The following is a 56,279-nucleotide window of genomic DNA, read 5'->3' on the forward strand; positions in this document are numbered from 1 at the left end:
TCGACATCGACGGGCTCCAGTGGGTGCTCGTCGCCCGGATCGACTCCGCCGAGGCCTTCGCCCCGGTCACCGACTTCACCCGGAACCTCATCATCTCGGTGCTCGCGATCATCGTCGTCGTGTCGCTCCTCTCGCTCCTGCTCGCCCAGGTGTTCGCCCGCCCGGTGCGATCGCTCGTCGGTGCGGTCCGGCGCGTGGCCGGCGGTGACTACAGCGTCGAGGTGCCGAACACGAGGCGTGACGAATTCGGCGACCTGGGTGCGGCGTTCAACGACATGAGCCGGAGCCTCCGGGTGAAGCAGGAGCTCATCGACGAGCAGCGTGCGGAGAACGAGCGGCTGCTGTTGACCCTGATGCCCGCGACCGTCGCGAAGCGGTACAAGGAGGGGGAGGAGACCATCTCCGAGGTCCACCAGGACGTGTCGGTCATCTTCGCCGACCTCGTCGGGTTCGACGACCTCACGAGGGGGCTCGACTCCGAACGGGAGCTCTCCCTCCTGAACGGTCTCGTCCGCAGCTTCGACGAAGCCGCCGAACGCCTCGGTATCGAGCAGGTGCGGACGCTGCGGGAGGGGTACCTGGCGAGCTGCGGATTGATCGTCCCGCGCGTCGACAACGTCCGGCGCACCCTCGACTTCGCGCTGGAGATGCGCACGATCGTCGAACGGTTCAACGCGCAGCACCAGGCGAACCTGACCCTGCGGGTCGGCGTCGACGCCGGCGTGGTGACGAGCGGGCTCGTCGGTCGGACGAGTCTCGCCTACGACATGTGGGGCGACGCGGTGAGTCTCGCCAACCGGGTGCAGTCCGTGGCCGGGACGGCGGGCATCTTCGTCAGTCAGCGCGTCAGGGACCGGCTGCAGGACACCGTGACGTTCGAGGCCGCCGGCACGGTCGAGACGCGCGAGGGTCCGCAGGCCGTCTGGCGGGTCGTCGCAGGGCCGACGTCGTGACCGAGGTGTGGCAGGAACCGTGGTTCCCGTGGGCCGTCGGGCTCGCGGTCGGCGTCCCCGTGCTGCTGATCGTCCTCACCGAGGTGCTCGGGGCGCTCAGCCGTCGCGGGAGTGCCGCGGCGAAACCGGTCCGCCTCCTGCGCAACTTCGTCGTCCCGGTCGGCGCGGTCTTCGCCCTGGTGGTGTTCGCGACGGCGCGGGCGGACGACATCACCTGGGTGCGTATCGTCGGGACGCTCCTCGGCTTCCTGCTGATCCTGCTCATCCTGTCGGCGTTCAACGTCGCCCTGTTCACGAACGCCGAGGAGGGATCCTGGCGCGATCGGATCCCGTCCATCTTCGTCGACCTCGCCAGACTGGCCCTCATCCTCATCGGCCTGGCGATCCTGTTCTCCTGGGTGTGGGGAGCCGACATCGGCGGGCTCGTCACCGCGCTGGGCGTCACCTCGATCGTCATCGGCCTCGCCCTCCAGAACGCCGTCGGCGGGGTCATCTCCGGGCTGCTCCTCCTGTTCGAGCAGCCGTTCCGCCTCGGTGACTGGCTCGACACGGGCAGTGTCCGTGGCCGGGTGGTCGAGGTGAACTGGCGCGCCGTGCACCTCGACACCGGCAACGGCATCCAGATCGTGCCGAACTCCTCGCTCGCGGGGGCCTCGTTCACGAACCTCAGCCAGCCCGTCGGCGCGTTCACGGCGAGTGTCGAGGTGACCTTCGCAACCGACGACCCGCCCGACGAGGTGCTGCGGTTGCTCCGGGAGGTCGCATCGGCACTCCCGATGCTCGAACCGTCGGACGAGGTGTCCGCCGCCTACCTCGGCGCAGCACGGTTCACGGTGACGCTGCCGGTGTCCGGCCCGTCCACCGCCGACGAGGCCGTCGCCCGCTTCCGCGCCTGGCTCTGGTACGCGGCCAGACGCCGCGGCCTCGCGCTCGACGGCGACGGCACCGACCCGATCGCGACCCCGGAACGACTGGGTGCGGCGCTCGGCACCCTCGCCCCCACCCTCCACGCACGCGAGGAGGACCTGGACCAGCTCGCCGGGAGCTGCACGCTCGAGCGGTACGGGCCGGGGGAGACCGTCCAGGCCGCCGGGGCCGTCCCGGACGCCATCCGCTTCCTCATCGAGGGTGGCGTGCACCTCGCGGTCCCGACGAAGGACGGGCTCATCACCTTCCAGCGTCTCGGCACGGGCGACGTCATCGGCCAGACGGCCCTGACCCGGGAGGTCGCCATGGCCGCCGCGATCGCCGACGGGACCGCGCTCGTCCTCAGGATGCCCCTGTCCACCATCGACCGGCTCGTCCGCACCCGACCCCGGCTCGCCCAGGAGATCGGCGCCTCGATCGACCACAAGCACCGGCAGGCGCAGGCGGCGCTCGCCGAAGCCGGGATCGTCCGCGGTACCATCGGCCGATAGCCAGCCGTCGTCACCACCGGAGCGTGAACCAGATGTCGAACCCCGTCCAGCCGCAGGGCACCCGTGCCGTACCCGGTGACGCGACGGACCGGATCCGCGCCGCGATCTTCGACGGCACGCTCGCCTCGGGCGAGCTGCTCATCGAGGAGGAGTTGCAGGGATGGCTCGGGGTGCCGGCGCAGGACGTGCGCGCCGCCCTGCTGGCGCTCGAACACCTCGGGCTCGTCGAGACCGCCCCGCAGCGGCACACGCGGGTCGCGCAGCCACGGGTCGAGGACCGGACCGCCGTGCTCCAGACGCTCGGAGCCCTCGTGAGCGGGGTCGTCCGGGTCACCGTGCCGACGCTCACAGCGGGGCAGCGCGCTGAGCTCATCGCCTTCGTCGAGCACACGATGGCGACGGTCGAGGCCGAGGACGCCGACGCGCACGGCCGGTGCATCTGGGGCCTCGTCGACCGGTTCCTGAAGCACTGTGCGAACCCGGTGCTCGTCGCGGCGACCGCGGACGTGATCGGCGCGCTCGCGTATCGGCTCSCGGCCACCCGCTCCGCCGAGACGGTCGAGTGGGCCGATCTCCGTGTCGGGTACCCGCACCTCCGGTCCTCCATCGCTGCCGGTGACGCCGTGGGCGCGGAGCTCGCGATGGAACACGTCTTCCGGCTGCAGGTGCCGCTGCACGACCTCGAAGTCCACTGACCGACGGCCCCGCGCGACGCGCGGGACTGTGCCGCTCGGGACGGGTGGCAATAGTCTGCTGATGACGCGGTTCCCGCCAGCCGACCGTGTCCCCGTCGTCACCCCGAGCGAGAAGAGACCAGATGTCCTCACCGGAAGTCCAACCCTCTGTCGAACCGACCACCATGGCGCAGCTCGTCGCCGAGCTCGCCGGCACCTTCCTCCTCGTCTTCGGGCTCGTCGGCACCGCCACCTTCTCCGCGTTCTTCGGGGAGGAGACCTCCAACCCCCTCGGCGTCGGGTTCCTCGGGGTGGCGATCGCGCTCGGGCTCTCGGTGACGATCGCGGCCTACGCCTTCGGCCCCATCTCCGGCGGGCACTTCAACCCGGCCGTGACGCTCGGTCTCGCCGCTGCAGGCCGGTTCCCCTGGCGCGCGACCTGGACCTTCGTCCTCGCCCAGCTCGTCGGCGCGTTCCTCGGCGCGCTCGCGGTGTTCGGCCTGGCGGCCGGCGGGCCGGACGGCTTCCTCGACCGCGCGGTCTCGAGCGGCTTCGTCTCGAACGGCTTCGGTGAGCTCTCGCCGGGCGGGTTCGGACTGGTGTCGGCCATCGTGGTCGAGGTCGTCATCACCGCGGTCTTCCTGTACGTGATCCTCGGCGTGACCCACAACCGGGCGGCGCCGGGCTTCGCGCCCATCGCGATCGGCGCCACGTTGACGCTGCTGCTGCTCGTGGCGATCCCCATCGACAACGGATCGGTCAACCCGGCCCGCTCGATCGCGACGGCCGTCTTCGCCGGTGGCGACTGGCTGGCGCAGGTGTGGGTGTTCATCGTGTTCCCGGTCATCGGCGCCCTCATCGCCGGATTCAGCTACCGGATCCTGTTCGGGGGGACGCGTCCGGCGGCCGCGCGGCCCGTCGCGAACCGCGGCTGATCCCGCCGATCGCCACCCGCACCCCGTCTGCCCGAGGCAGGCGGGGTGCGTCGTTCGCGGGCGGCACCCCGCGAACGCGGGCAACCCGCATTGGGGGACGCGCTTTCCCGAGGCACCGTCCATGCTTGAGGTTCGAGCGCCAGATCCTTGGAGGGGCGATGACGATGACCGAACGCGACGCCCCCACGACCAGGTGGGCGGATCCGCCGACGACCGACAGTGGCACGGCCGATGCACCGCTCCCCGCGGACGTCGCCTGGGAGCTGCTGCAGGAGGCGCTCGTCGAGGACTTCATCGACGACCTCCCGCGTCCCGTGCGCACGGCCGAACTCGCAGCACGGCTCCACGTGAGTCGGGCGTCGCTCATGACCAACATCCGTCGCGGCAACGTGATCGCCAGCCGTCGGTCCGGCCGCTGGGAGATCGACACGGTCGCGAGCCGCACCTACCTGCGCTCGGCCATCCTCAGCCTGGGCGAACGCCGCCGCACCCTGAGCGGCGTCGACGAGGACCGTTCCACCAACGTGCAGTTGACGCTCACGGGCCGGGCCTCGGCGGTGCTGTCGGACCTCATGCAGGACACGCATCTGTCGGCACCGGAACTCGTGGCGATCGCCCTCGACCGGTTCCGGAGCACGGCCGTCGACACGGACGCCGAAGCGAGCTGACGCCGCCGGGGGTGTCGGACGTCGCGTCTGACGCCGGACACACGGATCGGCCGGCCGCACGTGGTGCGTCGGCCGACCGATCGGGTGGTGCGAGCTCGGACTACTCCGTGCCGACGGCCTTGTCGGCCGCGTCACGGGCGCCGTCGATCTGCTCGTCGAACTTGCCGCCGGTGACCTTCTTCGCCGCGTCGGCGACGCCGCCGAGCAGTTTGTCGCTGATGTCCTCGGCCTGCTGGCTCGTGAGGGCGTCCTTGACCTTGTTGTCGTTCAGGAACTCCTGAGCCTTCTTGGTGATGTCTTCGATTCCCATGCGTCGCTCCTGTTCGTCGGGCCCACTCGGGCGTACCGCTCATTCTCGGCCCTCTGGCGGATTCTGGCTAGACCTCGTCGGAGAGCTCCCAGGACCTCCATCGCTCCCGCGCAGGGTCAGTCGGCGAGGGGGACCGGGCCTCCGCGGTCGTCGAGCATGCGGGTCATGAGGTCGATCTCGGCCTGCTGACTCGCGATGACCGCACTGGCGAACGCGAGGGCGTTCGCGTTCGTGGTCCGCGGCTGCAGCGCCTCCGCCATCTCGACCGCGCCACGGTGGTGGGCGATCATCAGGGTGAGGAACAGCCGCTCGGCCTCGAGACCCGACGACGCCGTGAGCTGGTCGATCTGCGCCGGCGTGGCGAGGCCGGGCATCGGATCGCCAGGGGTGTGACTCGTGCCGGGCGTCGACGAGTCACCGCCGTGGGCGTGGCCGCTGGCGCCCGCGAGCGTGGGGAGCGTCATCCAGGTCATGTCCGGCTGGCGTGAGCCCTGCGGCAGGTTCCACTGCACGAGCCAGTCGTAGAGCTGCCCGGACTGCTGGGCCTGCGTGGTCGCGATGTCGTACGCGAGGGTGCGGACGTCCACGGCGTCCGTCCGATCGCGGATGATCATGGCGAGCTCGACACCCTGGTTGTGGTGCACCTGCATGTCGCGCGAGAAGCCGGCCTCCGCGCTCGTCGTCGTGGGGGTCGGATCGGCGAGCGTGCTCAGCCGGCCCACGGAGAACCCGATGGCCGCGGCGACCACGATCGCGACGATCGCCATCGCCGCGATGACGATGCGGGTGCGGCTCGAGCCCCCCGAGGCCTGCTCGGCGTCGAACGCGGCGAGCTCCTCGTCGCTGACGACGCCGTCGTCCTCGATCCCGTCCGGCGGGACTGCTGCGGAGGGCTCGGTCGTCACCGGATCAGACCTTGCCGGGTCCGTCGATCGCGCCCGTGCAGGCCGCGCCGGGCTCCGGGACGTTGTTGCTCTTCCAGAACTCCTCGAAGAAGTCGGCGATGCGCGAGTCGCTCGCGTTGTTCACCTGCAGCTGCGAGTTCCAGCCGCTCAGCACGATCGGGGAGGGGAGGTCGGACTTCGGCGACAGCACGACGTACGTGGTCGGGAGCAGCTCCTTGAGCTTCGTGAGCTCGGCGTCGCTGATGGACGGGTCGTAGGTGACCCAGATCGCGCCGTGTTCGAGGGAGTGGACCGCGTTCTCGTTGGTCTGCTCCTCGGTGTAGACACCGCAGTTCAGCCAGTACTGGTTGTGCGGGCCGCCGGCCGGCGGGTTCTGCGGGTAGTCGACGGTGCCTTCGACGTGCTCGGAGGTGTTCGTGAACAGTTCGACGCCGGCGATGTCGGCTCCCGTGCCGGTGCCACCGCCCGGGTAGCTGGCGTTCTTCGGCAGGGTGAGGATGACGCTCGTGATGAGGACCGCGATCACGGCCACGCCGCCGACGACGCCGGCCCAGACACCGATGCGACGGTTGCGGTTCTTGCGCTTCTGCGCCTGCTTGAACGCGGCGACCTTCGCCTGGCGCTGGGCCTCGCGTTCCTGTTTCGCGCTCTGCTGCTTGACGGCGGGCGGGACGGGAGCGTTCTTGGGGCGGTCTGCTGCGGGGGTCACGGGGGCCTCTCGAAAAGTTGTATGCGTAACTATCGAACCAGACGGCGTTCTCGGTGCCGTCCGGGCACCCGATGATGCGCAGTCGATTCTCAGCCTCATCCAAGCAGACGCTGGAGGAATCCCAGTGTTAGGACGGTCTAACAAATGTAGATTGGCCTTGCTAACATGGCCAGTGTGACCACCGACCTCTCCGCTCCGAAGACCCGCGCACCCCGGGGCCCGAGGCTCCTCTTCCTCCTCGGCCCCGCCTTCGTCGCCGCGATCGCCTACGTCGACCCCGGCAACGTGGCGGCCAACCTCACGGCGGGAGCGCAGTACGGCTACCTGCTCGTGTGGGTGCTCGTCGCCGCGAACGCGATGGCCGTGCTCGTGCAGTACCTCTCGGCGAAGCTCGGACTTGTCACCGGCAAGAGCCTGCCGGAGCTCCTCGGCTCACGACTGCGCACCGGGCCACGTCGGCTCTACTGGGTGCAGGCGGAACTCGTCGCCGCCGCGACCGACCTCGCCGAGGTGATCGGTGGCGCGGTGGCGCTGTACCTGCTCTTCGGGATCCCGCTCGTGCTCGGCGGCGTCATCGTCGGGGTCTTCTCGATCGTGCTCCTCGCCGTGCAGAACTGGTACGGCCAGCGGCACTTCGAGTTCGCGATCCTGGCACTCCTGGCCGTCATCGCGGTCGGCTTCCTCGCCGGCCTGTTCGTCAGTCCCGTGGACTGGGGTGCCGCGGCCGGCGGCTTGGTGCCGCGGTTCGAGGGCACGGCGACGGTCCTGCTCGCCGCGAGCATGCTGGGCGCGACGGTCATGCCGCACGCGATCTACCTCCACTCCTCGCTCAGCCGGGACCGGCACGGCGTCCAGACGAGCGACGGCGCCATCCGTCGGCTCATCGTGGCGACCCGGTGGGACGTCGCGGCGGCGCTCGTCCTCGCCGGGGCGGTGAACATCGCGATGCTGCTGCTCGCGGCCGCATCGCTCGGCGGTGTCGAGGGGACGGACTCGATCGAGGGCGCGCATGCGGCGATCACCGCAGCGCTCGGGCCGGTGATCGGCGTGATCTTCGCCATCGGCCTGCTCGCCTCAGGTCTCGCCTCGACCTCGGTGGGCGCCTACGCGGGAGCGTCGATCATGGGCGGGCTCCTCAAGGTGCGCATCCCGTTGCTCGCCCGACGGGTGATCACCCTCATCCCGGCGCTCGCCATCCTGGCGGCGGGCATCGACCCGACCACCGCCCTCGTGCTCAGCCAGGTGTTCCTCAGCCTCGGGATCCCCTTCGCGCTCATCCCGCTCGTGCGCTACACCGGCGACCGACGGATCATGGGCGTCCACGTCGACCAGCTCGTCACGAGGGTGCTCGCCTGGGTCGTCGTCGGGCTCATCGTCGCGTTGAACGTCGCCCTCATCGTGCTGACGTTCTTCGGCTGACGGTCGCATCGACGATCGCCGTCGGGTGGTTGGGGCGGCCAGCCGCGGCGGTGGGGTGCTGGACGATCAGCCGGCGACGGTGACCCAGACGGCGTCGGCGGCGAGGCGTCCGAGCGTGAGACGCGTGCCGGTCGCGGTCAGGCGGAGTTCGAGTTCGCCGGCGAAGGCGCGGTGGTCGTCGACGGCGAGCTCGGTGTCGAGGACGATGCCGAGCGTGCTCAGGTGGCGGAGCGTCTCCGGGTCGGCGTCGGAGATGCGGCACACCGTCAGGGCGCTGTCCGACGGGGCCTCGTTCAACCGGACGGCGTCCGGCCGGTGCGGGGTGCCGTCCGCCGAGGGGATCGGGTCGCCGTGCGGATCGCGGATGGGGTGACCGAGCGCGGCGTCGATGCGCTCGATCATGGTGTCGCTCGCCGCGTGCTCGAGGATCTCCGCCTCGTCGTGGACCTCGTCCCACCCGTAGCCGAGCATCTCGACGAGGAAGGTCTCGATCAGCCGGTGCCGACGGACCATCGCGACCGCGTGCGCCTGGCCGGCCGGCGTGAGCTCGATGCTGCCGTACGGCTCGTGCACGACGAGCCCCTGGGCCGCCAATCGCTTCACGGCGTCGGAGGCGGTCGCCGGGCGGACGCCCATGCGGTCCGCGAGCAGCTTGACGGTGGCGGACTCGTCCGCCCATTCCGAGGTCGTCCAGATCGTCTTGAGGTAGTCCTGGGACACGGAGGAGAGGCCGGAGACGGACATGTGTCCAGTCTACGGAGGCCGGCGGTGGTCCACCGGGTGGCCGCCAGCGGGTCACCGGCCGTTCAGGTCCGCCTGGCAGAATGATCTCCGACACCCCCGAACGGGGCACCCGGCTGCTACGGTCGAGTTCCCCAGCCACCCGCACACCGATCCACTCGACGAGAAGGGCCATGCGATGCCTCAGGCGCTCAGCAGCTCGACCGCTCGACTCGGATCCGGTGCGCGCGCGACGCTCGAACTCGTCGCTGCGGCGATGGCCGGGGACGGCCACCGGACGCCGGCCGGGCAGGACGGCACGACCACCCGTCGGCCCGTCGAGCTCACCCTCCGCCGACTGCCCGCGATCGTCGCGGTGCTGTTGCTGGCCGTCGTCATCCTCGCGGTCATCGGCGTGCTCGTCGTGCTCTCGCTCGTCGTGCGCGTGCTCGCCGCCGGTGTCGCGGCACTCGGCCCGCGGCCACACCTCGTCGCCCTCCGCTGACGCCCTCCGCCGGCTGACGGGATCGGCCGCGTCATCAGGCTGCACTCCGCAGACGCTCCGGGTAGGCTGGGTGACATGCGTCTCCGCCTGTCGTGTTCCTACTGTCCCCGCTGAACCGTCCCCTCCGGGATGCCGCCTCAGCCGTCCCAGCCATCCGGTGACGCACGCGAGAGTCGTGCGGTGACGCACCACAGGAACAGATTGCAGACATGAACTACGCAGACTCCGTCCTCGATCTCATCGGGAACACGCCACTCGTGAAGCTCAACCGGGTCACCGAGGGCATCGCCGCCACGGTGCTCGTCAAGGTCGAGTACCTCAACCCGGGCGGCTCCTCGAAGGACCGCATCGCGACGCGCATCATCGACGCCGCCGAGGCGTCCGGGCAGTTGCAGCCGGGCGGCACGATCGTCGAACCGACCTCCGGCAACACCGGCGTCGGCCTCGCGCTCGTCGCCCAGCAGCGCGGGTACCGGTGCGTGTTCGTCCTGCCGGACAAGGTGGGGGAGGACAAGCGCAACGTGCTGACCGCCTACGGCGCCGAGATCGTCGTCACGCCGACGTCCGTCGCACCGGACAGCCCCGACTCCTACTACAGCGTGTCCGACCGCCTGACGGCCGAGATCCCTGGCGCGTTCAAGCCCAACCAGTACGCGAACCCCAACGGGCCGCTCAGCCACTACGAGTCCACCGGTCCCGAGATCTGGCGCGACACCGAGGGCGAGATCACCCACTTCGTCGCCGGCGTGGGCACCGGCGGCACCATCTCCGGGACGGGCAAGTACCTCAAGGAGGTCTCCGAGGGCGGCGTACGCATCATCGGCGCCGACCCGGAGGGCTCGGTCTACTCGGGCGGCACCGGACGCCCGTACCTCGTCGAGGGCGTCGGCGAGGACTTCTGGCCGTCGGCCTACGACCCGTCCATCCCCGACGAGATCATCGCCGTCACGGACGCCGAGTCGTTCGCGATGACGCGTCGCCTCGCCCGCGAGGAGGGGCTGCTCGTCGGTGGGTCCAGCGGCATGGCCGTCCAGGCGGCGCTCGTCGCCGCCCGCGAGCTCCCGGCGTCGGCCGTCGTCGTCGTCCTCCTGCCCGACGGTGGCCGCGGCTACCTCGGCAAGATCTTCAACGACTCGTGGCTGGAGTCGTACGGCTTCAGCGAGGTCGCGGACGACCGCACCGTCGGCGACATCCTCCGAGGCAAGGGCGACACGATGCCCGGTCTCGTGCACGTGCACCCGAGCGACACCGTCCGCGACGTCATCGACATCATGACCGAGTACGGCGTCTCCCAGCTGCCCGTCCTGAGTGCCGAACCGCCCGTCGTGATGGGTGAGGTCGCCGGCGCGATCGACGAGGCCAGCCTCATGGCCGCCGTGTTCAGCGGCACCGCCACGATGACGGACGCCGTGAGCGGCTTCGTCGGCGAGCCGTTGCCGCTCATCGGCGTCGGCGCGTCCATCCCAGCGGCCCGCACGGCCCTCGGCTCAGCGCCCGCCTTCCTCGTGACCGACGGCGGCAAGCCCGTCGGCGTCATCACGCGGCACGACCTGCTCACCTACCTGGCGGGCTGACGATGGACGGCATGCCACGCCGCCTGCCGGAGGCCGGACGATGTCGGGCCCGCGCCTGACCCCGGCCCGTCCGACGGCCCCATCCGACACCCCCGCATCCTGAACCGAAAGAGTCACCCATGAGCAAGCACGACCACGGCTTCGCCACCCGCAGCATCCACGCCGGCCAGGAGTTCGACCCCACCACCGGGGCGATCATCCCGCCGATCTACCAGACCTCCACCTTCGTGCAGGACGGCGTCGGCGGGCTCCGCGGCGGCTATGAGTACAGCCGCTCCGCGAACCCGACCCGCTCCGCGCTGGAGACCCAGCTCGCCGCCCTCGAGGGCGCCAAGCACGGCTTCTCCTTCGCCTCCGGCCTGGCCGCCGAGGACGCGCTCATCCGCACCGCGCTCCGCCCCGGCGACCACATCGTCATCGGCAACGACGTCTACGGCGGCACCTACCGCCTCATCAACCGCGTGCACGGCGCGTGGGGGATCGAGCACACCGTCGTCGACCTCGGCGACCTCGCGGCCGTCGAAGCGGCGATCATCCCGGGCCGCACGAAGCTGTTGTGGGTCGAGACGCCGAGCAACCCGCTCATGAAGATCAGCGACATCGCGGCGCTCGCCGCCCTCGCCCACCGGCACGAGGTGCTCTCGGTGGTCGACAACACCTTCGCGTCCCCGGCGCTCCAGCAGCCGCTCTCGCTCGGTGCGGACATCGTCGTGCACTCCACCACCAAGTACCTCGGCGGACACTCCGACGTCCTCGGCGGCGCCATCATCATGAACGACGACGAGCTCGCCGAACAGCTCGGCTTCGTGCAGTTCGCCGCCGGAGCCGTCTCGGCGCCGCTCGACGCCTGGCTCACGACGCGCGGCATCAAGACGCTCGCGGTCCGCATGCGCCAGCACAGCGAGAACGCGCAGGCGATCGCCGAGCACCTCGAGGGCCACCCGGCCGTGGAGCGCGTGTACTACCCGGGTCTCGAGAGCCACATCGGCCACGAGCTCGCCGCCAAGCAGATGTCCGGGTTCGGCGGCATGCTGTCGCTCGCGCTCGTCGGTGGCCCCGCTGCGGCGAAGCGGCTCGTCGAGAAGACGAAGCTGTTCGCGCTCGCGGAGTCGCTCGGTGGTGTCGAGTCCCTCATCGGGCTGCCGGCGCAGATGACCCACGCCTCGGTCAAGGGCACCGAGCTGGCCGTGCCGGAGAACGTCGTCCGACTGTCGGTGGGCATCGAGGACGTCTCCGACCTCATCGCCGACCTCGACCGAGCCCTCGCCAAGGTCGTCAAGGCGAGCGCCAAGCACTAGCCGTCGTCAGAGACCCCGTTCCCGTCCCGTTCGTCTCCGTTCGCAATTCAGGACCGCCTCGGCGTGTCCGGCGCTGACGAAGCCGCCTGCCCGCGGCGCGCCGGGCGCGTCCTGAATTGTGGACGGGAGCGGGGAGCGGGTACCCATCCGGATCACGGCTTGACCTCAACTCGACTTGAGGTTCTAGGCTCGGATCCGTGACCGCAGCCTCCCCGCAGACCTCCCCGACACCCGTGCCGACGGAGACCACCGACGACGGCATCTTCGGACGTCGGTTCCTCCTGATCACCATCGGCGCGTGTGCGCTCGTCTTCCTCGGCGCGTTCGAATCGCTCGCCGTCACGACGATCATGCCGCTCGTGAGCGCCGAGCTCGACGGCGAGCAGCTCTACGCCCTCGCCTTCGCCGGCCCGCTCGCCGTGAGCGTCATCGGTATGGTCGCGGCCGGCTCCGTCGCCGACCGCATCGGACCGGTCCAGCCGCTCCTCGCCTCGGTCGCCCTGTTCATCGTGGGGCTGCTGCTCGCGGGGACGGCGACGACCATGTGGACGCTCGTCGCCGGGCGGCTCGTGCAGAGCCTCGGCTCCGGGGCGATGACGGTCGCGCTCTACGTCCTCGTCGCTCGCATCTACCCGCCCGCGCTCCACCCGCGGATCTTCGCCGGGTTCGCCGCCGCGTGGGTCGTCCCCTCGCTCATCGGACCGTTCCTCGCCGGCGTCGTCGCCGAGCAGTTCACCTGGCACTGGGTGTTCCTCGGTGTGGTCGGGCTCGTCGTGATCGCGACCGTCCTGCTCCTCCCGGCCCTGCGGATGCTCCGCGCAGCGGCGGTCGAGCGCGCCGACCGGCAGGCGGCGGACGCGGCGGCGACCGGCGGCCGGACGGTGGCGCCCGGATCGACGAACGCGGCCGACGTCCGACGGCTCGGCTGGGCCGTCCTCGTCGCCGCGGCGGTGCTCGCGGTCAACGTCTCGACCGAGTTCTCCGGCTGGACCGCCTGGCTCCTCCCGATCGTCGGCGCGGTGGTCGCGATCCTCGCCCTCCGTCCGCTCGTCCCGCTCGGCACGCTGACGGCGAGGCGGGGTCTGCCGACCGTCATCCTCGTCCGCGGCCTCACCTCCGCCGCGTTCTTCGGCGCCGAGGTCTACGTGCCGTACCTGCTGACCCGCGAACACGGGCTCACCCCGGCGCTCGCCGGTCTGGCGCTGACGGGTGGGGCCATCGCGTGGTCGGTGTCCTCCTGGTTGCAGGGACGCCTGGGGGACCGATTGTCGAACGCGAATGCCGTGCAGATCGGCTCGTCCCTCGTGACGGTCGCCGTCGCGGTCGCCCTGCTCGCCGCGCTCCTGGGCCTGCCGCCGGTGGTGCCGATCGCCGCCTGGGTGGTGAGCGGTGGCGGGATGGGGCTCATGTTCCCGCGGCTCAGCGTCATGACGCTCGCGTACTCGGACGAGCGCTCGCAGGGGTTCAACAGCGCGGCCATGTCGATCGGCGATGCGATCGGCGGTGCGCTCGCCCTCGCCGCGACCGGGCTGGCGTTCACCGCGCTCGACGGCTCCGTCGGCCTCGCGGGTGCGGGCTGGGTCGCCTCAGGTGGGGTCGCATTCGCCGGCTGCTTCGCGATCGCGCTGCTCGCCGGTGTCGCGGCCGTCGTCGTCGCGCGACGCGTGCGTCGGCCGGAACCGTCCCGCGCGGACGGGTGAGTCGGACCGCAGTCGCCTGGGTAGTGCTGCGGTGCGTGGGGGGTAGCGTCGCCCACGCATCGCTGCAGTGCCCAGGGGATGTGCGCGAGATCGAGGACGAGGGCCTCGGGTAAGGTCGACGTCGATCGTGCAGGTACCCGCGACGGCTGTCGCCGGGAGGGCTCGCGCAGACGAGGAGTGTGATGCAGGACCCGACGACCGCTCACCCCGATCGGCCCGTCCACCGGTCACCTGTCTGGCCGCACCTCCTCGCGCTCGGCATCGTCGCGGGGACCGTGATCGTCGGCCTCCTCGTCTACCCCTCCGCTCCGGACCCGATGCCGGTCCATTTCGACGCCGCACTCCGGCCGGACGCCTGGGTGGGCAAGAATCTCGGCGGGTTCCTCCTCCCGGCGATCATCGGCGCCGCGGTCGTCGTAGTCTTCTGGATCGTCGCCGCCTGTGTACCGCTCGCCGGAACGACCCGACCGGATGACGAGCCACGGGCCACTGCCTCGACGTGGGCCACGCAACTCTCGCCTCGCCCCGAGGTGACGGCGGCCACCATGGCGGCGACCATGCGGCTGCTGGGGAACCTGACCATCGCGACCGCCGCCCTCATCGCCGTCCTCGCGATCGCCACCTGGTTCGGTGTGCCCTCGTGGATGGCACCGTGGCTGCTTCCACTGCTGATGGCGGTGTTCTTCGGATCACTCGCCGTGTCGTGCGTGCGCGTGGTCCGAGCGCAGCGCGCGGTCGTCTGAGGGCGTTCGCGTGCGCGAGGGCTCCCGAAGCCGCGTACCCTTGATGCGTACGTCTCGGCTCGTCCCCCCAGTGACCGCTCCTCGTGTCTCGGAGCCGGAGACTGCAGAAGGACTCTCTTGAGCGACGAATGCAAACACGGTTTCGACAACGGCCTCTGCGCGACCTGCTTCCCACCCCCGCCGCGTGAGGTGCCGGTCGCCGAAGCGCCGGCCCCGAAGGTCCGTCGGTCGACCGTCGCACCCTCCCTGCGCGAGCCGGCCCCGACCCGCGTCCGCGCCGCCGCGACCACGAAGACGGCCACCCGTGCCGCCGCCGCATTGCCGGTCGTGCGCGTCGGCGAACAGCGCCTGTACCACGTCACCCACATCCGCAACCTCGAGCGCATCCTCGAGACCGGGAGCATCCTCCCCGTCGCCTCCGCGGCCCTCCCCGACGGCCCCGTCGTCGACATCGCCGCCCCCAGCCACCGCGACGCACGCCGCACCATGGTCCTCGCGGGCACGGACGGCCTGACCCCGGCCGACTTCGTCCCCTTCTTCCTCACGCCGGACGCCGACCTCTGGGCCGGCATCCGCGCCGGCGAGGGCGACATCCGCCTGTCCGCCGACGCACTCGCCTCCGCGGTGAACGACTACGTCGTGCTCGTCACCACGATCGACGGCGCCTCGGTGCACCCCGGCGAGTTCGACGCCGACACCGGCCGGCCGTCCCGCGCACGGGTCGTGGTCGCCGACGGTGACGCGTCCCACGTGCTCACGAGCATCGGCGCCAACGCGATGACCGCCGACCGCATGGTGCAGCGCTTCGCCACCGACGAGGACCCTGGCGCCCTCCGCCGGGCCGAGGTGCTCGTCGAGGACGCCGTCCCGTTCGACCGCATCACCGTGATCGGCGTCGCGACCGTGAACGTCCGCGAACACGTCAAGCGGCTCGTCGCCACCGCCGGCCTCCGCACGAAGGTCGCCGCCTACACGCCCTGGTTCCAGGAGCACGTCGCCGAGTAGCTCGGAGCGCTACTCGTCCGTCCGCGTTCGCAACTCAGGACGCCGGCGGCGCGTCGGCCGTATCCGACGACGGTCACGCACGGCTCACCGCCGCGCTCCTGAATGGTGAACCGGACAGAGACGGGGCAGGGGGCAGACTGGCCGCTCAGGTGCGGGGCGGGGTGCTCTCGCGGAGCACGACGGTCGCGCCGACCGGTTCGACCGTGGTGCTGTCCGTCGCCGGGTCGAGCGCGAGCCGGACCGCATGCTCGCCGACCGCCTCGAGCGGCACCGCGACCGTGGTGAGCGCGGGCGTCACATCGCGCGAGGTCGCGATGTCGTCGTAGCCCGCGACCGCGAGGTCCGCCGGCAGTGAGAGTCCCGCCGCGCGGAACGCGGACATCGCCCCGATGGCCATGACGTCGCTGACGGCGAAGACCAGCTCGACGCCGTCGAGCCCCTGCTGGAGGAGTTGCTCGGCACCGTGGCGCCCGCCGTCGCGGCTGAAGTCCGCCCGGACGATCCTCGACGGGTGGATCGCGATCCCGTGCTCGGCCAGGCCGTCGGCGAAGCCGCGCACGCGTTCGCGGGCGGTGAGGAGCCGGTCGTCACCCGCGATGACGGCGAACCGGCGGTACCCGGCGGCGACGAGGGCGCGCGCGAGCTCCCGGGCGCCGGTGGCGTTGCCGAGTTGCACCGTGGCGAACGGCAGGGTCCGCTGCGAGACGAGCACCACCCGGCCGCCCGTGGACTCGTACGCCGCGAGCTCCTCGGCCAGCCGATGTTCGGAGGCGACACCGTCCCACCGGCTGCCGGTGAGGATGATCGCCCGCGGTCGCTGCCCCCGGAGCACCCGCACGAGTTCCAGCTCCCGCTCCGCATCGCGATGCGTGACGGCCATCGTGGTGGCGATGCGCTGTTCGTCGGCCGCGCGGATCGCCCCCGCCGCGATCGACGAGAAGTACGGGTCGGCGATGTCGCTGACGAGGAGCGAGATCGTCGTCGACAGGCCCTTCGCGACCGCCTGGGCGGAGAGGTTCGGCGTGTAGTTCAACCGGAGTGCGGCGTCGAGCACGCGGCGGCGGAAGGTCTCGTTGACCGTGCGGGTGCTGCCGTTCAGGGCGCGCGACGCGGTGGCGAGGGACACCCCCGCCTCACGGGCGACGTCGTGCAGCGTCGGCGGGACCGGCGTCGCACGGTGGTCGTCGACCGTCATGGTGCTCCTTCGTACTGGCGGCTGCTGAGACACACTCTGCCACAGCGCGGCCGTGGGGATCAGGGGTGGAGATCCGCGGCATCAGGGGGATCGAGGTGCGGGACGACCGCCGACCGGAACGTCTCGACGGTGCGCGCGACCACCGCGTCGAACGGGGCGTCCCAGATCTCCTGGTTGAACAGCTCGACCTCGACGTCGCCGGTGTACCCGGCGACCTCGACGGCCCGGGTGAGCGAGGCGAAGTCGACGACGCCGTCGCCCGGGTAGTGCCGGGCCAGGAGGACGTCCGCGGGCAGTGGGGTCGCCCAGTCGCAGGCCTGGTAGCTGGAGATCCGGCCGGTCGCGCCCGCTCGGGCGATCTGCTCGAGGACCTGCGGGTCCCACCAGAGGTGGAAGGTGTCGACGACGACGCCGACCGCCTCCGGGGCGAACTGCTCGGCGATGTCGAGCGCCTGACCGAGCGTCGAGACCACGGCGCGATCCGACGCGTACATGGGGTGCAACGGTTCGATGGCGAGCTGGACCCCGGACTCGAGGGCGTGGTCGGCGAGTTCGCCGATCGCGTCGCGGACGAGTTCGCGGGCGCCGACGATGTCGCGGGAGCCCTCGGGGAGGCCGCCGACGACGAGGACGAGGGCCGGGGCGCCGAGGGCTGCGGCTTCGTCGACCGCCGTGCGGTTGTCGTCGATCGAGGCGCGGCGGGCCGGGCCCTCCGGCATGGTGAAGAACCCGCCGCGGCAGAGGCTCGAGACGCGCAGGCCCGCATCGGTGAGGAGTCGGGCGGACGCGGCGACGCCGTACTCCTGCACCGGTTCCCGCCAGGCGCCGAAGCTCGTGACGCCGGCGGCAGCGACGGCCGCGACCGCCTCGGGCAGGGTCGCGTACTTGATGGTCGCCTGGTTGATCGAGAGTCGCGCGTGCGGGGTGGTGCCGCCGCTCACCGGTTCCTGAGTCTGTCGAAGGGTGGTGGTGCTCATCGGGCTCCTCCCGCCGTGGTCAGCGTGCCGACGACCCCGGCCGTACGCAGCAGGCCCGTCCAGCGCTCGGCGGCGAGCTCCGGGTGCTCGAGTGCGCCGGCGGCGTCGGCCAGGCGGACGATCTCGGACAGGTGCGGGATGCTCCGAGCCGCTTGCAGACCACCGACCATCGAGAACGCCGGCTGGTGCCCGTTCAACCAACTGAGGAAGGCGATGCCCGTCTTGTAGTAGTAGGTGGGCGCGGCGAAGATCTGACGGGACAGGGCCTCGGTCGGGCGGAGGATCCGCTCGTACCCGGCGGGGTCGCCCGCGTCGAGGGCCTGGATCGCCGCGGAGGCCGCCGGGGCGATCGCCGTGAACGCGCCGAGCAGGGCGTCGGAGTGGCCCTGCTCGTCGCCGGCGATGAGGTCGACGTAGTTGAAGTCGTCGCCCGTGAACATCGTGGTCCCGGACGGGAGTCGGCGGCGCACGGCGATCTCCGCGTCCGCGTCGAGCAGACTCATCTTGACCCCGGCGACGTGGTCGGCGTTGTCGGCCATGATCCGCAGGAGGGTGTCCGAGGCGGCTGCGACGTCCGTGGACCCGAGGTACCCGGCGAGGCTCGGATCGAACGCGGTGCCGAGCCAGTGGAGGACCACCGGCGACTGCGCCGCGGACAGGACGCGGTCGTAGACGCGACGGTAGTCGTCGGCACCCTGCGCTGCCCGGGCGAGGTGCCGGCTCGCCATGAGGACCGTCCCGGCCCCGGCGTCCTCCGCGAAGGCGAGCTGTTCGAGATAGGCGTCGGTGACCGCGTCGAGTGAGACCTGCTCCTCGGCGAGGTGGTCGGTGTTCACGCCGACGACGAGCGCCCCGCCCACCGATGCGGCCTCGGCGGCGCTCCGCGTGATCAGCTCACGGGTGGCGGCCGTGTCGAGCCCCATGTTGCGTTGGGCGGTGTCCATCGCGTCGGCGACGCCGAGGCCGAAGGACCAGACGTGGTGCCGGTAGGCAAGGGTCGCATCCCAGTCGAGGTCCGCCGGGGCACCGGGGACGTTGTCGGCCCAGGCCTTCGGCACGACGTGCGCGGCGGCGTATGCGGTGCGACTCGACAGCGGGGCGGTGGGGCGCGTGGCGGCGACCGGTTCGCGGAGGTCGAGGGACGTGACCTCGCCCTCCGTCGAGAGCAGGCGGACGCTGGTCATCGGGCGACCGACGCTTCGAGGGACGCGAGCTCGTCGGCCGAGCCGTCGCCCGCTCCGAGCGTGACCTCCGGCAGGTCGAGACGACGACCGGAGCGAGAGCTCTCGAGGCCCAGCTCCGCGAGCAGTACGCCGCGTGCGCCGGCGAGCAGGTCGAACTCGTACGGGCCGTCCTCGACGACGTGGCGGATGAACTCCTCCCACTGCGTCTTGAAGCCGTTCTCGAACACGTCGTTCGTCGGGACGTCCTGCCAGTCGGCCGCGTAGTCGTGGTCGTCGGCGAGATCGGGGTTCCACACCGGCTTCGGGGTGACGTTCCGCGGCTGCACCTTGCATCCGAACAGCCCGGCGACGGCGGAACCGTGGGTGCCGTCGACCTGGAACTGGACGAGCTCGTCGCGGTCGACGCGGACGGTCCAGCTGGAGTTGAGCTGGGCCACGACACCGCCCTCCAGCTCGAAGATGCCGTAGGCGGCGTCGTCCGCGGTCGCCGCGTAGGCCGAGCCGCGCTCGTCGAAGCGTTCCGGGATGTGGGTCGTCGCCTTCGCGTAGACGGACTCGACCCGGCCGAAGAGGTTCTCGAGCACGTAGCTCCAGTGCGGGAACATGTCGACGACGATGCCGCCGCCGTCCTCGGAGCGGTAGTTCCAGCTGGGGCGCTGGGCCGGCTGCCAGTCGCCCTCGAACACCCAGTAGCCGAACTCGCCACGCACGGAGAGGATGCGGCCGAAGAAGCCGGAGTCGATGAGTCGCTTGAGCTTCCGGAGGCCGGGCAGGTACAGCTTGTCGTGCACGACGCCGTTCTTGACGCCGGCCTCGGCCGCGAGGCGCGCGAGTTCGAGGGCCTCCTCGAAGGTCTCGGCCGTCGGCTTCTCGGTGTAGATCGTCTTGCCGGCGGCGATCGCCTTGCGGAGTGCCGTCGCGCGGGCCTTGGTGACGAGGAAGTCGGCGTAGATGTCCCAGCGCGGGTCGGCGAGCACCGCGTCGAGGTCGGTGGAGGTGTGCTCGACACCGTGCTTCGCGGCGAGTTCGTCGAGGGTCGCCTGATTGCGGCCGACGAGGATGAGTTCGATCTGACGACGGCTGCCGTCGGAGAGCTGGACGCCGCCCTGCTCCTGGATCGCGAGCAGCGACCGCACGAGGTGCTGCCGGTAGCCCATGCGCCCGGTGGCGCCGTTGACGATGATCCCGATGGTCTGCTCTGACACGGTGGCTCTTTCTCTCGATCGCGTTGTAGCCCTGCGGCGACGATGCCGTCAGGAAAGCGTTTACCGGTCACTGTAGAACGAGAGGCGACGACGTGGCAAGGGATTCCTGCGATCGCCGCGGAACCGATCCGGATTCGCGTAACGATGCCGGATGAATCGTTGCATCGGTCGTCGGGGCCGTGATAGAACTTGATGCAGCTCAGCCGGGAAACGCTTTCCGGCAGTGTCATCAACGACGATCGACAAGGAGGTCCGACGTGTACCGTGCAGTTGCAACGGCGCCCAGGACGACGTTCACGAGGGGCACTCGGTGAGCGCGCTCGGCGAGCTCCGCAAGCTCAGCGCAGGCAAGCGCCCACAGACCGCGGCCGAGAAGGCCTTCATCAAGAAGGACAACCGCCGCGACAACAAGGCGGCGTACCTGTTCCTCCTGCCCTGGCTCATCGGCCTCGCGGTCATCACCGTCGGCCCCATGGTCGCCTCGCTCGCCCTGTCCTTCACGAAGTACAACCTGCTGCAGGCGCCGACCTTCATCGGGTTCGACAACTTCATCCGGATGATGAGCGACGAGCGACTCCACAACTCGCTCGGCGTGACCTTCGTCTACGTCTTCGTCTCGGTGCCGCTCCAACTCGCGGCCGCACTGGCGCTCGCGGCGCTCCTCGACCGCGGGCTCCGCGGCCTCGCGATCTACCGATCCGTGTACTACCTGCCGTCGCTCCTCGGATCCTCCGTCGCGATCGCCGTGCTGTGGAAGCAGGTGTTCGGCGGCGAGGGCCTCGTGAACCAGTTCATCGCGATCTTCGGCATCGAAGGACGCAGCTGGATCGCCGACCCGTCGACGGCCCTCTCCACCCTCATCACGCTCAACGTGTGGACCTTCGGTGCGCCGATGGTGATCTTCCTCGCCGGCCTCCGGCAGATCCCCGTCATGTACCACGAGGCGGCGCAGATGGACGGGGCGTCGAAGTGGCAGCGCTTCACCAAGATCACCCTGCCGCTGCTCACGCCGATCATCTTCTTCAACCTCGTGCTGCAGATCATCCACGCGTTCCAGGCCTTCACGCAGGCCTTCATCGTGTCGGGCGGAACGGGCGGCCCAGCCGACTCGACGCTGTTCTACACGCTGTACCTCTACAACCGCGGCTTCTCGAACTTCGACATGGGCTACGCCTCGGCCATGGCCTGGTTCCTGCTCCTCATCATCGGAGTCTTCACCGCGATCAACTTCTGGGCCTCGAAATACTGGGTGAACTACGATGACTGACACGCTGACCACACGGTCCATCACGACGGACAGCAAGAACCGCAGTCGCGAGGCCAAGCAGGCCGAACGCCAGTACCGCCGCGCACGCGGGTGGTCGCCCTGGAAGTCCGTGCTGAAGCACGTCGGGCTCATCCTCGTCGGGTTCATCATGCTCTACCCGGTGATCTGGCTCGTCGTCTCCTCGCTCCGCCCCACAGAGGAGATCTTCCGGAACCCGGGCATCGTCCTCGACAGCTTCGAGGTGAGCAACTACAGCGAGGGCTGGAACACCCTCTCGGAACCGTTCCACGTCTTCCTGCTGAACTCGGTGCTCATCGTCCTCGGCTGCATCGTCGGCAACCTCGTGTCCTGCTCGATGGCGGCGTACGCCTTCGCCCGGCTGAAGTTCAGCGGCAAACGGTGGTGGTTCGCGGCGATGCTCATGACGCTGATGCTGCCGATCCACGTCATCATCGTGCCGCAGTACATCATGTTCTCCCAGCTCGGCTTCGTGAACACGTACCTGCCGCTCATCCTGCCGAAGATCCTCGCGACCGACGCGTTCTTCGTCTTCCTCATGGTCCAGTTCATCCGCGGCATCCCGAAGGAGCTCGACGAGGCCGCCCGCATCGACGGCTGCGGCCACCCCCGCATCTTCGGCGTCATCATCCTGCCCCTCATGGTCCCGGCGCTCGCGACCACCGCGATCTTCACCTTCATCTGGACGTGGAACGACTTCTTCAGCCAGCTCCTGTACCTGACGAAGCCCGAGATGTACACGGTGCCGCTCGCGCTGCGGGCCTTCATGGACGCGCAATCGTCGACCTCGTGGGGGCCGATGTTCGCGATGAGTGTCGTGTCGCTCCTCCCGATCTTCCTCGTCTTCCTCTTCGGTCAGCGGTTCCTCCTCAAGGGCATCGCGACGACCGGCGGCAAGTGACGCGGTCCTCACCGACCGACGGCACCGGAACACCTGTACCAGCCCGACCAGCACCAGACCCAGCAGCACCGGATCCAGCGACACCGGATCCGCATCGATCGATTCGAAAGGGAACAGCATGAGCATCAGCAAGCACGGCAGAGCCGCCGGCTTCATCGCGACGGGAGCCGTCGCCGCGCTCCTCCTCGCCGGTTGCAGCGCCGGAGGCGACGCCGCGACCGAACTGTCCGACGAGCCCGTCACCCTCCGGTTCACCTGGTGGGGCAACGACGCCCGCACGGCGGCCACCCAGGAGGTCATCGCGGCCTTCGAGAAGGAGTACCCGAACATCACCATCGAGCCCCAGTTCACGGACTGGGCCGGGTACTGGGACAAGCTCGCCACCGAGACGGCGGCGAACGACACCCCCGACATCATCCAGATGGACGAGAAGTACATCGCCACCTACGGCGACCGGGGTGCACTGCTCGACCTCAAGACCGTCGGCGACCAGCTCGACCTCAGCGACTTCCCCAAGGAGACGCTGACCTCGGGGACCGTCAACGACTCGCTCTACGGCGTGCCGTCCGGCATCACGAGCTACTCCATCGTGGTGAACCCGACCCTGCTGGCGTCGGCCGGCATCGAGATGCCCGACGACGAGACCTGGACCTGGGACGACTTCACCGCGCTGAGCGAGCAGGTGTCGGCGGCCGGTGGCGGATCGATCTACGGGTTCCAGCCCTTCGGCTTCGAGGACGGCGGCCTGAACAACTGGGCACGCCAGCACGGCGACGAGCTCTACAACGACAAGGGCGAGGTCTCCATCAAGCCCGAGACGCTCGCGTCCTGGTGGAGCTACCTCCTCGAGCTGGTGAACGACGGCGCGACGCCGTCCGCCTCGGCGATCGTCGAGAAGCAGGCCGGCGGTCTGGCGGAGTCCTTCACCGCGACCAACGCCGCGGCGTTCGCCCCCTGGTGGAACAGCCAGCTGACGGCACTCACCGAGGCGAGCGGTTCGCCGCTCGAGCTGCTGCGCATCCCGACCGTGGACGGCGGCGCCGACGGCTCCGCCTACTACAAGCCGTCGATGTACTGGTCGGCGTCCGCCCGGACCGCCCACCCGGCCGAAGCCGCGCTGTTCATCGACTTCCTCGCGAACAGCGAGACGGCCGCCGACTCGCTCCTCACCGAGCGTGGTGTCCCGGCGAACACGAAGATCCGCGAGTACATCACGCCGAAGCTGGCCGAGACGGACCAGGCGGTCGTGGAGTTCCTCGACGGCCTCGCCGACGACATCGGTGAGCCGCCGACCGTCACGCCCGCCGGTGGCAGCGCGATCGAGGCGCTCGTGAAGCAGTACACCGAACAGGTGCTGTTCGGGAAGAACACGCCCGACCAGGCTGCCGAGGGGTTCATCAAGGACCTGAAGGCCGCGGTCGCCGCGGGCTGACCCGGCACCAGCCCATCCGTCGACGGGCCTCGCCCTCACCCACGAGGTCGGTTCGGCCGTCACCGTGCACCTCGACGGCGTCGAGATCCTGCGGTACACCTACCGCCCGGACACCGTCCAGCGCGAGTCGCCCAAGCCGTACCTCCACCCGGTGCGGACCGCGGGCGGCGCCCTCGTGACGTTGGCACGACCGCACGACCACGTGTGGCACACCGGGTTCGCCTGGGCGCTGCCGCACGTCGGCGACGACAACTTCTGGGGCGGGCCGACGTTCACCGGCACCGCCTACGAGCAGCTCGAGAACAACGGCCGCTCCGAGCACGTCGCGGTCACGGCCGTCAGCGCAGAGCCCGATGAAGCGAGGTTCGCGCACACCCTCGCGTGGATCACCGAGGGCGGTCGGCGCATCGTCGACGAGGAGCGCTTCCTGACGGTGCGTCCGGTCGCCGACGCCTGGACGCTGACGTTCGAGACCCGGATGCGCAACGTCTCCGGTCGCGAGCTGTCGATCGGTTCGCCGACGACGAAGGGTCGGGAGAACGCCGGCTACGGCGGCTTCTTCTGGCGGGGTCCGCGCTCGTTCACCGGAGGGACCCTCCACACGCCCGACGGCAGCGGCGGCGACGAACTCCGCGGCACGAGACACGCGTGGATGGGCTTCACCGGCCTGCAGGACGGCACCGCGGCGGCCTCGAGCGTCGTCATGGTCGACGACGAACGGAACCCGGCGCACCCACCGCAGTGGTTCGCCAGGACCGAGGAGTTCGCCGGCCTCTGCCCCGCGCCGTTCTTCAGCGAGGAGCTGCCGTTCCGCGACGAGGAGACCCTCGGGTTCCGGTACGCGGTCGTCATCGCCGACGGAGACGGCGCCGACGGCCGGGCGGCATCACTCGCCCGATCCGGTCGCGACGCCCTCCGTCGCAACTCACCCGCCTGACCCGTGGTGGGAGGCGGTCGTGTTCCGCCCGCCGCCATCGCCACCGCAGCACCGACCCGGAAGGACCATCGCGCATGACCACGACCCGCGAACGCTACGCCCTCATCGGCACCGGACACCGGTCCCAGATGTACCTCGACGCCATCGTCGGCCCGCACGCCGACGTCGCGGAACTCGTCGCCTGGAGCGACAGCAACCCGGGCAGGATCGACCACTACGAGCGTCTGCTCGCCGAGCAGGGCGTGGCACTGCCCGCCCGCTACGGCCCCGACGACGTGGAACGGCTCATCACCGAACAGCGCGTGGACCGCGTCATCGTGACGACCCCGGACTTCACCCACGCCGACATCGTCTCGCGAGCGCTCCTCGCGGGCGCCGACGTCATCGTCGAGAAGCCCCTCACGATCGACCGCGAGGGCGTCGAACGGATCGCCGCGGCGGTCGCGGAGAGCGGCCGGAACGTCGTGACGACCTTCAACTACCGCTACAGCCCACGCAACTCGGAGCTGCGGCGGATCGTGCAGGACGGCCGGATCGGCCGGGTGACGAGCGTGCACTTCGAGTGGGTGCTCGACACCGTCCACGGGGCCGACTACTTCCGCCGCTGGCACCGCGAGAAGGAGCACTCCGGCGGTCTGCTCATCCACAAGGCCTCCCACCACTTCGACCTCGTCAACTGGTGGATCGGGGCGCGGCCTGCCTCCGTGTACGCGTCCGGCGGCCTGCGGTTCTACGGCGACGCCAATGCCGCCGAGCGAGGCCTTGGTCCACGACCGGAGCGCGGGTCGGTGCCCGACGACACCGAGGCGGCCGCTCGTGGGCGGTCGTCCGACCCGTTCGTCCTCGACCTCCGGGACGACCCACGACTCGAGTCGCTGTACCTCGACGCCGAGCAGCACGACGGCTACCTGCGCGACCGCGACGTGTTCTCGCCCGGGATCAGCATCGAGGACAACCTGTCCGTCCTCGTCGACTACGACGGCGGCGCCTCGCTCAGCTACTCCCTGAACGCGCACGCGCCGTGGGAGGGGTACCGTGTCGCGATCAACGGGACGGAAGGTCGCGCCGAACTCGAGGTGGTCGAACGCGCTGCGGTGCTCGTGGGGAGCGACGGCCGCGTCGTCCTCGACCCGAGCCTGCACGCGGACGGTGCGGGGGCTGGGACGGGAGCCGGTACGGGCCGTCCGGTGCGTTCGCGTGGTGAGCGCCTGGTGCTCCAGCGGCACTGGGAGGAGGCCGAGGAGATCCCGATCCCCGAGGGTGTCGGTGGCCACGGCGGCGGTGACGCGTACCTCCTGCGCCACCTGTTCGACCGCATCACCGAGGACGAGCTGGGACGCCCCGCCGGGTACGACGACGGCGTGCGGGCGATCTCCGTCGGCATCGCCGGCAACGAGTCGCTGCTGACCGGTCGTCCGGTGGCGACGATCGCGCCATGAGCGTCGGGCCGGGCGCGGAGTCCGTCCCGGCCGGCGAGCACCTCCCGGTCACCGAGCGTGTCGAGGTGCGCTCGCTGGCGCCTGCACCCGGCCGCGACCCCGCGCTGCGGGCGCTCGCGGACCGATCGCGCGAGGCGGGCGGCCAGGTCGGCTCCGGGATCGGGTCGCTCGCCGCGACGCGTGGTCGCCTCGCCGAGGTCCTCGGGCTCCTGCCGCGCCCGCGGATCGCGGAACCCGCCGAGCGGCTCGTGGAGTGGACCCGCGACGGTGTCGACGGGGTCGAGCTCCGCTGGTCGACGGGGTTCGGAGCGCCGAGCTCGGCGTGGCTCCTCCGGCCGGCAGGCGAGACGGGCGCGCTGCCCGGCGTCCTGGCGTTGCACGATCACGGCGGCTTCACCCGGGTGGGGCGGGAGAAGCTCGCCGACGGCCCTGACGGCGTCCCGAGCACGCCGACGGTCGCCCGCGAGGAACTGCAGGCGTTCCGCGACCGCTACTACGGCGGCCGCGCCGTCGCATCCGACCTCGCCCGTGAGGGGTTCGCGGTCCTCGTGCACGACGCCTTCGGCTGGGGATCCCGGCGCACACCGGACGAAGCGATCGCCGACCGGTTCCATCGGAGCGTCGACCTGCAGCTCGCCGGTCGACGGGCCGAGTCGATCCGGGACGGTGCGGCGGCCGCCGAGGTGACGCCCGGGCAGCGGTCCGAGTTGCTCACCGCCGCGAACGAACCCCAGCTCGCGAAGGAACTCGGCGTGCTCGGCACCTCGCTCGCCGGCCTCGTCCTCCGCGACGACCTCATCGCGCTCGATCAGCTTGCTGCCGCGACCGGTGTCCGTGCCGACGCCGTCGGGTGCTTCGGGCTGTCCGGCGGAGGTGCGAGGGCCGTCCTCCTGGCGGCCATGGACGATCGCATTCGCGCCGCCGGGGTGGTGGCGATGATGTCGACGTTCGCCGGGGTCCTCGACGGGCACGCGGATCAGCACTCCTGGTCGTTCCTGTCGCCCGGGCTCTCCCGCGTCGGAGACTGGCCGGCGCTCGCCGCCCTCCGTCCGGCGCTCCCGCTGCTCGTGCAGTACGCCGAGCGTGACGAGCTCTTCGGGCTGGCGGGCATGCACGACGCGCATGCGATCCTCACGGAGCGGTACCGGGCCGGTGGTCGCCCTGGCGCGTACACCGGCACCTTCCACGATGAACCGCACCGGTGGTCGGTCGCCATGCAGGCCGAGCTGCGCGCCTGGCTCACTGTCGCTCTCGCCTGACCTGCCTGCCGCGCCTGCCCCGACTCTCGACCCGCACATCATCTCGTCCCCAACTCAGGAGAGCTGCGGTGTGTCGGGCCTGGTGGGGGTCGGCACGCCGGAGGAGTCCTGAGAAAGGGACGGTGGTGCTGGTGCGTTCGCAATTCAGGAGGGGTGCGGGGTGTCGGGCCCGGGACGGGGTTCCGGCGGGTGGCGCGCCGGGAGCGTCCTGAGTTGTGAACACGGGTGGGTGGGATTGGGTGGATTGTCTGTCCCGTTCTCAGGAGAGCTGCGGTGTGTCGGGGCTGGTGGGGGTCGGCACGCCGGAGGAGTCCTGAGAAAGGGACGGTGGTGGGCGGTGTGTGGTGGTGCGTTCGCAATTCAGGAGGGGTGCGGGGTGTCGGGCCGGGGACGGGGGTTACGGTGCGTGGCGCGCCGGGGGCGTCCTGAGTTGTGAACACGGGTGGGTGGGATTGGGTGGATTGTCTGTCCCTAACTTAGGAGAGCTGCGGTGTGTCAGGGCCTGGTGAGCGCGGCACGCCGGTGGAGTCCTGAGAAAGGGACGGTGGTGGGTGATGTGGTGGTGGTGCGTTCACAATTCAGGAGGGGTGCGGGGTGTCTGGCCCGGGACGGGGGTTCCGGCGGGTGGCGCGCCGGGGGCGTCCTGAGTTGTGAACACGGGTGGGTGGGGTGGAGTGGGCGGGTTGGCTGGGTGTCCCTTACTCAGGAGAGCTGCGGTGTGTCGGGCCTGGTGGGGGTCGGCACGCCGGAGGAGTCCTGAGTGAGGGAAGGGGGGCGGTCAGGTGAGGGGTGCCGGTCAGGCGGGGAGCTCCAGCACGCCGTCGACGCGGCGGGGGAGACGCAGCGGGTTCGACTCGTGGAGCGCCTCGGGGAGGACGTGCTCGGGGGCGTCCTGGTAGACGATCGGACGCTGGAACCGGCGCACGGCGGTCGCCCCGACGGAGGTGTGGAGGGAGGTGGTCGCCGGCCATGGCCCACCGTGGTGCTGCGCCCAGCCCACCGCGACGCCCGTCGGCCAGCCGCCGAAGAGCACCCGGCCGGCGAGCGGTTCGAGCCGCGACACCAGCTCGGCGACGTCCTCGTCCGCAGCCGCGTGCACGGTGGCGGTCAGCGCGCCGCCCACTGCAGCCAGGACCGCGTGCAGCTCCGTCTCGTCGGCGTACTCGATGACGAGCGTCGCCGGTCCGAAGATCTCCTCGAGCAGGACCGCCGGGTCCTCCAGCACGGTCACGGCGGTCGTCGCGAGGACCGTCGCGACACCCGACTCCGGCGCTCCCGCGTCGCCACCGAGGAGCGTGCGCACACCCGGGTGCGCGGCGGCACGAGCAGTACCGCTCGCGTAGGCGTCGGCGATACCGGGCGTCAACATGCGCCCCGCAGCCGTGCCGCTCGCTGCGTCGGCGACGAGTTCGGCGAACCCGCTGCCGGCAGGCACGAGGACGAGGCCGGGGTTCGTGCAGAACTGACCGACCCCGAGGGTGAACGATCCGGCCAGCCCGCGCGCGAGGGCCTCGGCACCGTCGGCGAGCGCCGCCGCCGTGATCACGACCGGGTTCGTGCTGCCGAGTTCCCCGTAGAACGGGATCGGCGCCGGCCGCTGTGAGGCGAGGTCGAACAGGGCCCGGCCGCCGGCGAGCGAGCCGGTGAACCCGACCGCAGTGATCGCCGGGTGCTGGACGAGCGCGGTGCCCTGCTCACGACCCTCGACGAGCGCGAACGTGCCCTCGGGTGCACCGGCGTCGCGCAACGCCTCGGTGACGATCCCCGCGGTCAGTCGGGAGAGCCGCGGGTGCGCCGAGTGGGCCTTCACGATCACCGGACATCCGGCGGCCAGCGCCGACGCGGTGTCGCCGCCGGCGACCGAGAACGCGAACGGGAAGTTCGAGGCGCTGAACACGGCGACCGGGCCGGTCGGTCGCAGCATCCGTCGCAGCTCCGGTTTGGGCGGGGTGGCGGCGGCGTCGGCGTGGTCGACGACGACCTCGAGGAACGCGCCGTCGCGCAGGACGGTCGCGAACAGGCGCAGCTGGCCGGTCGTCCGCGCGACCTCGCCCGTGAGTCGCGCGGTCCCGAGGTGGGACTCCTCGTCGGCGAGCGCGACGAGCTCGTCGCCCCGCCCGTCGAGGGCGTCGGCGACGGCCTCGAGCCAGGCGGCGCGCGTCGAGGGTGACGAGGCCGCAAGCAGGGGCGCTGCCGTGGCGGCGAGTGACGCGGCCTCATCGACGGTCGTGGTGGTGCTGGCGGTGTTGGTGGTCATGATGACTCCTCGGGAGTGGTGTGGTGTCGGCGGAACGGACCGGCGGCCGGACGGCGTGGTTCAGCGGGCGGTGTCGGCCTCGGTGGGGTGCTCGCGGATGACGAAGCCGAGCCCGGGCCGGGCCTCGACCCGGGCCCAACCCCGGCTGATGGTGACCGGTCCTGGCGCGTCGATGGCGCCGATGGCGACGAAGTCGGCGTCCTCCACGTCCTCGATCTCGACCGTCTGCGGGAGGGCGAGGGCGAGCTGCCCCGAGAGGTCGGGGAGGAGGTGCGGGGCGAGGATCAGCCCGGCGTCCTCGACGAGCTCGGCGATCCGCAGGAACGGGGTGATGCCACCGACGCGGACGACGTTGGGTTGCAGGACGTCGGCCACGCCACGGTCCACGAGGTCGCGGAACCGATGGATCGTGTGCACGTTCTCGCCGAGGGCGATCGGGATGTCCGTCGCCTGATGCAGCCGTTCGTAGCCGGCGGTGTCGTCGGAGCGCAGCGGCTCTTCGATCCAAGCGGGGTCGACGACGCTCAGCCGTTCGAGTGCTGAGGTCGCCCGCTCGAGGTCCCAGCGCTGGTTGGCGTCGATCATGAGCCGGCGGTTCGGGCCGAGCAGTTCGCGCGCCATGGTGAGGCGGTCGAGGTCTTCGGCGACGTCGGGTTTGCCGACCTTCACCTTCACCGCGTCGTGGCCTGCCGCGATCCATCGCCCGACCTGCGCCGCGAGGGCGTCGGCGTCGAGGTGTAGGTTGACGCCGCTCCCGTAGGCGCGGACGGTCTCACGGCGACGACCGAGCAGCTCTGCCAGCCCGAGGCCCGCCCGGCGCCCGCGGAGGTCCCAGAGCGCCGTGTCGAGCCCGGCGAGTGCGATGGTCGTGATCCCGCCGCCGCCGGCCTCGTGCAGGTGGGCCCACAGCTGCGGCCAGAGGATCTCGGGTTCGGTGGAGGAGCCGAGGGCGGCGGACGTGATGTCGTCATCGAGCAGGGCTCGGACCGCGGTCGCGCCGATCGTCGGCGTCCACGTGAAGCCGGAACCGGTCGCGCCCTCGTCGTCGACGACGTCCACCCGGACGAGGTGCAGCCACGGCGCTTCCGGCACCCATGGTCGCGGCATCGTGAACCGCTGCAGGGTGGTGGTGATCGAGGCGATCGCCGGCATCGTCAGCGCCCGGCTGCGAGGGTCGCGTGCTCGGCGACGAGGTCGGCGCCGGTCGCGAGGAGCGCCGCCAGCCGGTCGGTCTGCTCCGGTGTCGGGTCGACGAACGGCGACCGCACCGAGCCGACGGGCAGGCCGCCGAGCCGGACACCGGCCTTGATGAGCGACACCGCGAACCCGGGCGTCTCGTCGCGGAGGGCGACGAGGGGGCGGTAGAACTCGCGGAGCAGGCGCTCACGAAGGGGTTCGTCGTGGTCGGTGTAGGCCCGGTAGAACAGGGTCGCGAGCTCCGGCAGCATCGCGAAGACCGCGGAGGAGTAGAGCGGGATGCCGATGCCCCGGTAGGCCGCCTGGGTGAGCTCCGCGGTGAGGAGGCCGTTGAAGAAGGCGAAGTCCTCGCGACCCTCCTCGTGCACGGCGAGCACGATGTCCTGTGCAGCGGCGACGTCGCCGACGCCGTCCTTGAAGCCGACGACCTGCGGGTTGCGCGCCAGGTGACGCATCGTCTCGGTGGTGTACCGGGCGTTGTTGCGGTGATAGACGATCGCCGGGAGGCTCGTCGCAGCGAGGACGTCCTCGACGTACCCCTGCAGCCCGCGCGCCGGGCCGGTCACGAGGTACGGCGGCATGAGGAGGATCGCGTCGGCTCCGGCGTCCTCGGCCGCGACGGCGAGTTCCTTCGCGATCGCCACGCCACCCCCGGCCCCGGCGATGACGGGCACGGCCCCGTCGACGACCTCGACCGTCCGTCGGACCACGCGCGCGGCCTCCGAGGGTGACATCGCGTGCAGCTCGCCCGTCCCGCAGGCGGGGAAGACGCCGCCGGGCCGGTGGTCGAGTCGCGACTCGAGGTGGGTGCCGAGGAGACCGAGGTCGACCTCGCCCGCCGCATCGAAGGGGGTGATCGGGAAGTACAGGACGCCGTCGAAGGCGAGCGGTGCTGGCATGGTGGTGGTCCTCGTCATCTGGTGGTCGTTGACGGCGTGTGCGTCTGCGTCTGCGCCGGGGTGGTGGTCTGGGTGTCGGTCGTGGCGTGGTGTCGCGGGCGGCCGTCGGCGGCGAGCAGACCGTCGAGGCGGGCCCGCTCCGTGGGGCTGAGCGCCGACCGCCAGTCGTGTCGAGGCCGCCACCCGAGGTCGGCGGTCGCCTTCGCGCTGCTGAACGCGGCGCTGCGGTCGTCGAGCGTCTCGGCGAAGCCGGCGGCGCTCGGCACCATGGCGGGCAGCAGCGCCGACAGCGGTTCGAGGGCGAGGGCGTCGTCGGCTCCGACGAAGTACACCGCACCGGAGTGCGGGGCGGCGGCGTGCTCGACCCAGGCCGCGACGAAGCGGCCGGCGTCGCGGGCGTCGACGTAGTTGTAGAGGGAGACGGCCGCGAGCGCAGGATCGGCGAGCCGGTCGACGATCGTGTGCCCCTGTTGCGTCGGTGCGCCCTCCCACTCCTCGGGGGAGACGACGAAGCACGGGCGGAACGCACCGGTCACGACCGCGTCGCCGTGGGCTCGGGCGAGCATCGCGACCGTCGACTCGATGGCCACCTTCGACAGGGCGTAGGCGTTCCACGGGGCGACGGAGTGGGTCTCGGTGAGGGGGAGGGCCTCGGGTGCCCAGCCGTGCGGGGCCCCGTACCCGATGACGGTCGGGCTGCTCGCGGCCAGGACCCTCGTGGCTCCGGCGGCGATCCCGGCGGTGAGGACGGTGAAGGCCAGGGACTGGTTCACCGACAGGATGACGTGTTCGGGAGCGCTGAACGGCACGGCGATCGCGGCCAGGTGCACCACGGCGTCGGGCTGCAGGGCGGCGAAGCGTTCGTGGGTGGCGTCGTGGTCGAGCAGCTCGGCCACCACGCCCTCGACCCCGGGGAGTCCGGGGTCGGAGCGGTCGACGGAGACGACGTTGTGGCCGGCCGCGACGAGTTCGGTGGCGACGCTCCGCCCGAGTCGTCCGGCACCGCCGGTGACGATGATGCGCATCGGTGTCCTCTCTGACAGCGCTCGCGTCGAGGTGCTCGACGTCGAAACCGAGAAACCGGTTTCTCCGAGGAACCCTATATGATGATTGCCAACCGCACCACCCGGCACGACCCGAGCGAGGACGCATGAGCAACCGGTTACCGACGGCTGGCGCCACGCCGACCATCTCCGACGTCGCCCGGCATGCCGAGGTCTCGAAGGCGACGGTCTCGCGGGTCCTCAACGGCAAGGCGACCGTCGACGCCGAGATCGCCAGCCGGGTCCTCGCCGCGGTGGACGCCCTCGGCTACCAGCCGAGCATGCTCGCCAGGAACCTGTCGCTCGGGCGCACCAACACCGTCGGCGTCGTCGTGCCCGACCTCGAGAACCCGATGTTCCAGGAGATCCTGCGCGGCGTGACCCGGGCGGCCGCGGCCGACGGCTACCGCGTCCTCGTGACCGACACCGAGGAGGACCCGACCGACGAGGCCGCCGCCGCCCGGGAGGCCCGCCGACGGTGCGACGCGATCGTCCTGTGCTCACCGCGCCTGGCCGAACCGGAACTGCGCGCCCTGCTCGCCGAGCTGCACCCGGTGGTCCTCGTCAACCGCGAACTCCCCGACTCGCCGGTGCCTTCGGTGTCCATCGACTACGCGAGCGGGATGGAGCAGGTGCTCGCGGAGCTGTCCGCGCTCGGGCACCGGCGCGTCGTGTACCTGGCCGGGCCGGCCGCCAGCCAGGGCGACCGCCTCCGCCGGGTCGGTATCACGCGTGCGGTCTCCGCGCACCGGGAGCTCACCGTCGACGTCGTCGCCGCGGGATCCGCGCTCGTCGACGGCGCCGCGACCGTGGACGCCGTGCTGGCGCTGGACGCGACCGCCGTGGTCGCCTTCAACGACCTCGTCGCCCTCGGACTCGTGTCGGCGCTGCGCCAGGCCGGCGTGTCCGTACCGGCCGCCCTGAGCGTGGTCGGGTTCGACGACATCCCCTTCGCCGCCTTCGCCGTGCCCGCGCTGAGCACGGTGTCCGTCCCGCGCCGCGAGCTCGGCGCCGAGGCCTGGACCCGCCTCCGCGACACGATCGGAGGCGCGGCGGGCGGCCACCCGCTCGTCTTCCGCCCACGGTTCGTCGCGCGGGAGAGCACTGCGGCGCCGCGGGCCGCGGGCGGGGTCGCCTGGGCCGCGGCCGAGGAGCCGAACGGCCTTGTCGCCCGGCTCGGTGGTCGTGAACTGCTCGTGCTGCACGACGGCGGTGGGCTCGCTCAGGCGGACGCCCCGCGACCGTTCGCGCACCCCGTCACCTCCCTGGCCGGAACCGTCGTCACGGAGTCGGCACCCGACGACCACCCGCACCACTTCGGGCTCTCGATGGCCGTCGCCGACGTGGACGGCGTCTCCTACTGGGGCGGGCGCACCTACGTCGCCGGGCAGGGCTCGACGCTGCTCGACAACCACGGGGTCCAACGGGTGGTCGAGGTCGAAGCCGGGACACAACCGGACCCCGGCACCCTCCGGCAGGCCGTGGACTGGATCGGACGGGACGGGACGACCCAGCTGCGGGAGTCGCGGGTCACGGTCGTCGAGGAGATCGCACTCGCGACCTCGGCCGCCGACGACAGCGCCGACCGCGCGGACGACACCGCACCCCGCTCGGCCCTGCGCGTCCTGGTCTCGAGCACCCTCAGCGCCGCCACCGGGGCCGTGACCATCGGATCACCGGCCACGAACGGACGCGAGGGCGCCGCCTACGGGGGCTGGTTCTGGCGGCTACCGGCCGGCGCTCGACGGTCGGTGTTGAGCGCCGACGGACCCGGCGAAGCGACTGCCCACGGTTCCCACGCGGCCTGGGTCGCGTTCGTCCTCGAGGCCGACCCCGAAGACACGGCACCCGACAGCGCAGCGCCCGGCGACACCCCCGGGCGAGCGGTCACCGTGCTCTTCCGACAGCCGGGCGAGCAGCCCTTCCCCTGGTTCCTCCGCGCCGCCGAGTACCCCGGTGTCGGTGTCTCGCTCGCCACCACCAGCCGCACCACCATCACCGCCGAGACCCCGCTGGTCACCGGTCTGGAGGCGGTCGTCGTCGACGCCGCACTCGACGCCGGGCAGGCCGCGGCCATCCACCAAGCGCTCCTCGCCGCCGAGGACCGCCCCACCACCCAGCGACCCACCACCGGGAGTGACGCATGACGACCTCGAACCAGCACCACGTCCCCACCGTCGTGGTGGTCGGCATCCACGGCCACGGCGCCAGCCACGTCGACGCGGCCAGGGCGCTCGCCGAGACCGGCGCGATCCGGCTGGTCGGCCTCGTCGACCGCGCCTTCACGCCCGAGGACCACTCGGCCGGCGACGCCCCGCTGTACGGGTCGCTCGACGACTGCTTCGCCGCCGGGCAGGTGGACGTCGTCATCCTCTCCACGCCCATCCACACCCACCTCGACCTCGCCGTCGCGGCCCTCGAACACGGAGCCGACGTCCTGCTCGAGAAACCGCCGGTCACGTCGAACGACGAGCTCGACCTCCTGCAGGCCGTCGCTGAGCGGACCGGCGGACTCGTGCAGGTCGGGTTCCAGAGTCTCGGATCGCACGCGATCGGCCAGATCACCGAGCTCGTCGCGGCCGGGGAGCTCGGTGCGGTCACGGGGCTCGAGGCGACCGGAACGTGGGTCCGCACGATCGGGTACTGGACCCGCGCCGCGTGGTCGGGTCGGCGGACCCTGAACGACGTGCCGGTCGTGGACGGGGTCGTCACGAACCCGCTCGCGCACGCGGTCCAGACCATGCTCCGACTCGGTGGGGTCACGGACCGCGCCGCGATCGCGACCATCGAGCTCGACCAGTATCGGGCGAACGACATCGAGGCGGACGACACCTCCGTCGTCCGCATCACGCCGCGCAGCGGTCCGATCATGACGGCAGCGGTCACCCTCTGCGCCGAGGACACCACCGACCCGGTCGTCACGGTCCGTGGCGAGCGCGGGGCGATCCGGTTCCTCTACACGAAGGACGTCGTCGAGGTCGACCTCGAGGATCAGTCCGTCCGGCGGTGGACGACCGACCGGACCGCACTGCTCCCCGACCTCCTCCGAGCCCGGGCGGCTGTCCGCGCGGGTGGGGAGGCGGCGCTCGTCAGCTCGCTGGCCGACGCCTCCGCCTTCACCGCGGTCCTCGACGCCGTGCGGTCGGCACCCGCCCCGCACCCCATCCCCGCGGAACTCGTCGACTGGCGCGGGGCGGGCGAGGACCGCCACCCCGTCATCCCGGGGATCGAGCGGTTCGTCGCCGAGGCGGCCACCACCGGGAGCACCTTCGCGGAGCTCGGCACGCCCTGGGCACGCCGATGAGCGACGCGCGGCCGGGTCCCGACGAGGACGACCGCCGGCGCAAACACGCTCGCCTGGTTGAGCTGCTCGACGCGCAGGCCGCCCGGGTGATCGTGCTGCGCTCGGCGGCGGCGGTCAGCTGGTTCCTCGACGGCGCCCGCGTCCACGTGAGCCTTGCGGCCGATCCGATCGTCGCGGTCGTCGTCTCGCGTGACGACGCGTGGCTCGTGGCGACCTCGAACGAGGCCGAGCGCCTGCTGGCCGAGGAACTCCCGGACATCCGGGTCACGACCGTGCCGTGGCACACGCCGATCGACTCGGTGCTGCCGAGCGGCACCGGGGTGCTTCAGGAGTCGGACGTCCCAGCCGGACTGCGGGCGGCGCGGGCCTCGCTCCTCCCAGCCGAACTCGAGCGGTTCCGCGCGCTCGGCCGGGAGACGACCGCCGAACTCGAGACGCTCATCGGACGGCTCGATCCGAGCTGGACGGAACGCGCGGTGGCGGCGGACCTCGCGTGCCGTCTGGTCGCCGCCGGGATCGATCCGCTCGTGCTCCTGGTCGCCGGGACGGACCGCCTCGCGCACCGGCATCCGCTCCCGACCGACGGGCTGCTGGGCTCCCGCGCGATGGTCGTCGCCTGCGGGCGCCGGGACGGGCTCATCGTCAACCTCACGCGGTGGTTCGACGACGGCGGCACCGCCCCGGAACCCTTCGCCACCGACATGCGTCGGATCCGGGCCGTCGAGCGCGCGTACCTCGACGCGACGGTGCCGGGCGCGACCCTCGCCGACGTCTTCCGCGCGGGCACCGCGGCCTATGCCGCCCAGGGCTTCGACCCCGAGGAGTGGACCAGGCACCACCAGGGCGGCGCTGCGGGCTACGCGGGACGCGACCCGCGCGCCACCCCCGACACGACCGACGTCGTGCAGCCGTGGCAGGCGTTCGCCTGGAACCCGACCGCTCCCGGCGTCAAGGTGGAGGACACCGTCGTGGTCACCCCGGACGGGGTCGAGGTCCTGACCGACGCCGGGGCCGGCTCCACCGCCGTGGAACGTCCCCTCGTGGCAGGCTGAGGCCATGGCACCGCACATCGTCATCGCCCCGGACTCGTTCAAAGGCACCGCGACCGCCGCCGAGGTCGCCACGGCGATCGCCGACGGTTGGCGCTCCGTCCGGCCCGAGGACACCGTGCAGCTGTTGCCGATGGCCGACGGCGGCGAGGGGACGCTCGACGCCTTCGCTGCCGCCGTGCCCGGAGCGCGGCGACACCCGATCACCGTCACGGGTCCGGTCGGCGACGCGGTGCAGGCCGAGTGGCTCGAACTGCCGGACGGCTCCGCGGTCGTCGAGCTCGCCCAGGCGAGCGGGCTGACCCTGCTCGACCCGCTGCAGCCGTTCGCGGCGCACACGACCGGGTTCGGGGAGGCCATCGCAGCGGCGCTCGATCACGGTGCCCGTCGCCTGCTCCTCGCGATCGGCGGCAGCTCCAGCACGGACGGCGGTGCCGGGCTCCTCACCGCACTCGGGGTGCGGCTCCAGGATGCGGACGGGGGTGGGGTGATGCCGGGGAACACGGGACTCGCGACGCTGGACCACCTCGACCTCGGCGGCCTGCGACCGCTGCCGGACGGCGGGGCGGTCATCCTCAGCGACGTCACCAACCCGCTGCTCGGCGACCGCGGGGCCGCTGCCGTCTTCGGCCCGCAGAAGGGCGCCACCGCCGAGGATGTCACGGTGCTCGACGCGAACCTCGCGCGGTTCGCGAGCCGGGCAGCCGCGGCGTTCGGCGCGGAGCAGGCGGAACGTGCCGCGGTCGAACCCGGCGCCGGAGCGGCAGGCGGTGCCGGCTACGGCCTCCTGCTCTGGGGTGCGACGGCCACCTCTGGCGCGACCGGCGTCGGTGACGCGATCGGCCTCCCCGCCGCGGCGGCGACGGCCTCGGTCGTCATCACCGGCGAGGGGCGATTCGACGACCAGACGGCCGACGGCAAGGTCGCCTCCCACGTCGCCGGTCTCGCTCCCGGCCGGACCATGCTCATCGCCGGTGCCGTGCAGGCACCGACGGAGGGGCTGTTCGTCGACGCCGTCTCGCTCACCGAGCTCGCCGGCGGGGTCGAGGCCGCGATGGCCGAACCGCTCGTGCACCTGCGTGCGGCAGGGGCGGCACTGGCTGCCCGGTACCGCCCCTGATCACGTCGTGCGCGGCATGCGTCACGCGGTGACGTCGATGAGGACCTTCCCGACCGTGTCGTCCTCGACGGCGGCGTGGGCACCGGCCGTGTCGGCGAGCGGGAACACCGTCAGCGGTAGGCCGTGCTCGCGGCCCACGTCGAGCGCGCCGGCTTCGATCGCCGCCGTGACGTCCTCGGCGGCGGCCTGGAGCGCCGCGTCGCCGACGGTGTAGAGCAGCATGAACTGGAGTCGCGTGTTGAGGCCCATGTGCGGCCGGATGTCGAGGGTGACCTGGTCGCCGCCGTTGTTGGCGTAGCTGACCACCGTGCCGCGCGGGGCGAGGACCGCCTGGTCGAGCTCGAGGTTCTGCGCGATGGCGACCTCCACGACGAGGTCGACGCCCTGCGGTGCGACCTCGCGGATCGCCGCGGCGGTGTCGCCCTCGCGGTAGTTGACGACGTGGTGGGCTCCGGCGGCGGTCGCGAGCTGGGCCTTCTCGTCGCTGCTGATGGTGCTGACGACCGTCGCGCCGGCCCAGCGTGCGAGCTGGATCGCCGCGTTGCCGACGGCACCTGCGCCGCCCTGGACGAGGACCGTCCGGCCGTCGAGCGCACCGGGGGAGAGCCGGGTCGGGCCGTCCTGCGCCACCGTGAGCGCGCGGTGCGCGGTCATCGCCGGGACGCCGAGGCTCGCGCCGAGTTCGAAGGAGGCGGCGTCGGGCAGCGGGACCACCCGGGCGACGGGCTGGACCGTGAACTCCTGCGCGGTGCCGAGCGGGCTCTCGTGGGCTGCGAGGTACACCCAGACGCGGTCGCCCACGGCGAAGGTCGGGGAGTTCGCGTCGTCGGAGGCGGGGCCGACCGCGTCGATCACGCCGGCACCGTCGAGGTTCGGGACGACCTCCGGGAAGGGCATCGCGCCCGAGGGACCGCCGCCGCGCCTGGTCTTCCAGTCGGTCGGGTTGACGCCCGAGAACGCGAGCTTGACGCGCACCTCGCCGGGGCCGGGCTCCGGGATCTCACGCTCGACGAGCTGGAGGACGGACGGGTCACCGTTGGTGGAGTAGATGATGGATCGCATACCCGGCCCAACGCCTCCGCCGACCGGAAGATTCCACGCGCTTCGACAGGCTCAGTGACCGAAGCCCGGCTGGTCCCTGAGCCTGTCGACGGGCGGCCGCCTCAGGCGCGAGCGGCGTACTGCTCGCGCGCGACCCCCGAGGTGTCGACCGCGTCCGCCGGTGCACCGGCGACGTCGTCGGTGCCGGCCATCGGCCACGCCGGGCGACCGCCCGTCAACGCCCACGCCGCCTGCACGGCCGCGCCGTCGGCGACGTACTCACCGGGGGCGGGCACCACGACCGGCACGTCGAACACCTCACGGGCGATCGCCTGCACGGCCGGGTTCTGCGCGGCGCCGCCGATGAGGAGGACCCGCTCGGCGCTGACACCCTGCGAGAGCACGGCGTCGAGGCCGTCGGCGAGGCCGCAGAGCAACCCTTCGATCGTCGCCCGGGCGAGCCCTTCGCGCGTCGTCGACTCGAGGGTCATGCCGAACAGCGTCGCCGTCGCGTCGGGTCGGTTCGGGGTCCGTTCCCCCTCGAAGTACGGCTGCAGCACGAGGCCCCTGGCGCCGGCTGGGGCGTCGAGCGCGAGTCGGCCGAGCTCGGTGTGGTCGACGCCGAGCAGCGCGGCGACCGCGTCGAGGATCCGGGCGGCGTTGAGGGTCGCGATGAGCGGCAGGAACGCGCCGTCCGCCGAGGCGAAGCCCGCGACGGTCCCGGAAGCATCACGCACGACCGCGGGGGTCACGGCGAACACGGTCCCGCTCGTGCCGATCGACACGACGACGTCGCCGGCCGTGGCGCCGAGCCCCAGCGCGGCGCCCGCGTTGTCGCCGGCACCCGGGCCGATGACCGTGTCGGCGCCGACCAGGCCACCGTCGATCCCGGTCCCGGCCGACTCGTCCGGTCCGAGCACACGGGGGAGGATCGCGTCGTGTCCGAGTGCCGCGACGAGCAGCTCGCGGTCGTACTCGCCGTCCGTGGGGGACCAGTAGCCGGTGCCGGAGGCGTCGGAGCGGTCGGTCGTCAGTTCGGCGAGATCCGCGCCGAGTGGGCTCTCCTCGGCCGGGCCGAAGCCGCGCAGACGCCAGCTCAGCCAGTCGTGGGGGAGGGCGACGGCGGCCACCTCGGTCGCGTTGGCCGGTTCGGCGTCGCGCAACCAGCGCAGCTTCGTGATCGTGAAGGAGGCGACGGGGACGCAGCCGGTGCGCTTGGCGAGCTCGTCCGCGCCGAACTCGGCGATGAGGTCCGTGGCTGCCGACGCGCTCCTGGTGTCGTTCCAGAGCAGTGCCGGTCGGATGACGCGGCCGTCGACGTCGAGCGCGACCATGCCGTGCTGCTGGGCGGCGATGGACACGGCAGCGACGTCGTCGAGACCGCCCGCTGCGGCGGACGCCTCCTGCAACGCCGCCCACCAGGCGGCCGGGTCGACCTCGGTGCCGGCCGGGTGCGAGGCCCGTCCCTCTCGGACGAGTGCCCCGGTGTCGGCGTCACGGATGACGACCTTGCAGCTCTGGGTGGATGAATCGATGCCGGCGACGAGCGTCATCGCTCTCCCTGTTCTCGGTGGTGGGGCGGTCGGACGACCGCCTGGGCTGGTGTCGGTGCAGACGCGGACGGCGTCCCGTCCCCTGATCCTCTCGGACCGGAGGACGGAACGCCATCCTGGTGGGGTTCCGGACTAGCGGGCGCCCATGAGGTGCTCGACCGCGAGCTGCTGCAGGCGGACGAACCCGAAGCCCTTGCCGCCGAAGTACGCGTCGGTGTCGAAGTCCTCCGAGGCGGAGCGGTCGGCGAGCAGCTGCTCGACCGTCTCGCCCGGGTCGAGCGTCGGCTCGCGCAGCTCGGGCACGCGCGAGGCCGCGAGCGCCTCCTGCACCTCGGGGTCGGCGCGGAACGCCTCGGCCCGCTCCTTGAGCAGGAGGTACATGCGCATGTTGGCCGCCGCGGAGTCCCAGACGCCCGAGATGTCCTCGGTGCGGCTCGGCTTGTAGTCGAAGTGGCGGGGGCCGTCGTAGGCCGGACCGCCGTCCGCTCCGCCGTGCTCGAGGAGGTCGACGAGCGAGAACGCGTTCTGGAGGTCGCCGTGGCCGAACACGAGGTCCTGGTCGTACTTGATGCCGCGCTGGCCGTTCAGGTCGATGTGGAAGAGCTTGCCCTGATAGAGCGCCTGGGCGATGCCGGCCGTGAAGTTGAGGCCCGCCATCTGCTCGTGGCCGACCTCGGGGTTGATGCCGACGAGCTCCGGGCGTTCGAGCGTCTCGATGAACGCCATGGCGTGGCCGAGGGTCGGGAGCAGGATGTCGCCGCGCGGCTCGTTGGGCTTCGGCTCGATCGCGAAGCGGATGTCGTAGCCCTTGTCGGTGACGTAGTCGCCGAGGAGGTTGACGGCCTCGCGGTAGCGCTCGAGCGCGGCCTGCACGTCCTTCGCGGAGTCGTACTCGGCGCCCTCGCGGCCACCCCACATGACGAAGGTCTTCGCGCCGAGCTCGGCGGCGAGGTCGAGGTTGCGGAGCACCTTGCGGAGGGCGAAGCGACGCACCGCGCGGTCGTTGGAGGTGAAGCCACCGTCCTTGAACACGGGGGCGCTGAAGAGGTTGGTGGTGACCATCGGGACGATGACGCCGGTGTCGGCGAGAGCCTGCTTGAGGCGGTCGATCTGCTTCTGCCGCTCGGCGTCGGTCGAGCCGAAGGCGAAGAGGTCGTCGTCGTGGAAGGTGAGGCCGTAGGCGCCGAGCTCGTTCAGGCGGGTGACGGCTTCGACCACGTCGAGGTCGGGGCGGGTGGGGCCACCGAACGGGTCGGTCCCGTTGTAGCCGATCGTCCAGAGGCCGAACGAGAAGCGGTCGGCTTTGGTGGGGGTGAGAGGCATGCGGATGATCCTTCAGCGTCGTTGGCGAGCGGATGATTTGTTGTTAACCACAACTTATGGTCGAGAATAGCAGATCGGGCTTCCGGCGTCACGGCTCGTTCCGTGCGAAATATTTCGTTAGCATGGCGTGAACTTCTCGACGACGCGACGGCCGCCCGGCCCGACGGCGAGGGATCGGAGGATCCGGATGGGTGACGACGTCGCGGTGCAGCCCGGTGGGACCGGAGGGCGCGCCACCCTGTCGCGGATCGCGCGCGAGGCGTCCGTCTCGGTGTCGACGGCCTCGAAGGTGCTCAACGGGCGCCCGGGGGTGTCGCCCGACACCCGCGAGATCGTCGAGCGCCTGCTCGACCGCCACGGCTACAGCCGGCGGGGCGCCGAGCTCGCCCAGGGCTCGCTCATCGAGCTCGTCTTCGAGTACATCGACAGCTCGTGGTCGCTCGAGATCATCCGCGGGGTCGAGAAGGTGGCCAGGCAACACGGGATGAGCGTCACGCTCACCGAGACGGGTGCCAGGCGGTCGACGGGTGAGGGCTGGGTGGAGAGCATCATCTCGCGGAAGCCCGTCGGGGTCATCCTCGTGTTCTCCGACATCGACCCCGCCTACCGCCGGCAGCTGCACACGAGGAACATCCCGGTGGTCGTCGTCGACCCGGCGGGCGACCCGGGCCCGGACGTCGCCGCGATCGGCTCCACGAACTGGTCCGGCGGCATGGCGGCGACCCGCCACCTGATCGAGCTCGGGCACCGCAGGATCGGGCTGATCTCGGGGCCCGAGGACCTCATGTGCTCGCGGGCCAGGGTGTCCGGTTACCGCTCGGCGCTCGAGGAGGCGGGCATCCCGCTCGACGAGTCGATCCTCCGGCGCGGGGAGTTCGTCCCGGAGGCCGGGCGCGTGCTGGCCCTCGAACTCCTGCAGCTCGACGAGCGCCCGACCGCCATCTTCGCGGGCAACGACATGCAGGCCTTCGGCGTGTACGAGGCGGCGCGCTCCCTCGGTGTCTCGATCCCCGAGGAGCTGTCGGTCGTCGGCTATGACGACGTCCCCCCGGCGAAGTGGGTCGGGCCCGCGCTCACGACGATCCGACAGCCGCTCATCGAGATGGCCGAGGAAGCGACGCGGCTCGTGCTGAAGCTTCGCTCCGAGACGGTCGACAACATCCGCCTCGACCTCGCGACCTCGCTCGTCGTCCGTGGGTCCACTGCACCACCGGCCGCCTAGCCCGCTCGGGCACCCGTCCATCTGCCTCTCCGTCCGCTCGTCGTCGTCGGCCCGTTCTCCCCGGAGTGCCATCGCGAAAAGTTTCCAATGGGCGAGGGAGAACTTGCGGCCGGTTGTGGGCCGGGGCTAGCTTCAGGGTCACCGCAGCGACGCGATCCGGATCACCGGGGCCCGCGGCTGCGCGGACAGCTCGGGAGCGTCACACATGGGTGGAAGCGGACAGCCGGAACTCCGGGTCGCGATGATCGGCTACGGCTTCATGGGGGCCGCGCACTCGCAGGCCTGGCGCACCGCACCACGCTTCTTCGACCTCGACGCCGAGCCCGTCATGGCCACGATCGTGGGGCGCAACCCGGAGGCGCTCGAGGCGGCCCGGGTGAAGTTCGGCTGGCAGTCGGCCTCGACCGATTGGCGCAGCGTCGTCGAGGACCCGTCCATCGACATCGTCGACGTCTGCACGCCGGGGTCCTCGCACGTCGAGATCGCCATCGCCGCCCTCGAAGCCGGGAAGCACGTGCTCTGCGAGAAGCCCCTGGCCAACAGTGTCGAGGAGGCCGAGTTCATGGTCGCCGCCGCCGAGGCCGCCAAGGCCCGCGGCGTCCGCTCCATGGTCGGCTTCAGCTACCGTCGCGTGCCGGCCATCGGCTCTGCCCGCCAGCTCATCGCCGAGGGTGCGCTCGGAGACGTCCGCCAGATCCGCGCGCTCTACCTCCAGGACTGGTTGACGGACGCGGAGGGCCCGATGACCTGGCGCCTCGACAAGGACCAGGCCGGCTCCGGTTCCCTCGGCGACATCGGTGCCCACGCCATCGACCTCGTGCAGCACCTGACCGGCGCGCAGCTCGACACGGTCAGCGGGACGCTCGCCACCTTCGTGACGGAACGTCCCCTCCTCGGCGAGACGGTCGGCCTCAGCGGGACCGCCTCCGACGAGCGCGGCGCGGTGACGGTCGACGACGCCGCCTGGTTCACGGCGAAGCTCGTCGGCGGCCTCGCCGACGGTGCCATCGGGGCGTTCGAGGCGACCCGGTATGCGACCGGCCGCAAGAACGCCCTCCGCATCGAGCTGAGCGGCTCCCGCGGCGCCATCGCGTTCGACCTGGAGCGGATGAACGAACTCGAGGTGTACGACGCGACCGCCCCCGCCGGCAAGCAGGGCTTCACCCGCATCGTCGTCACCGAGCCGGAGCACCCGTACATGGCCGCCTGGTGGCCGACCGGTCACGGCATCGGCTACGAGCACCCCTTCTCGCACCAGGTGCGCGACCTCGTCCAGGCCATCACCGCCGGCACCGATCCCGAACCGTCCTTCGCCGAGGGCCTGCAGGTCCAGCGCGTCCTCCGCGCCGTCGAGCGCAGTGCCGGGAACGGCAGCGCCTGGACCCCCACGAACTGATCCGACCCATCGCACCACCAGCAGCAGCACCCACCAAGGAGAGAACGCAATGACGCTTCGTACTTCACCTCGCCGTCGGACCCGGATGGCCGCAGTCGCCCTCGGCGTCTCGGCCCTCATGCTCGGCGCGACCGCCTGCTCGAGCGGTGGTGGCGCCCCGAGTGGCAGTGCCACGCTCTGGGGCCTCACCGGCACCGACGAGGACACCGTCCTCGGCCCGTCGCTCAAGGAGTGGAACGCCGCCAACGCCGACGGCCAGGTCGCGCCGACGTACTTCCAGAACGACGCCTACAAGACCAAGATCCGCACCGCGGTCGGTGCGGGCAGTGCACCGACCATCATCTACAGCTGGGCGGGCGGCACCCTGAACTCCTACGTCGACGCCGGCAAGGTCGCCGACATCACCTCGGAGACCGCGGACGCGAAGGGCAAGTTCCTGGAGTCCGTCTGGAACCAGGGCGTCATCGACGACAAGGTCTACGCGGTGCCGATGAACGCCACCACGCCGATCATGTTCTATTACAACAAGGACGTCCTGAAGTCGGCCGGTGTCGAGGTCCCGACGACCTTCGACGAGATCGTCGACGCCATCCCGAAGCTCAAGGCGGCCGGTGTCGCGCCGTTCTCCCTCGCCGGTGCCTCGAAGTGGCCGTCGCTCATGTGGGAGGAGTACCTCGTCGACCGCGTCGCGGGCCCGGAGGCGTTCAACAAGATCATGGCCGGTGAGGCCGACGCGTGGAGCGATCCCGGCATCATCGAGGCGAACGAGAAGATCCAGGAGCTCGTGAAGGCCGGTGCGTTCGTCGACGGCTACGCCTCGGTCACCGCGGACAGCAACGCCGACGTCGCGCTCCTCTACACGGGCAAGGCGGCCATGATGCTGCAGGGCGCCTGGGTCATGACGACGTTCAAGCAGCAGGCCGCGGAGTTCGCCGAGAAGGGGCTCGGCTACACGACCTTCCCGGCCGTGACCGGTGGCAAGGGCGACCCGTCGAACATCGTCGGCAACCCGTCCGGCTACTTCTCCATCTCCGCCGCGGCGACGAAGGAGCAGAAGGCCAGCGCGCTGAAGTACCTCACGGACGGCGTCTTCGACAAGGGCTACATCGACCGCATGGTGAAGGCCGGCCAGGTGCCGCCGATCACGGACATCGACGCGGAGATCGCGGACGCCGGCGGCGACTTCGGCACGACCGTGTACGACCTCACGAAGAACGCCAAGAACTTCCAGATGTCGTGGGACCAGGCGCTCCCGCCCGCACAGGCGACCGCTCTGTTGACGAACCTCGACCAGCTGTTCAACCTGCAGATCACCCCCGAGGAGTTCTCCGACAACATGAACAAGACGATCGGGCAGTGATCCTCCGATGACTGCAACCCGTCAACTGCACGGGGCCGGAGGGGCCGGTGCGGCAGCGATGCGCCGCCGCACCGGCCCCAGTGGCTGGATGGTCGCGCCGGCGCTGGGCTTCTTCCTCGTCTTCGCGATCATCCCGCTCATCGTCGCCCTGTACCTGAGCTTCACCCGCTGGGACGCCATCACGGATCCCGCGTGGGTCGGTCTCGACAACTGGGCCTCCGTCCTCGTCGACCCGGTCGCGATCGACGCACTCGTCCTGACGCTCAAGGTCATCGTGATCTCCTGGGTCGTCCAGACACCGATCAGCCTGCTGCTCGGCACGTGGACCGCGGGGAAGCAGCGCAACCGGGCGGTGCTCGGAGCGATCTTCTTCCTGCCGCTCCTGCTGTCGTCCGCGGCGACCGCCATCGCGTTCAAGGCGATCCTCGACCCGAACTTCGGCCTCTCGGCGTCGCTCGGCATCCCGTTCCTCAAGCAGGACTGGCTGGGCAACCAGCAGCTCGTCCTGTTCGTGGTGATCTTCATCATCGCGTGGCAGTTCGTGCCGTTCCACACGCTCCTCTTCCAGGGCGGCGTCCGACAGATCCCCGCGTCGCTCTACGAGGCGGCGGAGATCGACGGTGCCGGGACGATCAAGCAGTTCTTCCACATCACGCTCCCGCAACTGCGGTACACGCTCGTGACGTCGTCGACGCTCATGATCATCGGATCGCTCACCTACTTCGACGTGATCTTCGTGCTCACCGGCGGGGTCCCGAGTGCGGGCACCCGCATCCTCCCGATCCTCATGTACGTGACGGGCTTCTCCGCGAGCCAGTTCGGGCAGGCGAGTGTCATGGCGATCATCCTGGCCGTCATCGGTCTCGCCATCGCGCTGCTCCTCACCAAGCTGAGCGGCTTCGCCAAGATGGACAGTCAGCAGGAGGGCCTCTGATGTCAGCCACCAACCCACTCACGAAGCCCGGCGCCCTGCCGACGGGGAGCCTCGACACCGTCAGCGTCTCCACCGCGGGTTCGCGACGCGGTCGCCCGGCCGAGCACGAGACCAGAGGCCGACGTCCCCGTGGCGCGCGACGGAAGCCGAACATCCTCGGCGGCATCGGCGCCTGGATCTGGCTGCTCATCATCGTGCTGCCGATCTACTACATCGTCATCACGAGTGTGCGTCCGCAGGCCGGGTTCTTCTCGAGCAACCAGCTCATCCCGCCGACCGATCCGACGCTCGACGGCTACGCGCTCGTCCTGCAGAGCGACTTCTTCCTGTACCTCGGGAACAGTGTGATCATCACCGTCGCGAGCGTCGCGGTCACCGTGTTCGTCTGCCTCATGGCGTCGTACGCGATCGTGCGCACCAACTCGCGGTTCACGCGGGGAGCGTTCTCGTTCTTCCTGTTGGGGCTCGCGATCCCGCTGCAGGCGACGATCATCCCGCTGTTCTACATGCTCAGCAAGGCGGGACTGTACGACACCCTCCTGGCGCTGATCCTGCCCTCCATCGGGTTCGCGGTGCCGGTCACCGTCCTCATCCTGTCGAACTTCATCCGGGACATCCCGAAGGAACTGTTCGAGTCGATGACCGTGGACGGTGCGTCGAGCTGGCGGACCCTCGTCTCGCTCGTGCTCCCGCTGGCCCGCCCCGCGATCGTCACCGTGGCGCTCTACAACGCGCTCAACGTGTGGAACGGCTTCCTGTTCCCGCTCGTGCTGACGCAGTCGCCGAGCAACCGGGTGCTGCCGCTGTCGCTGTGGACCTTCCAGGGCTCGTTCAGCGTGAACGTGCCCGCGGTGCTCGCCGCCGTGGTGCTGTCGACGCTCCCCATCTTCATCCTGTACCTGTTCGGCAGACGGCAACTGATCAGCGGCATGACCGCCGGCTTCAGCAAGTGACGCCCGGCCGACCGACACCGAACCCGACATATCCCCCGAGAGGAATACATGACTGACAAGCAGGCCCTCGTGGTCCGAGGTGGTTGGGACGGGCACATGCCCGTCGAGACCACAGCGGCCTTCATCCCCTTCCTGGAGGCGAACGGGTTCACCGTGCGCGTCGAGGACGGGACCGCCGTCTACACCGATGCCGACTACCTCGACACCGTCGACCTCATCGTCCAGATCAACACCATGAACACCATCGAGCCTGAGGAGTTCGCGGGCCTCCAGCGGGCCGTCCTGAACGGCACGGGGATGGCCGGTTGGCACGGCGGGATCGCGGACTCGTACCGGAACAACGCGGACTACCTCCACATGATCGGCGGGCAGTTCGCGCACCACGCCGGCAAGGATCCGGCGGAGCGCACGGGGGAGCAGTCCGACAACTACATCCCGTACACCGTGCACATCACCGAGTACGGCCGGCAGCACCCGATCACCGAGGGGATCGAGGACTTCGACCTCGTCACCGAGCAGTACTGGGTGCTGAGCGACGAGTACAACGACGTGCTCGCGACGACGACACAGGAGGTGCGGCCCTGGGACGCGTGGAACCGTCCCGTCACGGCCCCCGCCATCTGGACGCGCCACTGGGGGAAGGGCCGGATCTTCGTCTCCGCGCCCGGCCACCGCATCGAGATCGTCGAAGAACCCAACGTCCGCACCATCATCGAACGGGGCCTGCTGTGGGCAGCACGCTGAACGACACACCCACGACCACCGGGGGATCGGTCCTCCGGGTCGGCGTCATCGGCGTCGGCAACATCTCGCGGCAGTACTTCGCCGAGTTCCCCAAGTTGCCGAATCTCCGGCTCGTCGTCGTCGCCGACCTCGATCTCGCACGGGCCGCCGAGGTCGCGGCCGAGCAGGGTGTCCGGTCCTCGAGCGTCGACGAGTTGCTCGCCGACCCGGAGGTCGACGTCGTCCTGAACCTCACCATCCCGGCAGCCCACGCGGAGGTCGCCCGCCGTGCCCTCGAGGCGGGGAAGCACGTCTACGGCGAGAAGCCGCTCGCACTCTCCACGGCCGAGGCGCGACCGGTGCTCGAGCTCGCGCGCGCGAAGGGGTTGCGGGTCGGCAGCGCGCCCGACACCGTCCTCGGCTCCGGTGTCCAGACGGCGCTCGCCGTGCTCGACGCCGGTGCCATCGGTCGGCCGATCGCGGCGGCGGTCGCGTGGAGTGCGCCGGGTCACGAGCTGTGGCACCCGGCACCCGCGTTCTACTACCAGCCGGGCGGCGGTCCGCTGCTCGACATGGGGCCGTACTACCTGACGAGTCTCGTGTCGTTCTTCGGTCCCGTCGTGCGGGTGTCGGGCGCGGTCGCGCGGTCGGACCGGGAGCGGACGGTCGCCACGGGTGCGCTGGCCGGCACGCCGATCCCGGTGCACGAGCAGGTCGACACCCACGTGACGGCGATCCTGGAGCATGCGAACGGTGTCGTCTCGACGGTGACCGTGTCGTTCGAGGTGTGGGCCAGCCGGGTGCCGCTGTTCGAGGTGTACGGCACCGCCGGGACCGTCGCGGTGCCCGACCCGAACCGGTTCTCCGATCCGGTGGAGCTCTCGACCGCGGACGACCGCACCTGGCGTGCGGTGCCCGACAGCGCCGGCTTCGTCGACGCCGGACGCGGGGTCGGGCTGTCGGACCTCGCCGAGGCGATCGAGCAGGACCGGCCACACCGGGCCTCGGGGGACCTCGCGTTCCATGTGCTGGAGATCATGGAGGCGATCATCGTCGCCGGGCGTGAGCACCGGGTCGTGGAACTGACGAGCACCGTGGAGCGGCCCGAGCCCGTGCAGCAGACGGTGGCCGTCGGCTGACGCCCGGTCCCTGAGCCCACGACCTCGGTCCCTGAGCCTGTCGACGGGCGGCTCGGGGACCGGTCGTGTGCGAGGATGGGCTGATCCGAGCACACATTTGGGGGAATGATGTCGTTCACACGAGCACACCGACGACCGGTCTTCTCCATCCTGGCGATCGCCGCAGCCCTGGCCCTGGCCGGCTGCTCGGGCGGCGCCGGAGCCTCGACGCCGGCGCCGACCGAGACCGTGACGGTCACACCGACCGCCACCCCGACACCGACGCCCACCGGCCCCGACCTCGCGGACCCGTCGTCCTGGACCGTCGACTTCACCGGCGTCGGTCCGGTCGAGCTCGGCGCCCCGATCCTCGGGACGGCGTCGCTCATGGCGGCGTTCTCCGTGGCGACCCAGGAGGCGTGCCCGTGGGTCACCGCCTACGCCGCCGAAGGTCTGCCGTCGGTGTGGTTGCCCGATCCGCAGGACACGGGCGTGGTCGAGCAGATCGTGCTGCAGGCGTGGAGCGGTCCGGCTGCTGTCGCGGCGTCGTCGCCGAAGACGGACGCGGGTGTCGGCGTCGGTTCGACCCTCGCGGAACTCCGGGCCGCCTACCCCGCGCTCACCGAGCAGCAGGGCAAGTACGCCGTCTTCTACGCCGTCACCGACGACGCCGGGCACTGGATCAACTTCTCCGTGATGGACGACGTCGTCGAGGCGATCGTCGTGCGTGCCGAGCCGAAGATCGACAGCGAGTACTGCGGCTGACCGTCGCTCAGCGGGCGACGGGGACGACCAGGACGTCCGCGAGCACGCCGTCGTCCACCCGCGCGGTCATCATCGTGCACTGCGGCTGACGGCGACGGTCCGTCGGCGAGCCGGGATTGAGCAGCCGGAGACCCGCGGGGGAGACAGTGTCCCAGGGGATGTGGCTGTGCCCGAAGACGAGCACGTCGGTGTCGGGGTAGGCCTCGTCGGCGCGCCGTTCGCGGCCGGTGGCTGCACCGGTCTCGTGGACGACGGCGAAGCGGACGCCGTCGACCTCGAACCGCGCGACCTCGGGGAGCCGCGCGCGGAGCCCCGGTCCGTCGTTGTTGCCGAAGACGCCGACGAGGCGGGTGGCTCGCTGCTCGAGGGCGTCGAGTGTCGCCTCGTCGACCCAGTCGCCGGCGTGGACGACGAGGTCGGCCGCGTCGACCGCGGCCCACACGGCGTCCGGCAGGGCCTTCGCGCGCTTGGGCAGGTGGGTGTCGGAGATGAGCAGGAGCGAGGTCGACATGCCTCAACGCAAGCGGATCGTCCCGGCCGCGTCAACCGGGTGGTGGTCGTGCGCCCGTCGACCGGTTCAAGTGACGAACCGAGCCGGCACCCAGACGGGCCGACTACAGTGGGCGGCATGCCCGCAACCGACCTGCGCTTCTCCGGGAGGATCGCCGGCTACGGCACCACGGGCGGCGTCCGCATCGTCCTCGGGCTCTGGTCGACGTCACCCTTCGGGTCCTTCGCCGACGCGATGATCGAGGACTCCCGCGGCAAGCGGCTCCTCCTGGCCCCCACGCAGGAGATCGCGGACTTCATCGCCACCACGTACACCTTCGACGACATCGAGATCGGCACGGTCGGGTGGACGCGCCTCCCCACCGGCCTCCGGTTCGTCGGCGGCCCGCTCGACACGACGCTGCGCATCGGCGGCAGTTCGCCCCTGGGACGAGCGCTCCGAGCCGTCCCCAAGCCGCTCGCGGTCAACCCGCTCTGGCTCCAGACGATCGACCCCGTCGCCAGGGTGCTGCAGCCGGGTGCGCGCACGGCGGGCTCGGCCGGCAACGGACGACGCGAGTACTACGGGGTGACGGGCGCCCGCCGCATCACCGCGGCGACGGCGAGCTGGTCGGGTGCGGACCTCGGCACGCTCGCACCGCTCGCCCCGCCCGTGCGGTTCGGCTTCGGTTCGGCCCCCGCCGACCCGCACCTCGTCGACATCGTCACCACGGTCCGGCAACCCGCCTGAGCTGCTCCGCGGCCGCGAAGCAGCCGGAGATCCGCGCGGTGGCAGGACCGGTTGCATCCTCACGTCCTGCTCTGGTGTCGATCCCCGCTTGCCGCGGCGCAGCGTGTTCAGCCCCGGCGGACCATCCACACGTCGACGTCGTCCTCGCGTTCCAGCGTGAAGCCGTGGCGCTCGTAGAGGCGACGGGCCGGGCTGCCCTGCAGCACGTTCAAGCGGAACGGGCGCGGGTCGCCGTCGTCGCGCAGCACCTGCGCGAGGACCGCGGTACCGAGGCCGGCGCCCTGGTGCTCGGGGGCCAGGTAGAAGTGTTCCAGCCACCGTTCCTCGGGCTCCGGGCGGACCGCGAACAGCCCGGCCGCGACACCGTCGACCACGATCACCGAGGTGTGCTCCGGCCGGTACGCGTCGAGGAACCGTCGACGCACGCGGGTCTCGTCGTAGCGCCCGAGACGCTCGAGGTCGGGGCGCATCACGACGGCGCGCACCTCGGCCATCCACGTCGCATCGTCGAGCGTGGCCGGTCGGAGTGTCCATGCGGTGGGCATCCGTCCAGTCAACCATCCGTTCCGGTCGCTCGCGCGCGCAGGTGCCGGGGGAGCCGCCGGTGAGGGACACTGGAGGGATCGAGCAGAGGTGGGCGTGTGAGTGAGGCGACAGCGGGCGGAACCGCTCCGACGGGTGGTCAGGCCGCCGGGAGCGGACTCGACTCGGTGCGCCGTCGCAACCTCGGGCGGATCGTCGAGCTGGTCCACCAGGGCGGGGTACAGTCGCGGTCAGCACTCACGCGGGCGACCGGGCTCAACCGCTCGACGGTCGCCGCGCTCGTGACGGAACTCGCAGCGTCGGGAGTCGTCACGGAGTCGGTCCCGGTCGGCGGGCAGGGTGTCGGTCGTCCGTCGCCGCTCGTCTCCGCCGGCCCCCGAGCCGTCGCCTTCGCGGCGAACCCGGAGCTCGACGCGATCACCGTCGCGGCCGTCCGGCTCGGTGGCGAGGTCGTTGAACGCGTGCGTCGCGACGTCGACACGACCCCGACGGCAGGCGAGGCGACGGCGATCATCGCGGAGCTGGTCGCCGACTTGGCCGCACGCCTGCCCGACGACGCGCAGGGTGGGGGCGGGATCGGGCTCGCGGTCCCCGGACTCGTGCGCGACGCCGATGGGGTCGTCCGGCTCGCGCCGCACCTCGGCTGGGTCGACGAGCCGCTCGTCGAACGGCTGCGTGCCGCGACCGGCCGGGCGGTGTTCGCGGCGAACGACGCGAGTCTCGGTGCCAGGGCGGAGCGGACCTTCGGGGCCGGCCGAGGCATCGACGACCTCGTCTACCTGAACGGTGGCGCGAGCGGTATCGGCGGCGGCATCATCGCCGGTGGCCGCCCCGTCGGTGGTGCGCGCGGCTACGCGGGGGAGTTCGGGCACACCTCGGCGACGGCCGCGGGTAACGCGCTCGAAGACGCCGTCCGCCGTAGTGAGCTGCTCCGCGTCGCCGGGCTCGTCGCCGGGGACGACGCGGTCCTCGAGGCGGCACTCGCCGCCGGTATCGCCGCGGATCCGGCCGGGCCGATGCGCGAGGAGGTCGTCCGGCAGGCGAGGACGCTCGGGCGGGCGCTCGCCGGGACGGTCAACATCCTCGACCCCGAGCTCGTCGTCCTCGGCGGGCATCTCGGGATCGTGCTCGAACTGGCGTCGGAGGAGCTGCACGACGCGGTCCGTGAGCGGGCGCTCGTCCCGCCGTTCGAGGACGTCGCGATCGTGCGTGCGGAGCTCGGGCAGGACCTCCTCCTCATCGGTGCGGCGGAACTCGCCTTCGACCGGCTCATCGCGGACCCCGCCGCCTGGTGAGTCCGTCCGCCGGCGCGGTGCGCTGACGTGAGACGTCCCCACCCGGCGTCAGCGCGGTGCGCTGGCATGACTCTGCGGGCATCGGCGCGACCGCGGGCTGAGCGCGTGAGCGCGGGTCTCTGGAGGGGCGCGCCCACGCGTGTGAGCCGCGCTCGCGTCAGCGCACCGCGCTGGCGCCAGTCGCCAGGCACCACCGCCACCCGGGGTCAGAAGGCCGGGGGACCCGCGGACTTCCGCACGATGAGTTCGGGCTCGATCGTGCCCCGGTAGCCGACGGCGTCGACCTCGAGATTGCCGAGCAGATGCGCGACGCAGCGCCGCCCCAGCTCGTCGAAGTCCTGACGCACCGTCGTGAGCGGCGGCCAGAAGTGCGACGCCTCGGGGATGTCGTCGAACCCCACGATCGACACGTCCCGCGGCACGTCGTAGCCCTCGTCGCGGATCGCGTGGATGAGCCCGAGCGCCATCTGGTCGTTCGAGGAGAAGATCGCCGTGAAGTCGCGCACCCGCATGAGTTCGATGCCGGCGCGATACCCGAAGTCGGCCGTCCAGTCGCCGAGGATCGGCGCCGTCGTCGGCACGTCCTGCGCGCTCATCTCCGCGAGGAACCCACGCATGCGCGCCTCCGCCTCGATCCAGTCCTGCGGACCGGCGAGGTGGTAGATGTTCCGATGCCCGAGCTCGATGAGGTGCCGCGTCGCCAAGCGTCCACCGGCGACCTGGTCGACCCCGATCGAGTGGTCGTCGAGGTCGCCGCCGGACTGCACCGCTACGAAGGGGACCCGGACCTGCAGCTCCTCGATGGCGCGGAACACCCGGACCTGCGGCGCGATCACCACGATGCCGTCGACCGACTGCGCGAGGAGGTGCTCAACGGCCGCCACGATCGACACCTCGCTGGTGTCGGGCAGGTTGGAGGTGCTGACGAGGTACCCGGCGTCCTTGCTCGCGTTCTCGATGGCCTGGATCATGCTCGCCGGACCGTACTGGGAGCGCTGGCTGGCGAGCACGCCGATCGTCCGCGACCGACTCGTCACGAGGGCTCTGGCCGCCCGGTTCGGGCGGTAGTTGACCTCGTCCATGACGGCGAGCACGCGGTCGCGCGTGGAGTCGCGGATGCTCGGATGGTTGTTCAGCACTCGGGACACGGTCTGGTGGGAGACCCCGGCCAGGCGCGCGACATCGCGGATATTGGGGGCTCGCCCCCGTTCGGCGTCGTCGCTCACGGATTCCTCGGACCTCGATGTGCACGGTCACATTTCGTGCTGCACCCATTATGCACACGCCTCAGGCCGCCGAAGGATCGGCTCCGTCGGCCTCCGTGCAGCCGCCGAGCAGCCGACGACGGTACCGTTGGAGGATGGACACCGCAAGCGTCGCCCGCGTCATCGAAGCCACCGACTTCTCGGGCGTCGTGCTCGTCAAGCGCGGAGACGAGACGCTCTTCGAGGTCGCACGGGGGCTCGCCTCCCGGGAGCGCGACGAGCCGATCACGCTCGACACCCGGTTCGACACGGCCTCGATCACGAAGCTGTTCACCGCGGCCGCCGTGCTGCAGCAGGTCGACGCGGGGCACATCGACCTCGACGAGTCGATCCACGAGTACGTCGACCTCGACGGCACCACCATCCGCCGCGACGTGCAGCTGATCCACCTGCTGACCCACACCTCCGGCATCGCCGACGACGCCGACGAGACCGCCGGTGAGAGCTACGAGGAGCTGTGGGCCGAGCGCCCCGCCTCGTCGATCCGCGAGACCGCCGACCTCCTGCCGCTCTTCGCCCATAAGCCGCCGCTCGCGGCACCGGGCGAGGAGGCGAACTACGTCAACGCCGGCTACGTCCTGCTCGGGCTCGCCCTCGAAGGGGTGACCGGCCTGCCGTACCGCGAGCTCATCGAGCAGCAGGTGTTCGCGCTGCTCGGCATGGACCACTCGGGCTTCGCCGACCGCCGCACGGGCGAACCGGGCCTCGCGGAGGGCGGCGACGTCGACGACGACGGGGTCTGGCACTCGAACGTCGACGCCTTCCCGCCGCTCGGCGGCCCGGACGCCGGTGCGCAGTCCACGGCGGCCGATCTCATCACCTTCCTGCGCGCGGCCCGCGACGCGAAGCTCCTCACCGCCGAGCTGACCGAGGAGTTCACCTCCCCGCAGATCGAGGTCGACGAGGAGATCTCCTACGGCTTCGGATTCGAGTTCGACGTCGACGAGGACGGTCAGGTCCGTTCGATGTACCTCGACGGTGTCAACCCGGGTGCCAGCGGCATCGTCCGCACCTACTTCGGCCCGACGGCGGCCGACGCGATCGACGTCGTCGTGCTGTCGAACTCCGAGGACGGCGCGTGGGACGTCATCCGCGCCATCGACGCAGAACTCTAGGCGACTTCCGCGCCACCACTGGGATCGGCAGCGCCGGTACCCGCCGTCCGAGCGCGTCGCGCACGGCCGCCGCGCGCAACGCGCACACCCCGGAACCACGTCGTTGAGAGCGCGACCATACCCCGACGATCGCCGGTTATGAAAATGAGACACATCCCGACTTGACATCGGGTGGAGGTCTGGGGCTATCGTGTGACACACAATGTGAACGGTC

General features: G+C 71.2%; 51 protein-coding genes (1 of these 51 running past the window's edge). 33 read left to right on the forward strand and 18 right to left on the reverse strand.

Annotated features, from left to right (window positions below):
* From ASF68_RS17435 to ASF68_RS17455, 5 genes are all read left to right on the forward strand, one after another.
* Positions 1 to 953, forward strand: partial view of an adenylate/guanylate cyclase domain-containing protein gene (locus ASF68_RS17435; RefSeq protein WP_200936466.1) — the end only. The gene continues 1,285 nt to the left of window position 1, outside the view; only the last 953 of its 2,238 coding nucleotides appear in the window; the start codon falls outside the window, past its left edge; it ends in the stop codon at positions 951 to 953.
* Complete coding sequence (locus ASF68_RS17440; protein WP_157580593.1) at positions 950 to 2,371, forward strand: mechanosensitive ion channel domain-containing protein; 1,422 nt, start codon at positions 950 to 952, stop codon at positions 2,369 to 2,371. Before ASF68_RS17435 ends, ASF68_RS17440 begins: the two co-directional genes overlap by 4 nt.
* Before the next feature lie 32 nt (positions 2,372 to 2,403).
* Positions 2,404 to 3,066, forward strand: a complete 663-nt coding sequence (locus ASF68_RS17445; protein WP_056014145.1) for a GntR family transcriptional regulator — start codon at positions 2,404 to 2,406, stop codon at positions 3,064 to 3,066.
* Positions 3,067 to 3,188: 122 nt separating this feature from the next.
* Entirely contained in the window at positions 3,189 to 3,980 is a 792-nt protein-coding gene (locus ASF68_RS17450) for an aquaporin (RefSeq protein WP_082455588.1), read from the forward strand.
* A 158-nt stretch (positions 3,981 to 4,138) separates the two neighbouring features.
* Positions 4,139 to 4,648, forward strand: coding sequence for a hypothetical protein (locus ASF68_RS17455; protein WP_056014150.1), 510 nt, complete (start codon positions 4,139 to 4,141; stop codon positions 4,646 to 4,648).
* A 100-nt stretch (positions 4,649 to 4,748) separates the two neighbouring features.
* On the opposite strand, the gene ASF68_RS17460 is transcribed toward ASF68_RS17455, so the two are convergent.
* From ASF68_RS17460 to ASF68_RS17470, 3 genes are all read right to left on the reverse strand, one after another.
* Positions 4,749 to 4,958: an antitoxin gene (locus ASF68_RS17460; RefSeq protein WP_056014153.1), complete on the reverse strand. Its 210-nt coding sequence runs from the start codon at positions 4,956 to 4,958 to the stop codon at positions 4,749 to 4,751.
* Positions 4,959 to 5,074: 116 nt separating this feature from the next.
* Positions 5,075 to 5,863, reverse strand: coding sequence for a DUF305 domain-containing protein (locus tag ASF68_RS17465; RefSeq protein WP_056014155.1), 789 nt, complete (start codon positions 5,861 to 5,863; stop codon positions 5,075 to 5,077).
* A gap of 4 nt (positions 5,864 to 5,867) precedes the next feature.
* On the reverse strand, positions 5,868 to 6,572 hold the full coding sequence (locus ASF68_RS17470) for a DUF3105 domain-containing protein (protein ID WP_056014157.1): 705 nt from the start codon (positions 6,570 to 6,572) through the stop codon (positions 5,868 to 5,870).
* A gap of 165 nt (positions 6,573 to 6,737) precedes the next feature.
* Here ASF68_RS17470 and ASF68_RS17475 point away from each other — a divergent pair, with 165 nt between their 5' ends.
* Positions 6,738 to 7,991, forward strand: coding sequence for an Nramp family divalent metal transporter (locus tag ASF68_RS17475; protein WP_056014159.1), 1,254 nt, complete (start codon positions 6,738 to 6,740; stop codon positions 7,989 to 7,991).
* 66 nt (positions 7,992 to 8,057) lie between these two features.
* Here ASF68_RS17475 and ASF68_RS17480 read toward each other — a convergent pair whose 3' ends face one another.
* Positions 8,058 to 8,735, reverse strand: a complete 678-nt coding sequence (locus tag ASF68_RS17480) for a metal-dependent transcriptional regulator (protein WP_056014163.1) — start codon at positions 8,733 to 8,735, stop codon at positions 8,058 to 8,060.
* Between the two features lie 175 nt (positions 8,736 to 8,910).
* On the opposite strand from ASF68_RS17480, the gene ASF68_RS17485 reads away from it, so the two are divergent.
* The 6 genes from ASF68_RS17485 to ASF68_RS17510 all read left to right on the forward strand — a co-directional run bounded on the left by ASF68_RS17485 (position 8,911) and on the right by ASF68_RS17510 (position 15,536).
* The gene (locus tag ASF68_RS17485; protein WP_056014166.1) at positions 8,911 to 9,216 is read left to right on the forward strand and encodes a hypothetical protein; all 306 of its coding nucleotides are present in this window, start codon (positions 8,911 to 8,913) and stop codon (positions 9,214 to 9,216) included.
* Between the two features lie 209 nt (positions 9,217 to 9,425).
* Positions 9,426 to 10,790: a cystathionine beta-synthase gene (locus ASF68_RS17490; protein WP_056014169.1), complete on the forward strand. Its 1,365-nt coding sequence runs from the start codon at positions 9,426 to 9,428 to the stop codon at positions 10,788 to 10,790.
* A 119-nt stretch (positions 10,791 to 10,909) separates the two neighbouring features.
* Entirely contained in the window at positions 10,910 to 12,088 is a 1,179-nt protein-coding gene (locus ASF68_RS17495; RefSeq protein ID WP_056014171.1) for a cystathionine gamma-synthase, read from the forward strand.
* A gap of 197 nt (positions 12,089 to 12,285) precedes the next feature.
* Positions 12,286 to 13,788 (forward strand): MFS transporter, encoded by a 1,503-nt coding sequence (locus tag ASF68_RS17500; protein ID WP_369796527.1) that lies wholly within the window; start codon positions 12,286 to 12,288, stop codon positions 13,786 to 13,788.
* A gap of 182 nt (positions 13,789 to 13,970) precedes the next feature.
* Positions 13,971 to 14,531 (forward strand): DUF1648 domain-containing protein, encoded by a 561-nt coding sequence (locus tag ASF68_RS17505; protein WP_056014175.1) that lies wholly within the window; start codon positions 13,971 to 13,973, stop codon positions 14,529 to 14,531.
* A gap of 117 nt (positions 14,532 to 14,648) precedes the next feature.
* Positions 14,649 to 15,536, forward strand: coding sequence for a DarT ssDNA thymidine ADP-ribosyltransferase family protein (locus ASF68_RS17510; RefSeq protein WP_056014178.1), 888 nt, complete (start codon positions 14,649 to 14,651; stop codon positions 15,534 to 15,536).
* A 145-nt stretch (positions 15,537 to 15,681) separates the two neighbouring features.
* Here ASF68_RS17510 and ASF68_RS17515 read toward each other — a convergent pair whose 3' ends face one another.
* Genes ASF68_RS17515 through ASF68_RS17530 form a run of 4 tightly spaced genes read right to left on the reverse strand, consistent with a single transcriptional unit; the run spans position 15,682 to position 20,049 of the window.
* Positions 15,682 to 16,731, reverse strand: a complete 1,050-nt coding sequence (locus ASF68_RS17515; RefSeq protein ID WP_056014181.1) for a LacI family DNA-binding transcriptional regulator — start codon at positions 16,729 to 16,731, stop codon at positions 15,682 to 15,684.
* 59 nt (positions 16,732 to 16,790) lie between these two features.
* A complete protein-coding gene (locus ASF68_RS17520; protein WP_082498791.1) occupies positions 16,791 to 17,708 on the reverse strand; it encodes a sugar phosphate isomerase/epimerase in 918 nt (305 codons plus the stop codon).
* The gene (locus ASF68_RS17525; protein ID WP_056014184.1) at positions 17,705 to 18,892 is read right to left on the reverse strand and encodes a dihydrodipicolinate synthase family protein; all 1,188 of its coding nucleotides are present in this window, start codon (positions 18,890 to 18,892) and stop codon (positions 17,705 to 17,707) included. The genes ASF68_RS17520 and ASF68_RS17525 overlap by 4 nt, the downstream gene beginning before the upstream one ends.
* On the reverse strand, positions 18,889 to 20,049 hold the full coding sequence (locus ASF68_RS17530; RefSeq protein ID WP_056014719.1) for a Gfo/Idh/MocA family protein: 1,161 nt from the start codon (positions 20,047 to 20,049) through the stop codon (positions 18,889 to 18,891). The genes ASF68_RS17525 and ASF68_RS17530 overlap by 4 nt, the downstream gene beginning before the upstream one ends.
* A gap of 358 nt (positions 20,050 to 20,407) precedes the next feature.
* Between ASF68_RS17530 and ASF68_RS17535 the strand changes: the two genes are divergently transcribed.
* From ASF68_RS17535 to ASF68_RS17560, 6 genes are all read left to right on the forward strand, one after another.
* Complete coding sequence (locus tag ASF68_RS17535) at positions 20,408 to 21,364, forward strand: carbohydrate ABC transporter permease (RefSeq protein WP_056014187.1); 957 nt, start codon at positions 20,408 to 20,410, stop codon at positions 21,362 to 21,364.
* Positions 21,357 to 22,283, forward strand: a complete 927-nt coding sequence (locus ASF68_RS17540) for a carbohydrate ABC transporter permease (protein WP_082455582.1) — start codon at positions 21,357 to 21,359, stop codon at positions 22,281 to 22,283. The genes ASF68_RS17535 and ASF68_RS17540 overlap by 8 nt, the downstream gene beginning before the upstream one ends.
* A gap of 118 nt (positions 22,284 to 22,401) precedes the next feature.
* A complete protein-coding gene (locus tag ASF68_RS17545; RefSeq protein WP_082498792.1) occupies positions 22,402 to 23,715 on the forward strand; it encodes an ABC transporter substrate-binding protein in 1,314 nt (437 codons plus the stop codon).
* 64 nt (positions 23,716 to 23,779) lie between these two features.
* Positions 23,780 to 24,652, forward strand: coding sequence for a PmoA family protein (locus tag ASF68_RS17550; protein WP_056014189.1), 873 nt, complete (start codon positions 23,780 to 23,782; stop codon positions 24,650 to 24,652).
* A gap of 74 nt (positions 24,653 to 24,726) precedes the next feature.
* A complete protein-coding gene (locus tag ASF68_RS17555; RefSeq protein WP_056014194.1) occupies positions 24,727 to 26,091 on the forward strand; it encodes a Gfo/Idh/MocA family protein in 1,365 nt (454 codons plus the stop codon).
* Positions 26,088 to 27,350 (forward strand): hypothetical protein, encoded by a 1,263-nt coding sequence (locus ASF68_RS17560; protein ID WP_056014197.1) that lies wholly within the window; start codon positions 26,088 to 26,090, stop codon positions 27,348 to 27,350. Before ASF68_RS17555 ends, ASF68_RS17560 begins: the two co-directional genes overlap by 4 nt.
* Before the next feature lie 796 nt (positions 27,351 to 28,146).
* Here the strand turns inward: ASF68_RS17560 and ASF68_RS17565 are convergent.
* From ASF68_RS17565 to ASF68_RS17580, 4 genes are read right to left on the reverse strand one after another with little or no spacing between them, the layout of a single operon-like run.
* Positions 28,147 to 29,607: an aldehyde dehydrogenase (NADP(+)) gene (locus tag ASF68_RS17565; protein WP_056014199.1), complete on the reverse strand. Its 1,461-nt coding sequence runs from the start codon at positions 29,605 to 29,607 to the stop codon at positions 28,147 to 28,149.
* A 60-nt stretch (positions 29,608 to 29,667) separates the two neighbouring features.
* A complete protein-coding gene (locus tag ASF68_RS17570; protein ID WP_056014202.1) occupies positions 29,668 to 30,759 on the reverse strand; it encodes a mandelate racemase/muconate lactonizing enzyme family protein in 1,092 nt (363 codons plus the stop codon).
* A 2-nt stretch (positions 30,760 to 30,761) separates the two neighbouring features.
* Positions 30,762 to 31,703 carry a 5-dehydro-4-deoxyglucarate dehydratase gene (locus tag ASF68_RS17575; RefSeq protein ID WP_056014727.1) on the reverse strand — a complete coding sequence of 314 codons (942 nt, stop codon included), beginning with the start codon at positions 31,701 to 31,703 and terminating at the stop codon, positions 30,762 to 30,764.
* Positions 31,704 to 31,717: 14 nt separating this feature from the next.
* Positions 31,718 to 32,728, reverse strand: a complete 1,011-nt coding sequence (locus ASF68_RS17580) for an NAD(P)-dependent oxidoreductase (RefSeq protein WP_082455578.1) — start codon at positions 32,726 to 32,728, stop codon at positions 31,718 to 31,720.
* 125 nt (positions 32,729 to 32,853) lie between these two features.
* Here ASF68_RS17580 and ASF68_RS18910 point away from each other — a divergent pair, with 125 nt between their 5' ends.
* Genes ASF68_RS18910 through ASF68_RS17600 form a run of 4 tightly spaced genes read left to right on the forward strand, consistent with a single transcriptional unit; the run spans position 32,854 to position 38,219 of the window.
* Entirely contained in the window at positions 32,854 to 34,893 is a 2,040-nt protein-coding gene (locus ASF68_RS18910; protein ID WP_157580596.1) for a DUF6807 family protein, read from the forward strand.
* Positions 34,890 to 36,050 (forward strand): Gfo/Idh/MocA family protein, encoded by a 1,161-nt coding sequence (locus tag ASF68_RS17590; protein WP_056014205.1) that lies wholly within the window; start codon positions 34,890 to 34,892, stop codon positions 36,048 to 36,050. The genes ASF68_RS18910 and ASF68_RS17590 overlap by 4 nt, the downstream gene beginning before the upstream one ends.
* On the forward strand, positions 36,047 to 37,102 hold the full coding sequence (locus tag ASF68_RS17595; protein WP_056014208.1) for a Xaa-Pro peptidase family protein: 1,056 nt from the start codon (positions 36,047 to 36,049) through the stop codon (positions 37,100 to 37,102). The genes ASF68_RS17590 and ASF68_RS17595 overlap by 4 nt, the downstream gene beginning before the upstream one ends.
* A gap of 4 nt (positions 37,103 to 37,106) precedes the next feature.
* Positions 37,107 to 38,219 (forward strand): glycerate kinase, encoded by a 1,113-nt coding sequence (locus tag ASF68_RS17600; RefSeq protein ID WP_056014211.1) that lies wholly within the window; start codon positions 37,107 to 37,109, stop codon positions 38,217 to 38,219.
* Positions 38,220 to 38,240: 21 nt separating this feature from the next.
* Here ASF68_RS17600 and ASF68_RS17605 read toward each other — a convergent pair whose 3' ends face one another.
* From ASF68_RS17605 to xylA, 3 genes are all read right to left on the reverse strand, one after another.
* Positions 38,241 to 39,281 (reverse strand): NADPH:quinone reductase, encoded by a 1,041-nt coding sequence (locus ASF68_RS17605; RefSeq protein WP_056014214.1) that lies wholly within the window; start codon positions 39,279 to 39,281, stop codon positions 38,241 to 38,243.
* A 101-nt stretch (positions 39,282 to 39,382) separates the two neighbouring features.
* Positions 39,383 to 40,813: a xylulokinase gene (locus ASF68_RS17610; RefSeq protein ID WP_056014217.1), complete on the reverse strand. Its 1,431-nt coding sequence runs from the start codon at positions 40,811 to 40,813 to the stop codon at positions 39,383 to 39,385.
* Positions 40,814 to 40,945: 132 nt separating this feature from the next.
* A complete protein-coding gene (gene xylA, locus ASF68_RS17615) occupies positions 40,946 to 42,136 on the reverse strand; it encodes a xylose isomerase (RefSeq protein WP_056014220.1) in 1,191 nt (396 codons plus the stop codon).
* A 187-nt stretch (positions 42,137 to 42,323) separates the two neighbouring features.
* Here xylA and ASF68_RS17620 point away from each other — a divergent pair, with 187 nt between their 5' ends.
* The 8 genes from ASF68_RS17620 to ASF68_RS17655 all read left to right on the forward strand — a co-directional run bounded on the left by ASF68_RS17620 (position 42,324) and on the right by ASF68_RS17655 (position 50,607).
* The gene (locus ASF68_RS17620; protein ID WP_056014223.1) at positions 42,324 to 43,358 is read left to right on the forward strand and encodes a LacI family DNA-binding transcriptional regulator; all 1,035 of its coding nucleotides are present in this window, start codon (positions 42,324 to 42,326) and stop codon (positions 43,356 to 43,358) included.
* A 205-nt stretch (positions 43,359 to 43,563) separates the two neighbouring features.
* Positions 43,564 to 44,754, forward strand: a complete 1,191-nt coding sequence (locus ASF68_RS17625; protein WP_235526868.1) for a Gfo/Idh/MocA family protein — start codon at positions 43,564 to 43,566, stop codon at positions 44,752 to 44,754.
* A 49-nt stretch (positions 44,755 to 44,803) separates the two neighbouring features.
* Positions 44,804 to 46,114 carry an extracellular solute-binding protein gene (locus ASF68_RS17630; protein ID WP_056014227.1) on the forward strand — a complete coding sequence of 437 codons (1,311 nt, stop codon included), beginning with the start codon at positions 44,804 to 44,806 and terminating at the stop codon, positions 46,112 to 46,114.
* Between the two features lie 7 nt (positions 46,115 to 46,121).
* A complete protein-coding gene (locus ASF68_RS17635; RefSeq protein WP_056014229.1) occupies positions 46,122 to 47,048 on the forward strand; it encodes a carbohydrate ABC transporter permease in 927 nt (308 codons plus the stop codon).
* A complete protein-coding gene (locus tag ASF68_RS17640; protein WP_082498793.1) occupies positions 47,048 to 48,001 on the forward strand; it encodes a carbohydrate ABC transporter permease in 954 nt (317 codons plus the stop codon). The genes ASF68_RS17635 and ASF68_RS17640 overlap by 1 nt, the downstream gene beginning before the upstream one ends.
* Before the next feature lie 48 nt (positions 48,002 to 48,049).
* Positions 48,050 to 48,745, forward strand: coding sequence for a ThuA domain-containing protein (locus ASF68_RS17645; protein WP_056014232.1), 696 nt, complete (start codon positions 48,050 to 48,052; stop codon positions 48,743 to 48,745).
* Positions 48,730 to 49,863, forward strand: a complete 1,134-nt coding sequence (locus ASF68_RS17650) for a Gfo/Idh/MocA family protein (RefSeq protein ID WP_235526869.1) — start codon at positions 48,730 to 48,732, stop codon at positions 49,861 to 49,863. Before ASF68_RS17645 ends, ASF68_RS17650 begins: the two co-directional genes overlap by 16 nt.
* Positions 49,864 to 49,968: 105 nt before the next feature.
* A complete protein-coding gene (locus ASF68_RS17655) occupies positions 49,969 to 50,607 on the forward strand; it encodes a hypothetical protein (RefSeq protein ID WP_056014235.1) in 639 nt (212 codons plus the stop codon).
* 7 nt (positions 50,608 to 50,614) lie between these two features.
* Here the strand turns inward: ASF68_RS17655 and ASF68_RS17660 are convergent, their stop codons facing one another.
* Entirely contained in the window at positions 50,615 to 51,118 is a 504-nt protein-coding gene (locus ASF68_RS17660; protein WP_056014238.1) for a metallophosphoesterase, read from the reverse strand.
* 117 nt (positions 51,119 to 51,235) lie between these two features.
* Here ASF68_RS17660 and ASF68_RS17665 point away from each other — a divergent pair, with 117 nt between their 5' ends.
* Positions 51,236 to 51,847: a hypothetical protein gene (locus tag ASF68_RS17665; RefSeq protein ID WP_200920982.1), complete on the forward strand. Its 612-nt coding sequence runs from the start codon at positions 51,236 to 51,238 to the stop codon at positions 51,845 to 51,847.
* Positions 51,848 to 51,954: 107 nt separating this feature from the next.
* Here the strand turns inward: ASF68_RS17665 and ASF68_RS17670 are convergent, their stop codons facing one another.
* A complete protein-coding gene (locus ASF68_RS17670) occupies positions 51,955 to 52,392 on the reverse strand; it encodes a GNAT family N-acetyltransferase (protein WP_056014241.1) in 438 nt (145 codons plus the stop codon).
* Between the two features lie 96 nt (positions 52,393 to 52,488).
* Here ASF68_RS17670 and ASF68_RS17675 point away from each other — a divergent pair, with 96 nt between their 5' ends.
* Complete coding sequence (locus ASF68_RS17675; protein WP_056014244.1) at positions 52,489 to 53,685, forward strand: ROK family protein; 1,197 nt, start codon at positions 52,489 to 52,491, stop codon at positions 53,683 to 53,685.
* Between the two features lie 206 nt (positions 53,686 to 53,891).
* Here the strand turns inward: ASF68_RS17675 and ASF68_RS17680 are convergent, their stop codons facing one another.
* Positions 53,892 to 54,911, reverse strand: coding sequence for a LacI family DNA-binding transcriptional regulator (locus tag ASF68_RS17680; RefSeq protein ID WP_056014246.1), 1,020 nt, complete (start codon positions 54,909 to 54,911; stop codon positions 53,892 to 53,894).
* A gap of 134 nt (positions 54,912 to 55,045) precedes the next feature.
* Between ASF68_RS17680 and ASF68_RS17685 the strand changes: the two genes are divergently transcribed.
* Positions 55,046 to 56,065 carry a serine hydrolase gene (locus tag ASF68_RS17685; RefSeq protein ID WP_056014249.1) on the forward strand — a complete coding sequence of 340 codons (1,020 nt, stop codon included), beginning with the start codon at positions 55,046 to 55,048 and terminating at the stop codon, positions 56,063 to 56,065.
* Positions 56,066 to 56,279 lie beyond the last annotated feature (214 nt).

It is taken from the genome of Plantibacter sp. Leaf314 (assembly GCF_001423185.1).
Classification (GTDB): Bacteria; Actinomycetota; Actinomycetes; order Actinomycetales; family Microbacteriaceae; genus Plantibacter.

What these genes read in the sequence shown, in the direction of transcription:
- ASF68_RS17450 (WP_082455588.1), top strand. Translation starts at nt 3,189, where the DNA reads ATGTCCTCACCGGAAGTCCAACCCTCTGTCGAACCGACCACCATGGCG.
- ASF68_RS17455 (WP_056014150.1), top strand. Translation starts at nt 4,139, where the DNA reads ATGACGATGACCGAACGCGACGCCCCCACGACCAGGTGGGCGGATCCG.
- ASF68_RS17460 (WP_056014153.1), bottom strand. Translation starts at nt 4,958, where the DNA reads ATGGGAATCGAAGACATCACCAAGAAGGCTCAGGAGTTCCTGAACGAC.
- ASF68_RS17475 (WP_056014159.1), top strand. Translation starts at nt 6,738, where the DNA reads ATGGCCAGTGTGACCACCGACCTCTCCGCTCCGAAGACCCGCGCACCC.
- ASF68_RS17480 (WP_056014163.1), bottom strand. Translation starts at nt 8,735, where the DNA reads ATGTCCGTCTCCGGCCTCTCCTCCGTGTCCCAGGACTACCTCAAGACG.
- ASF68_RS17485 (WP_056014166.1), top strand. Translation starts at nt 8,911, where the DNA reads ATGCCTCAGGCGCTCAGCAGCTCGACCGCTCGACTCGGATCCGGTGCG.
- ASF68_RS17490 (WP_056014169.1), top strand. Translation starts at nt 9,426, where the DNA reads ATGAACTACGCAGACTCCGTCCTCGATCTCATCGGGAACACGCCACTC.
- ASF68_RS17495 (WP_056014171.1), top strand. Translation starts at nt 10,910, where the DNA reads ATGAGCAAGCACGACCACGGCTTCGCCACCCGCAGCATCCACGCCGGC.
- ASF68_RS17505 (WP_056014175.1), top strand. Translation starts at nt 13,971, where the DNA reads ATGCAGGACCCGACGACCGCTCACCCCGATCGGCCCGTCCACCGGTCA.
- ASF68_RS17515 (WP_056014181.1), bottom strand. Translation starts at nt 16,731, where the DNA reads ATGACGGTCGACGACCACCGTGCGACGCCGGTCCCGCCGACGCTGCAC.
- ASF68_RS17520 (WP_082498791.1), bottom strand. Translation starts at nt 17,708, where the DNA reads ATGAGCACCACCACCCTTCGACAGACTCAGGAACCGGTGAGCGGCGGC.
- ASF68_RS17525 (WP_056014184.1), bottom strand. Translation starts at nt 18,892, where the DNA reads ATGACCAGCGTCCGCCTGCTCTCGACGGAGGGCGAGGTCACGTCCCTC.
- ASF68_RS17530 (WP_056014719.1), bottom strand. Translation starts at nt 20,049, where the DNA reads ATGGGCTACCGGCAGCACCTCGTGCGGTCGCTGCTCGCGATCCAGGAG.
- ASF68_RS17540 (WP_082455582.1), top strand. Translation starts at nt 21,357, where the DNA reads ATGACTGACACGCTGACCACACGGTCCATCACGACGGACAGCAAGAAC.
- ASF68_RS17545 (WP_082498792.1), top strand. Translation starts at nt 22,402, where the DNA reads ATGAGCATCAGCAAGCACGGCAGAGCCGCCGGCTTCATCGCGACGGGA.
- ASF68_RS17555 (WP_056014194.1), top strand. Translation starts at nt 24,727, where the DNA reads ATGACCACGACCCGCGAACGCTACGCCCTCATCGGCACCGGACACCGG.
- ASF68_RS17560 (WP_056014197.1), top strand. Translation starts at nt 26,088, where the DNA reads ATGAGCGTCGGGCCGGGCGCGGAGTCCGTCCCGGCCGGCGAGCACCTC.
- ASF68_RS17565 (WP_056014199.1), bottom strand. Translation starts at nt 29,607, where the DNA reads ATGACCACCAACACCGCCAGCACCACCACGACCGTCGATGAGGCCGCG.
- ASF68_RS17570 (WP_056014202.1), bottom strand. Translation starts at nt 30,759, where the DNA reads ATGCCGGCGATCGCCTCGATCACCACCACCCTGCAGCGGTTCACGATG.
- ASF68_RS17575 (WP_056014727.1), bottom strand. Translation starts at nt 31,703, where the DNA reads ATGCCAGCACCGCTCGCCTTCGACGGCGTCCTGTACTTCCCGATCACC.
- ASF68_RS17580 (WP_082455578.1), bottom strand. Translation starts at nt 32,728, where the DNA reads ATGCGCATCATCGTCACCGGCGGTGCCGGACGACTCGGGCGGAGCGTC.
- ASF68_RS18910 (WP_157580596.1), top strand. Translation starts at nt 32,854, where the DNA reads ATGAGCAACCGGTTACCGACGGCTGGCGCCACGCCGACCATCTCCGAC.
- ASF68_RS17590 (WP_056014205.1), top strand. Translation starts at nt 34,890, where the DNA reads ATGACGACCTCGAACCAGCACCACGTCCCCACCGTCGTGGTGGTCGGC.
- ASF68_RS17595 (WP_056014208.1), top strand. Translation starts at nt 36,047, where the DNA reads ATGAGCGACGCGCGGCCGGGTCCCGACGAGGACGACCGCCGGCGCAAA.
- ASF68_RS17600 (WP_056014211.1), top strand. Translation starts at nt 37,107, where the DNA reads ATGGCACCGCACATCGTCATCGCCCCGGACTCGTTCAAAGGCACCGCG.
- ASF68_RS17605 (WP_056014214.1), bottom strand. Translation starts at nt 39,281, where the DNA reads ATGCGATCCATCATCTACTCCACCAACGGTGACCCGTCCGTCCTCCAG.
- ASF68_RS17610 (WP_056014217.1), bottom strand. Translation starts at nt 40,813, where the DNA reads ATGACGCTCGTCGCCGGCATCGATTCATCCACCCAGAGCTGCAAGGTC.
- xylA (WP_056014220.1), bottom strand. Translation starts at nt 42,136, where the DNA reads ATGCCTCTCACCCCCACCAAAGCCGACCGCTTCTCGTTCGGCCTCTGG.
- ASF68_RS17620 (WP_056014223.1), top strand. Translation starts at nt 42,324, where the DNA reads ATGGGTGACGACGTCGCGGTGCAGCCCGGTGGGACCGGAGGGCGCGCC.
- ASF68_RS17625 (WP_235526868.1), top strand. Translation starts at nt 43,564, where the DNA reads ATGGGTGGAAGCGGACAGCCGGAACTCCGGGTCGCGATGATCGGCTAC.
- ASF68_RS17630 (WP_056014227.1), top strand. Translation starts at nt 44,804, where the DNA reads ATGACGCTTCGTACTTCACCTCGCCGTCGGACCCGGATGGCCGCAGTC.
- ASF68_RS17635 (WP_056014229.1), top strand. Translation starts at nt 46,122, where the DNA reads ATGACTGCAACCCGTCAACTGCACGGGGCCGGAGGGGCCGGTGCGGCA.
- ASF68_RS17640 (WP_082498793.1), top strand. Translation starts at nt 47,048, where the DNA reads ATGTCAGCCACCAACCCACTCACGAAGCCCGGCGCCCTGCCGACGGGG.
- ASF68_RS17645 (WP_056014232.1), top strand. Translation starts at nt 48,050, where the DNA reads ATGACTGACAAGCAGGCCCTCGTGGTCCGAGGTGGTTGGGACGGGCAC.
- ASF68_RS17655 (WP_056014235.1), top strand. Translation starts at nt 49,969, where the DNA reads ATGATGTCGTTCACACGAGCACACCGACGACCGGTCTTCTCCATCCTG.
- ASF68_RS17660 (WP_056014238.1), bottom strand. Translation starts at nt 51,118, where the DNA reads ATGTCGACCTCGCTCCTGCTCATCTCCGACACCCACCTGCCCAAGCGC.
- ASF68_RS17665 (WP_200920982.1), top strand. Translation starts at nt 51,236, where the DNA reads ATGCCCGCAACCGACCTGCGCTTCTCCGGGAGGATCGCCGGCTACGGC.
- ASF68_RS17670 (WP_056014241.1), bottom strand. Translation starts at nt 52,392, where the DNA reads ATGCCCACCGCATGGACACTCCGACCGGCCACGCTCGACGATGCGACG.
- ASF68_RS17685 (WP_056014249.1), top strand. Translation starts at nt 55,046, where the DNA reads ATGGACACCGCAAGCGTCGCCCGCGTCATCGAAGCCACCGACTTCTCG.